This is a genomic window from Streptomyces hundungensis (genome assembly GCF_003627815.1).
Taxonomy (GTDB): domain Bacteria; phylum Actinomycetota; class Actinomycetes; order Streptomycetales; family Streptomycetaceae; genus Streptomyces; species Streptomyces hundungensis_A.
In genome coordinates this window covers 5,831,037-5,887,628 of sequence record NZ_CP032698.1, presented here as the reverse complement: position 1 = coordinate 5,887,628, position 56,592 = coordinate 5,831,037, and the positions used below count along the sequence as shown (strand labels likewise).

General features: G+C 71.5%; 49 protein-coding genes and 1 pseudogene (2 of these 50 running past the window's edge). 19 read left to right on the top strand and 31 right to left on the bottom strand.

Annotated features, from left to right (window positions below):
* Positions 1-222, top strand: partial view of an oxidoreductase gene (locus DWB77_RS26015; protein ID WP_120723609.1) — the end only. Its footprint begins 702 nt before the window's first position; the window shows 222 of its 924 coding nt (coding positions 703-924); its start codon lies off the left edge, out of view; it ends in the stop codon at positions 220-222.
* Between the two features lie 34 nt (positions 223-256).
* Here DWB77_RS26015 and DWB77_RS26010 read toward each other — a convergent pair whose 3' ends face one another.
* The gene (locus tag DWB77_RS26010) at positions 257-661 is read right to left on the bottom strand and encodes a VOC family protein (protein WP_120723607.1); all 405 of its coding nucleotides are present in this window, start codon (positions 659-661) and stop codon (positions 257-259) included.
* Positions 662-1,050: 389 nt separating this feature from the next.
* Between DWB77_RS26010 and DWB77_RS26005 the strand changes: the two genes are divergently transcribed.
* Genes DWB77_RS26005 through DWB77_RS25995 form a run of 3 tightly spaced genes read left to right on the top strand, consistent with a single transcriptional unit; the run spans position 1,051 to position 4,165 of the window.
* Positions 1,051-2,304, top strand: coding sequence for an ABC transporter substrate-binding protein (locus tag DWB77_RS26005; protein WP_174248624.1), 1,254 nt, complete (start codon positions 1,051-1,053; stop codon positions 2,302-2,304).
* A 14-nt stretch (positions 2,305-2,318) separates the two neighbouring features.
* A complete protein-coding gene (locus DWB77_RS26000; protein ID WP_342777998.1) occupies positions 2,319-3,227 on the top strand; it encodes a carbohydrate ABC transporter permease in 909 nt (302 codons plus the stop codon).
* Positions 3,227-4,165 (top strand): carbohydrate ABC transporter permease, encoded by a 939-nt coding sequence (locus tag DWB77_RS25995; RefSeq protein WP_120723605.1) that lies wholly within the window; start codon positions 3,227-3,229, stop codon positions 4,163-4,165. The genes DWB77_RS26000 and DWB77_RS25995 overlap by 1 nt, the downstream gene beginning before the upstream one ends.
* Here the strand turns inward: DWB77_RS25995 and DWB77_RS25990 are convergent.
* The 3 genes from DWB77_RS25990 to dusB all read right to left on the bottom strand — a co-directional run bounded on the left by DWB77_RS25990 (position 4,123) and on the right by dusB (position 10,203).
* The gene (locus DWB77_RS25990; RefSeq protein WP_120723603.1) at positions 4,123-5,154 is read right to left on the bottom strand and encodes an ArsR/SmtB family transcription factor; all 1,032 of its coding nucleotides are present in this window, start codon (positions 5,152-5,154) and stop codon (positions 4,123-4,125) included. The two genes, DWB77_RS25995 and DWB77_RS25990, sit on opposite strands and share 43 nt — an antisense overlap.
* A 747-nt stretch (positions 5,155-5,901) precedes the next feature.
* Positions 5,902-8,637, bottom strand: coding sequence for a pyruvate, phosphate dikinase (ppdK, locus tag DWB77_RS25985; RefSeq protein WP_120728248.1), 2,736 nt, complete (start codon positions 8,635-8,637; stop codon positions 5,902-5,904).
* Positions 8,638-9,057: 420 nt separating this feature from the next.
* A complete protein-coding gene (gene dusB, locus DWB77_RS25980) occupies positions 9,058-10,203 on the bottom strand; it encodes a tRNA dihydrouridine synthase DusB (protein ID WP_120723601.1) in 1,146 nt (381 codons plus the stop codon).
* 48 nt (positions 10,204-10,251) lie between these two features.
* Between dusB and DWB77_RS25975 the strand changes: the two genes are divergently transcribed.
* Positions 10,252-11,712, top strand: coding sequence for an MFS transporter (locus DWB77_RS25975; protein ID WP_174248623.1), 1,461 nt, complete (start codon positions 10,252-10,254; stop codon positions 11,710-11,712).
* Here the strand turns inward: DWB77_RS25975 and DWB77_RS25970 are convergent.
* A complete protein-coding gene (locus DWB77_RS25970) occupies positions 11,685-12,560 on the bottom strand; it encodes a helix-turn-helix domain-containing protein (protein ID WP_120723600.1) in 876 nt (291 codons plus the stop codon). The two genes, DWB77_RS25975 and DWB77_RS25970, sit on opposite strands and share 28 nt — an antisense overlap.
* 111 nt (positions 12,561-12,671) lie before the next feature.
* Here DWB77_RS25970 and DWB77_RS25965 point away from each other — a divergent pair, with 111 nt between their 5' ends.
* Positions 12,672-14,129: an MFS transporter gene (locus DWB77_RS25965; RefSeq protein ID WP_120723597.1), complete on the top strand. Its 1,458-nt coding sequence runs from the start codon at positions 12,672-12,674 to the stop codon at positions 14,127-14,129.
* A 93-nt stretch (positions 14,130-14,222) separates the two neighbouring features.
* Here the strand turns inward: DWB77_RS25965 and DWB77_RS25960 are convergent, their stop codons facing one another.
* On the bottom strand, positions 14,223-14,411 hold the full coding sequence (locus DWB77_RS25960) for a DUF6243 family protein (RefSeq protein WP_120723596.1): 189 nt from the start codon (positions 14,409-14,411) through the stop codon (positions 14,223-14,225).
* Positions 14,412-14,651: 240 nt separating this feature from the next.
* On the opposite strand from DWB77_RS25960, the gene DWB77_RS25955 reads away from it, so the two are divergent.
* Both DWB77_RS25955 and DWB77_RS25950 read left to right on the top strand, forming a co-directional pair.
* The gene (locus DWB77_RS25955; protein WP_120723594.1) at positions 14,652-15,668 is read left to right on the top strand and encodes an aldo/keto reductase; all 1,017 of its coding nucleotides are present in this window, start codon (positions 14,652-14,654) and stop codon (positions 15,666-15,668) included.
* Positions 15,669-15,772: 104 nt separating this feature from the next.
* Positions 15,773-16,366, top strand: coding sequence for a TetR/AcrR family transcriptional regulator (locus tag DWB77_RS25950; protein WP_120723592.1), 594 nt, complete (start codon positions 15,773-15,775; stop codon positions 16,364-16,366).
* Positions 16,367-16,620: 254 nt separating this feature from the next.
* Here DWB77_RS25950 and DWB77_RS25945 read toward each other — a convergent pair whose 3' ends face one another.
* From DWB77_RS25945 to DWB77_RS25935, 3 genes are read right to left on the bottom strand one after another with little or no spacing between them, the layout of a single operon-like run.
* On the bottom strand, positions 16,621-17,508 hold the full coding sequence (locus tag DWB77_RS25945; protein ID WP_120723591.1) for a DUF4097 family beta strand repeat-containing protein: 888 nt from the start codon (positions 17,506-17,508) through the stop codon (positions 16,621-16,623).
* Positions 17,505-18,161 carry a response regulator gene (locus DWB77_RS25940; RefSeq protein ID WP_246033635.1) on the bottom strand — a complete coding sequence of 219 codons (657 nt, stop codon included), beginning with the start codon at positions 18,159-18,161 and terminating at the stop codon, positions 17,505-17,507. Before DWB77_RS25940 ends, DWB77_RS25945 begins: the two co-directional genes overlap by 4 nt.
* On the bottom strand, positions 18,149-19,396 hold the full coding sequence (locus DWB77_RS25935; protein ID WP_120728244.1) for a sensor histidine kinase: 1,248 nt from the start codon (positions 19,394-19,396) through the stop codon (positions 18,149-18,151). The genes DWB77_RS25940 and DWB77_RS25935 overlap by 13 nt, the downstream gene beginning before the upstream one ends.
* A gap of 179 nt (positions 19,397-19,575) precedes the next feature.
* Here DWB77_RS25935 and DWB77_RS39325 point away from each other — a divergent pair, with 179 nt between their 5' ends.
* Entirely contained in the window at positions 19,576-20,010 is a 435-nt protein-coding gene (locus tag DWB77_RS39325; protein WP_162952621.1) for a hypothetical protein, read from the top strand.
* 567 nt (positions 20,011-20,577) lie between these two features.
* Here DWB77_RS39325 and DWB77_RS25925 read toward each other — a convergent pair.
* Positions 20,578-21,960, bottom strand: coding sequence for a glycine--tRNA ligase (locus DWB77_RS25925; RefSeq protein ID WP_120723588.1), 1,383 nt, complete (start codon positions 21,958-21,960; stop codon positions 20,578-20,580).
* Between the two features lie 164 nt (positions 21,961-22,124).
* Between DWB77_RS25925 and DWB77_RS25920 the strand changes: the two genes are divergently transcribed.
* From DWB77_RS25920 to DWB77_RS25905, 4 genes are read left to right on the top strand one after another with little or no spacing between them, the layout of a single operon-like run.
* On the top strand, positions 22,125-23,114 hold the full coding sequence (locus tag DWB77_RS25920) for a metal ABC transporter substrate-binding protein (RefSeq protein ID WP_120723586.1): 990 nt from the start codon (positions 22,125-22,127) through the stop codon (positions 23,112-23,114).
* Positions 23,115-23,161: 47 nt separating this feature from the next.
* Complete coding sequence (locus tag DWB77_RS25915) at positions 23,162-23,920, top strand: metal ABC transporter ATP-binding protein (protein ID WP_120723584.1); 759 nt, start codon at positions 23,162-23,164, stop codon at positions 23,918-23,920.
* A 5-nt stretch (positions 23,921-23,925) separates the two neighbouring features.
* Positions 23,926-24,861: a metal ABC transporter permease gene (locus tag DWB77_RS25910; RefSeq protein ID WP_120728240.1), complete on the top strand. Its 936-nt coding sequence runs from the start codon at positions 23,926-23,928 to the stop codon at positions 24,859-24,861.
* 59 nt (positions 24,862-24,920) lie between these two features.
* Positions 24,921-25,358: a Fur family transcriptional regulator gene (locus DWB77_RS25905; RefSeq protein WP_120723582.1), complete on the top strand. Its 438-nt coding sequence runs from the start codon at positions 24,921-24,923 to the stop codon at positions 25,356-25,358.
* A 288-nt stretch (positions 25,359-25,646) separates the two neighbouring features.
* Here DWB77_RS25905 and DWB77_RS25900 read toward each other — a convergent pair whose 3' ends face one another.
* Positions 25,647-26,489: an isoprenyl transferase gene (locus DWB77_RS25900; protein WP_120723580.1), complete on the bottom strand. Its 843-nt coding sequence runs from the start codon at positions 26,487-26,489 to the stop codon at positions 25,647-25,649.
* A gap of 46 nt (positions 26,490-26,535) precedes the next feature.
* Positions 26,536-27,285, bottom strand: a complete 750-nt coding sequence (gene recO / locus DWB77_RS25895; RefSeq protein ID WP_120723578.1) for a DNA repair protein RecO — start codon at positions 27,283-27,285, stop codon at positions 26,536-26,538.
* 498 nt (positions 27,286-27,783) lie between these two features.
* On the opposite strand from recO, the gene DWB77_RS25890 reads away from it, so the two are divergent.
* Positions 27,784-28,497: a hypothetical protein gene (locus tag DWB77_RS25890; RefSeq protein ID WP_120723577.1), complete on the top strand. Its 714-nt coding sequence runs from the start codon at positions 27,784-27,786 to the stop codon at positions 28,495-28,497.
* Between the two features lie 29 nt (positions 28,498-28,526).
* Here DWB77_RS25890 and DWB77_RS25885 read toward each other — a convergent pair whose 3' ends face one another.
* The 5 genes from DWB77_RS25885 to leuA form a co-directional block, all read right to left on the bottom strand.
* Positions 28,527-29,219: a response regulator gene (locus DWB77_RS25885; protein WP_120723575.1), complete on the bottom strand. Its 693-nt coding sequence runs from the start codon at positions 29,217-29,219 to the stop codon at positions 28,527-28,529.
* A complete protein-coding gene (locus DWB77_RS25880) occupies positions 29,216-30,421 on the bottom strand; it encodes a sensor histidine kinase (RefSeq protein WP_246033634.1) in 1,206 nt (401 codons plus the stop codon). Before DWB77_RS25880 ends, DWB77_RS25885 begins: the two co-directional genes overlap by 4 nt.
* Positions 30,422-30,437: 16 nt before the next feature.
* Positions 30,438-32,642, bottom strand: coding sequence for an MMPL family transporter (locus tag DWB77_RS25875; RefSeq protein WP_120723573.1), 2,205 nt, complete (start codon positions 32,640-32,642; stop codon positions 30,438-30,440).
* Between the two features lie 218 nt (positions 32,643-32,860).
* The gene (locus DWB77_RS25870) at positions 32,861-33,595 is read right to left on the bottom strand and encodes a TerB family tellurite resistance protein (protein ID WP_428985150.1); all 735 of its coding nucleotides are present in this window, start codon (positions 33,593-33,595) and stop codon (positions 32,861-32,863) included.
* A gap of 694 nt (positions 33,596-34,289) precedes the next feature.
* Entirely contained in the window at positions 34,290-36,047 is a 1,758-nt protein-coding gene (leuA, locus tag DWB77_RS25865) for a 2-isopropylmalate synthase (RefSeq protein ID WP_120723569.1), read from the bottom strand.
* Between the two features lie 339 nt (positions 36,048-36,386).
* Here leuA and DWB77_RS25860 point away from each other — a divergent pair, with 339 nt between their 5' ends.
* Genes DWB77_RS25860 through DWB77_RS25850 form a run of 3 tightly spaced genes read left to right on the top strand, consistent with a single transcriptional unit; the run spans position 36,387 to position 38,652 of the window.
* Complete coding sequence (locus DWB77_RS25860; RefSeq protein ID WP_120723567.1) at positions 36,387-37,451, top strand: M4 family metallopeptidase; 1,065 nt, start codon at positions 36,387-36,389, stop codon at positions 37,449-37,451.
* Positions 37,452-37,508: 57 nt separating this feature from the next.
* The gene (locus DWB77_RS25855) at positions 37,509-37,775 is read left to right on the top strand and encodes a protealysin inhibitor emfourin (protein WP_120723565.1); all 267 of its coding nucleotides are present in this window, start codon (positions 37,509-37,511) and stop codon (positions 37,773-37,775) included.
* A gap of 55 nt (positions 37,776-37,830) precedes the next feature.
* Entirely contained in the window at positions 37,831-38,652 is an 822-nt protein-coding gene (locus DWB77_RS25850; protein ID WP_246033633.1) for a GNAT family N-acetyltransferase, read from the top strand.
* A 103-nt stretch (positions 38,653-38,755) separates the two neighbouring features.
* Here DWB77_RS25850 and era read toward each other — a convergent pair whose 3' ends face one another.
* The 7 genes and pseudogenes from era to DWB77_RS25815 form a co-directional block, all read right to left on the bottom strand.
* Positions 38,756-39,709 (bottom strand): GTPase Era, encoded by a 954-nt coding sequence (gene era, locus DWB77_RS25845; protein ID WP_120723561.1) that lies wholly within the window; start codon positions 39,707-39,709, stop codon positions 38,756-38,758.
* A gap of 453 nt (positions 39,710-40,162) precedes the next feature.
* Entirely contained in the window at positions 40,163-41,128 is a 966-nt protein-coding gene (locus DWB77_RS25840) for a WxL protein peptidoglycan domain-containing protein (protein ID WP_120723559.1), read from the bottom strand.
* Positions 41,129-41,188: 60 nt separating this feature from the next.
* A complete protein-coding gene (locus tag DWB77_RS25835; protein ID WP_120723557.1) occupies positions 41,189-42,508 on the bottom strand; it encodes a beta-xylosidase in 1,320 nt (439 codons plus the stop codon).
* Positions 42,509-42,768: 260 nt separating this feature from the next.
* On the bottom strand, positions 42,769-43,275 hold the full coding sequence (locus DWB77_RS25830; protein ID WP_246033632.1) for a hypothetical protein: 507 nt from the start codon (positions 43,273-43,275) through the stop codon (positions 42,769-42,771).
* Between the two features lie 785 nt (positions 43,276-44,060).
* Positions 44,061-44,407, bottom strand: a pseudogene (locus tag DWB77_RS25825) (cytidine deaminase).
* Between the two features lie 42 nt (positions 44,408-44,449).
* A complete protein-coding gene (locus DWB77_RS25820) occupies positions 44,450-45,169 on the bottom strand; it encodes a hypothetical protein (protein WP_162952620.1) in 720 nt (239 codons plus the stop codon).
* Positions 45,170-45,383: 214 nt separating this feature from the next.
* Positions 45,384-46,205, bottom strand: coding sequence for a helix-turn-helix transcriptional regulator (locus DWB77_RS25815; RefSeq protein WP_246033922.1), 822 nt, complete (start codon positions 46,203-46,205; stop codon positions 45,384-45,386).
* 143 nt (positions 46,206-46,348) lie between these two features.
* Between DWB77_RS25815 and DWB77_RS25810 the strand changes: the two genes are divergently transcribed.
* Entirely contained in the window at positions 46,349-47,791 is a 1,443-nt protein-coding gene (locus tag DWB77_RS25810; RefSeq protein ID WP_120723547.1) for an MFS transporter, read from the top strand.
* A gap of 79 nt (positions 47,792-47,870) precedes the next feature.
* Here DWB77_RS25810 and DWB77_RS25805 read toward each other — a convergent pair whose 3' ends face one another.
* The 6 genes from DWB77_RS25805 to DWB77_RS25780 form a co-directional block, all read right to left on the bottom strand.
* On the bottom strand, positions 47,871-48,224 hold the full coding sequence (locus DWB77_RS25805; RefSeq protein ID WP_120723545.1) for an MmcQ/YjbR family DNA-binding protein: 354 nt from the start codon (positions 48,222-48,224) through the stop codon (positions 47,871-47,873).
* Positions 48,221-49,522 (bottom strand): hemolysin family protein, encoded by a 1,302-nt coding sequence (locus tag DWB77_RS25800; protein WP_120723543.1) that lies wholly within the window; start codon positions 49,520-49,522, stop codon positions 48,221-48,223. Before DWB77_RS25800 ends, DWB77_RS25805 begins: the two co-directional genes overlap by 4 nt.
* Complete coding sequence (gene ybeY, locus DWB77_RS25795; RefSeq protein WP_120723541.1) at positions 49,519-50,016, bottom strand: rRNA maturation RNase YbeY; 498 nt, start codon at positions 50,014-50,016, stop codon at positions 49,519-49,521. Before ybeY ends, DWB77_RS25800 begins: the two co-directional genes overlap by 4 nt.
* A 13-nt stretch (positions 50,017-50,029) precedes the next feature.
* Positions 50,030-51,082: a PhoH family protein gene (locus DWB77_RS25790; RefSeq protein ID WP_120723539.1), complete on the bottom strand. Its 1,053-nt coding sequence runs from the start codon at positions 51,080-51,082 to the stop codon at positions 50,030-50,032.
* 723 nt (positions 51,083-51,805) lie between these two features.
* Complete coding sequence (locus tag DWB77_RS25785; protein ID WP_162952764.1) at positions 51,806-52,855, bottom strand: carbohydrate kinase family protein; 1,050 nt, start codon at positions 52,853-52,855, stop codon at positions 51,806-51,808.
* A 222-nt stretch (positions 52,856-53,077) separates the two neighbouring features.
* Positions 53,078-54,391: a glucarate dehydratase family protein gene (locus DWB77_RS25780; protein ID WP_120723535.1), complete on the bottom strand. Its 1,314-nt coding sequence runs from the start codon at positions 54,389-54,391 to the stop codon at positions 53,078-53,080.
* Between the two features lie 291 nt (positions 54,392-54,682).
* On the opposite strand from DWB77_RS25780, the gene DWB77_RS25775 reads away from it, so the two are divergent.
* Positions 54,683-55,903: an MFS transporter gene (locus tag DWB77_RS25775; protein ID WP_246033631.1), complete on the top strand. Its 1,221-nt coding sequence runs from the start codon at positions 54,683-54,685 to the stop codon at positions 55,901-55,903.
* Between the two features lie 416 nt (positions 55,904-56,319).
* Here DWB77_RS25775 and DWB77_RS25770 read toward each other — a convergent pair whose 3' ends face one another.
* Positions 56,320-56,592 carry the final stretch of an adenosine deaminase gene (locus DWB77_RS25770; RefSeq protein WP_120723533.1) on the bottom strand. 726 nt of this gene lie beyond the right edge of the window, so only the last 273 of its 999 coding nucleotides appear in the window; the start codon falls outside the window, past its right edge; the stop codon is at positions 56,320-56,322.

The window sequence follows — 56,592 nt, the reverse complement described above, 5'->3', positions numbered from 1 at the left end:
CGCGTCTTCGCGCAGCCCGCCGAGGCCGGCGCGCTGCCCACGCTGTACGCGGCGACCGCGCCCGGGGTGGGGCCCGACTCGTTCACGGGCCCGTCCCTGATGATGTGGCGCGGCGCGCCCGCCAGGTCCTGGCGGGCGAAGTGGACGCTGGACGACGTCGCGGGCGAGCGCCTGTGGGAGGCCTCGGAGCGGCTCACCTCGGTGACGTACGAGCTGCCCTGAGGGCCCCCTCGCCTCCACTCGCCCCGGGTTCGGCTCAGGCGGTGACGGCGGCCGGGTCCATGTACATGACCTCCCAGTGGTGGCCGTCCGGGTCCAGGAAGGAGCGGCCGTACATGGGCCCCTGCTCCATCGTGTCCTGGGCGGGCGAGCCGCCGGAGGCGAGCGCGGTGTCGACCAGGCGGTCCACTTCCTCACGGCTGTCCGCGCTCAGGCAGACGATCGACTCGACGGTGGTCGCGGTGTCGGCGATCTCCCGGTTGGTGAACCCCTTGAAGAAGGGCTCCGTCAGCAGCATGGCGTAGATCGTCTCACTGATGACCAGGCACCCCGCGTTCTCGTCGGTGAACTGGGGGTTGAAGGAGTAGCCCAGCTTGCCGAAGAAGTCCTTCGAGCGGTCCAGGTTCTTGACCGGCAGATTGACGAAGATCATGGTGGGCATCGTGTGCTCCCTCGTGGGCCGTGGTGTCGCTTACGAGGGGTAGACGGCGGCCGCTCCGAAAACTCATCGCCGCGCCGTGTTTGTTCTCAGAACGGCGACAGAGTGCCCCGCCCGGGCCGGGCTCCACGCTCGGGTCGCGGCCGGGACGCCGACCCGGTACGCCCGGCCCGCGCCCCGCCGGGCAACGCCGACCCGGCCCGCCCCGCCCGCGCCCCAGCCGGGCCGCATCGGGTTCCGGCCGGTTGGGGACCGAGGACGGGCCGGATGTCGCCGCCGCGCCCCGTGAGGTTCCGTGGGGTCGACACACCCGCGCAATACCCCTGTCGTAATCCCCCTGCATGGTTGATCGTTGAGCCGTACAGCGGGATGACGAACAGGGGGCGTACGCCATGACGATCAGCCGCCGGACACTGCTCGGCAGCGGGGCCGCACTCGGGTTGCTCACCGCCTGCGGCTCCAACTCGGGCCGCGGCGGGGGTGGTTCCGCGGACGGGAAGGTCACCCTCGACCACTGGTATCACCAGTACGGTGAGGCCGGGACGGAAGCCGCGGTGCGCCGTTACGCGGCCGGGTACGACCGGGCGAAGGTCAGCGTGCAGTGGCGGCCCGGCGCCTATGACCAGCAGACCGCCGCCGCGCTGCTGACCTCGTCGGGCCCGGACGTCTTCGAGGTCAACGGGCCGACCCTGGACCAGATCCAGGGGGGTCAGGTCGCCGATCTCACGGCCCTGTTCGATGGGGTGAAGGACGACTTCAACCCCGCCGTCCTCGCGCCCAAGACGTACGACGGCAAGATCTGGGGCGTCCCTCAGGTGATCGACACCCAGTTCCTCTTCTACCGCAAGAGTCTCCTCGCCCAGGCGAACGTCCAGCCGCCGGCCACGCTCGATCAACTCGTGGACGCGGCGAAGGCGTTGACCCGGGACAAGGTCAAGGGCCTCTTCCTCGGCAATGACGGCGGAGCCGGTGTCCTCGGCGGTACGCCCCTGTACGCGGCGGGTCTCAGCCTGGTCGGCGCCGACGGCAGGGCCGGCTTCGACGATCCGGCCGCCGCCCGCACCCTCGGCAAGCTGCACCAGCTGTACGCCGACAAGTCGCTGCTGCTCGGCGCCCCCTCGGACTGGTCGGACCCCTCCGCGTTCGTCCAGGGCCTCACCGCCATGCAGTGGTCCGGGCTGTGGGCGCTGCCCGCCGTGCGCAAGGCGCTCGGCGACGACTTCGGGGTGCTGCCCTTCCCCAAGGACGGCCCGAACGGGAAGCCCTCGGTGCCGGTCGGGGCGTACGCGGCAGCGGTGTCCACCCGCTCGAAGCACCAGGCCGAGGCGAAGGCCTATGTGAAGTGGCTGTGGGTGGAACACACCGACTTCCAGGAGGATTTCGCGCTCTCCTACGGCTTCCACATCCCCGCCCGGCTCTCCCTCGCCAAGAAGGCCGCGAAGCTGCGCGAGGGCGCGGCGGCCGACGTGGTGACGTATGCGACGGACCACGGCTACGCCCAGCCGCTCCTGTGGACGCCGACGCTCCAGACCGCCTACCAGGACGCGCTGAACCGGATCATCAAGGACGGGGCGAGCCCCGACAACGAGCTGAGGGCCGTGGTCCGCAAGGCCAACGACGAACTTCAGCGGGTGAAGAAGCGCTGAGGGCGGCCGGTCGCGTGCGACGACGTATTTCGGACAACACCCTCTGGTTCTGGGTCTTCGTCGGCCCCTTCGCGGTCGGCCTCGCCCTCTTCACCTACGTCCCGCTCCTGTGGAGCGTCTACCTCAGCTTCTTCGACGCCCACAACACGGTCTCGCCGACCGACTTCGTCGGCTTCGACAATTACACGGCGATGCTGCGCGACGGCGCGTTCACCTCCAGTCTGGGCACGTTCGCGGTGTTCTCGCTGTTCATCGTTCCGGCGACGTACGCGCTGGCGCTCGCCCTCGCCCTGATGGTGAACCGGACCCGCCGCTTCCAGGCCTTCTTCCGCTCGGTGTTCTTCCTGCCCGCGGCCTGCTCGTATGTCGTCGCGGCGCTGATCTGGAAGTTGTCGATCTTCAACGGGGTGCGGTTCGGGCTGGCGAACACCGTGCTCGGCTGGTTCGGCGCCGATCAGACGGCCTGGCTCTCGACGACCCACCCGCCCTGGTACTGGCTGGTCATCGTGACCGTACGGCTGTGGCTCCAGGCCGGGTTCTACATGATTCTGTTCCTGGCCGGGCTCCAGCGGATCAGTCCGCGGCTGTACGAGGCGGCGGCCGTCGACGGGGCCCGGCCAGGCTGGCAGGTGTTCCGGCACATCACCTTCCCCCAGCTGCGGACCACCTCGGTCGCCGTGGTGCTCTTGTTGGTGATCAACGCGTTCCAGGCGTTCGACGAGTTCTACAACCTGCTCTCGGACGCCCGCGGTTACCCGCCCTACGCCCGTCCGCCGCTGGTCTATCTCTACTACACCGCCCTCGGCCAGGGGCAGAACCTGGGGATGGGCAGCGCGGGCGCGGTGATCCTCGCGCTGATCGTCGCGGTGGTGACGGTGTTCCAGGCCCGCTGGTTCGGCCTGGGCAGGAAGGAGGCCGACTGATGACCGCTCCCCGCACCACCGGAGGGCCCCGTACCACCGAAGGACCCCGCACCACCGGCGGCCCCCGCACCGCCGGCGGCGGGCCCGCCGGGAGGAGGCGGCCCGAGGATCCCCTGGTCCGGGTCGGGCGCGCGCTGCGGCTGGTGATCCTGGCCGCCCTCGCGCTGCTCTTCCTGGTCCCGTTCTACCTCCTGGTGCGCAACGGCCTGGCCGCCGAGCAGGACATCACCTCGCCCGACTGGACGTTCTTCCCGACCACCCTGCACTGGTCGAACGTGGGTGAGCTGTTCGACGACCCGGCGGTGCCGATGGGGCGCTCGCTGGTCAACTCCGCCCTCATCGCCGTCGCCACCACGCTGGGGACGCTGCTGTTCGCCTCGCTCGCCGGGTACGGCCTGGCGCGGATCCCGTACCGCTTCGCCAACCAGGTCTTCTATGCGGTGCTGGGCACGCTGATGGTTCCGTCGGCGGTCACGTTCGTACCAAGTTTCGTTCTTGTTTCGTCCCTGGGGTGGGTGTCGAGCTTGCGCGGGCTGATCGTCCCGACCCTGTTCTCCGGGTTCGCGTGCTTCGTCTTTCGCCAGTTCTTCACGGGATTTCCACGGGAGTTGGAGGATGCGGCCCGCGTCGACGGTCTTGGATATTGGCGTACGTACTGGAGGATCGTCGTGCCCAATGCGCGTCCGGTCTTCGCGGCGGTCGGCACGATTGTGTTCATCGGCGCCTGGAATTCCTTTCTGTGGCCGCTGGTCATCGGCCAGGACCGGGACGCCTGGACGGTACAGGTGGCGCTCTCCACCTTCACCACGGCCCAAGTGGTCAACCTGCACGAGCTGTTCGTGGCGGCGGCCGTCTCCATCGTCCCGCTGGTCCTGGTCTTCCTGCTGCTCCAGCGCTACATCGTGGCGGGCGTGGAGCGCTCGGGGATCGACGACTGACGGGGCCGGGGCACGCGGGGCGTTCCGCCGCACAGCAGGGCGGAGCCGAGGGGGGTGAGCGTGTGCAGGACGGAGTTGCCGTGCCGCAGCGTGACCAGGAGGCCGGCGTCGCGCAGGACGCCGGCGTGCTGGCTCGCGGAGGCGAGGGAGACGCCGGCCCTGCGGGCGAGTTCGCTGGTGGTGCAGCCGTTGCCGATGGACTGGAGCACGCTGGAGCGGGTGTGTCCGACGAGCCGGCCGAGTGAGGCGCCGCGGTCGGGGCCCGGCGGGGATTCGTAGGGGGCCTGGGTGTGGGTGACGGGGTAGACGAGGACCGGGGGCAGCGTCGGGTCCTGGAGGGTGACGGGGGTGCGGCGGCAGAAGAACGAGGGTTGGAGGAGCAACCCCCGCCCGCCCAGGTGGAGTTCGCGGTCGACCGGGTAGTCGGCCTCGAGGACGGGGGCGCGCCAGCGCAGCATCGGCGGGAGCGAGGCGAGGAGTTCGTCGGCGCCGCCGTCGAGGAAGGCGCGGCCGCGGGTGGCGCGGTCGGCGTCGACGCGGGTCTGTATGTGGGCCCAGTACGGGGAGACGGACGCTTGGTGGTAGGCGTTCAACGCGTCGGCGAGGCGGCCGAGTTGGGCGGTGCAGCCGTCGGCGAGGGAGGCGGCCCAGCCGGTGGTGGGCCGGCCGCCGGGGAGCCGGGAGAGTTCGGCGCCCAGCCGCTCGGGCGCGGTCTCGCGAATTCGTTCGAGGCCGGTTTCGAGGGAATGCGGCCCCTGGGGCGGCGTGAGAAAGTCGGGGAAATATCCTCGGCAGGGGACGATTGCGGAGAGCAATCGTGTTTCTCCGCTCAGCCGGGCGCGAGTTTCCTGTCGCCATTCACCGAATACCGAGGCACCCCTTCGGTCCCTCAAACGGTGAAAGCTGAGAATCGTTTCCCACAGCGTGTCGGGACCCGGCGCCATACGGAGCCGAGCCAGATCCTCGCCGGTGAAATGAATGCGCAGCACCGAAACCCCACCTGTCCGCTGTGGTGCAACCTGTTGCCTCGTGTTGCACCCGCAATTGATCCCCCGATCGACTCGACTGAGTATGCCTCCCGTCACTGCCCGTGACCACGGACCTTTCAGCCACAGTTGAAAGGCCTCGCGGAAGGGGTACCGGGGACGAAAGGCTGTACCTCGTCGGGCACGACACCGGGCCAACCGGAAAGATTCTGCGAAGACCGTGGGGGGCTTCACAGTGTCTGGCGGCGGTGGGCGTAGGTGGCGGCTCCGTGCTCGGCGCGGTTGACAGAGTGCGGTTCACGGGTGGGGATCCGTGAACCGCACTCTGCATTTCCGGCCACCACCCCGTTAAATGTCCGCCATTCAACAGGAATTAGGCGGCCGCACACCCGGGTGGTGTAGTGGGGGGACGTCGTCGGCAAACGCTTACCGGGCCCGGGCGGGAGTGCCAAGGCAAAAGGGGCAGCCACCCCCGCACAGGGTTGCTGCCCCTTCTTGGTGTTCCGGAGCCGCCGCCGGATCGGTGGTGAGGGTCGGGGACCCGGCGGCGGCTCCGGGGCTCTAGGGCCTGTCCGGCGGATCTGGTCGCCGTCGGGGTGCCTTGGCCTTGTGGTGCTGGTGAGCGGGGGGCTGGTGCGTCCAGCTGCAAGGCGGAGGAGGGCGGCGACGCGGAGCGTCGGCAACCGACGACAACGCCGCAGATGGGCGTGCCGGCCCCCCGCGTCCCAGACAAGATCCGCCGGACAGGCCCTAGCGCGAGTCGCTGCCCTTGGACCCCGCGGGAGACACAGCCGCCGCGCGGCCCGCTTCGAGGCGGGCGACGGGGATGCGGAACGGCGAGCAGGACACGTAGTCCAGGCCCACCTCGTGGAAGAAGTGCACCGACTCGGGGTCGCCGCCGTGCTCGCCGCAGACGCCGAGCTTGAGGTCGGGGCGGGTGGCGCGGCCGGCTTCGACGGCGGAGCGTACGAGGGAGCCGACGCCGTCCTTGTCGATGGTCTCGAAGGGCGAGACGCCGAAGATGCCCTTCTCCAGGTAGGCGGTGAAGAAGCTGGCCTCGACGTCGTCGCGGGAGAAGCCCCAGACGGTCTGGGTGAGGTCGTTGGTGCCGAAGCTGAAGAACTGGGCGGCTTCGGCGATCTGACCGGCCGTCAGGGCGGCGCGGGGCAGCTCGATCATGGTGCCGATGGTCAGCTTGAGTTCGGTGCCGGTGGCGGCTTCGACCTCGGCGATGACGGTGTCGGCCTCCTCGCGGACGATCTCCAGCTCCTGGACGGTGCCGACCAGCGGGATCATGATCTCGGCGCGGGGGTCGCCCTTGGCGTTCTTGCGCTCGGCGGCGGCCTCGGCGATGGCCCGTACCTGCATGGCGAACAGGCCCGGGATGACGAGGCCGAGGCGCACGCCGCGCAGGCCGAGCATGGGGTTCTGTTCGTGGAGCTTGTGCACGGCCTGGAGCAGGCGCAGGTCGTTCTCGTTGGCGTCCTTGCGGGACTCGGCGAGGGCGACGCGGACCGACAACTCGGTGATGTCGGGCAGGAATTCGTGGAGCGGCGGGTCCAACAGGCGGACGGTGACGGGGAGTCCGTCCATCGCTTCGAACAGCTCGACGAAGTCCTTCTTCTGGAGCGGCAGCAGGGCACTGAGTGCCCCTTCGCGCTCGTCGTCGGTGTCGGCGAGGATGAGCCGCTCGACCATCTCGCGCCGCTCGCCGAGGAACATGTGCTCGGTGCGGCACAGGCCGATGCCCTGGGCGCCGAAGCGGCGGGCCCGCAGGGCGTCCTCGGCGTTGTCGGCGTTGGCCCGTACACGCAGGCGGCGTACCCGATCCGCGTAGGCCATGACGCGGTGCACGGCGGCGACGAGCTCGTCGGCGTCGTCGGCGCCCGCATGCATGCGGCCTTCGAAGTACTCGACGACCGGCGACGGCACGACCGGCACCTCGCCGAGGTAGACCTTGCCGGTGGAGCCGTCGATGGAGACGACGTCGCCCTCTTCGATGACGGTGCCCGCCTGGGTCGTCATGCGGCGGCGCTTGGTGTCGACCTCCAGCTCCTCGGCGCCGCAGACACAGGTCTTGCCCATGCCGCGTGCGACGACGGCGGCGTGCGAGGTCTTGCCGCCGCGCGAGGTCAGGATGCCCTCGGAGGCGATCATGCCGTCGAGGTCGTCGGGGTTGGTCTCGCGGCGGATCAGGATGACCTTCTCGCCGGAGCGCGACCACTTGACGGCGGTGTACGAGTCGAAGACGGCCTTGCCCACGGCGGCGCCGGGTGAGGCGGCGATGCCGCGGCCGATGAGGTCGCTCTTGGCCGCCTCGTCGAAGCGGGGGAACATGAGCTGGGCGAGCTGGGCGCCGTTGACGCGCTGGAGCGCCTCGGCCTCGTCGATGAGGCCCTGGTCCACGAGCTGTGTGGCGATCCGGAAGGCGGCGCCGGCGGTGCGCTTGCCGACGCGGGTCTGGAGCATCCACAGCTGGCCGCGCTCGATGGTGAACTCGATGTCGCAGAGATCCTTGTAGTGGTTCTCCAGGGTCTCCATGATCCCCATGAGCTGGTCGTACGACTTCTTGTCGATTCCCTCGAGGTCGGCGAGGGGCACGGTGTTGCGGATGCCCGCGACGACGTCCTCGCCCTGCGCGTTCTGGAGGTAGTCGCCGTACACGCCCTGGTGGCCGGAGGCGGGGTCGCGGGTGAAGGCGACGCCGGTGCCGGAGTCGGGGCCGAGGTTGCCGAACACCATGGAGCAGATGTTGACGGCGGTGCCGAGGTCGCCGGGGATGCGCTCCTGGCGGCGGTAGAGCTTGGCGCGGTCGGTGTTCCAGGACTCGAAGACCGAGCAGATCGCGAGGTCCATCTGCTCGCGGGGGTCCTGCGGGAAGTCGCGGCCGGCCTCGGCCTTGACGATCTTCTTGAACTGCTTGACGAGCTTCTTCAGGTCGCTCGCGTCGAGGTCGGTGTCGACGCTGACCTTCTTGGCGGCCTTGGCGTCCTCCAGGGCCTCTTCGAAGAGCTCGCCGTCGACGCCGAGGACGGTCTTGCCGAACATCTGGATCAGGCGGCGGTAGGAGTCCCAGGCGAAGCGCTCGTCGCCGGACTGCTTGGCGAGGCCGGTCACCGAGGCGTCGGAGAGCCCGATGTTGAGGACGGTGTCCATCATGCCGGGCATCGAGAACTTGGCGCCGGAGCGGACGGAGACGAGCAGCGGGTCGTCGGCCTGGCCGAGCTTCTTGCCCATCGTCTGCTGGAGGGTGTCGAGGTGTGCGCTGACCTCGTCGCGCAGCTCGGCCGGCTCGTCGCCGCTGTCGAGGTAGACCTTGCACGCCTCGGTGGTGATCGTGAACCCGGGGGGGACGGGGAGACCGAGGTTGGTCATTTCGGCGAGGTTCGCGCCTTTTCCGCCGAGGAGGTCCTTGAGGTCCCTGTTCCCCTCGGTGAAGTCGTAGACGAACTTCTGGGTGTGCTGGAGGTCTTTGTCTTCCGACACGGGTCTCGACTCCTCGAATCCGCGGTGGCTGCCCTGACGGCGAGGAACATACCCAGATCGAAGGTGTCTGGGTACGTCCACTTGCGCGTCACGGGGTCGTAACCACTCGTCCGCCACCAGATCGAAAGTGACTGGCGCGTAACGACCGGCCCCGGCATTCCTTCACCACTTGAACGGAGTGGGCCTGGATCTGCCGGATAGTTGCTCACATGAGCACGGTGAGCGCCATTCGAGTTCACTACTTGAACACCGAAGGGGTGGCACTCAGTGCCACCCCTTTCAGAGATGCAGCCACCCTCAAAGCGCTCATCTGAGCGCAACCCCTATCAGGGGTGGCGAGAATCACGCGCTCAGTCGAGCGGAATTCCAGCCTTCGGACCGCTCCGTGGACCGGTCCGGGCCGCTCCGCACCGTCGCGGATCAGCCGCCGGAGGTGTCCAGCTCGGCGTCCACACCGATGCCGGAGCAGTCGTAGGGGTCCTTCAGCCAGCCGTCGGGCAGGACGACCCGGTTGTTTCCGCACGTTCTGCCGCGCGGGCCGTCGGCGCCCTCGGGCCACGGCTGGTCGAGGTTCAGCTCGCTCAACTGAGCACCCAGTTCGGCCAGCGAGGAGGTGACCGCCAGGGACTTGCGCATCCCGGAACCGACCGCGAACCCCTTCAGGTACCAGGCGACGTGCTTGCGGAAGTCGATCACACCGCGCGTCTCGTCGCCGATCCACTCGCCGAGCAGCGTCGCGTGCCGCAGCATCACCTCGGAGACCGCGCGCAGCGTGGGGCGGGCGAAGGAATCGGTGCCCTCGAAGGCGGCCACCAGGTCGCCGAAGAGCCAGGGCCGCCCGAGGCAGCCCCGGCCGACCACGACGCCGTCGCAGCCGGTCTCCTTGACCATGCGCAGGGCGTCCTCGGCGGACCAGATGTCGCCGTTGCCGAGCACGGGGATCTCCGGGACGTGCTCCTTGAGGCGGGCGATGGCGTCCCAGTCGGCGGTGCCGCCGTAGTGCTGGGCCGCGGTGCGGCCGTGCAGGGCGATGGCGGTGACGCCCTCCTCGACGGCGATCCGGCCGGCGTCGAGATAGGTGATGTGGTCGTCGTCGATGCCCTTGCGCATCTTCATGGTGACCGGCAGGTCGCCCGCGTTCGAGACGGCCTCGTGCAGGATCGCGCGCAGCAGGGGCCGCTTGTAGGGCAGGGCCGAGCCGCCGCCCTTGCGGGTCACCTTGGGCACGGGGCAGCCGAAGTTGAGGTCGATGTGGTCGGCGAGGTCCTCGTCCACGATCATGCGGACGGCCTTGCCCACGGTGACCGGGTCCACTCCGTAGAGCTGGATCGAGCGCGGGGTCTCGCTCTCGTCGAAGTGGATGAGCTGCATGGTCTTCTCGTTGCGCTCGACCAGCGCCCGCGTGGTGATCATTTCGCTGACGAACAGGCCCTTGCCGCCGCTGAACTCGCGGCACAGGGTGCGGAACGGAGCGTTGGTGATGCCGGCCATGGGTGCGAGCACCACGGGCGGCTGCACGGTGTGCGGGCCGATGGAGAGCGTGGTCATCTGTTCATTGTCACCCATCCGCGTCCCGCCTCCAGGGAGTCATTAGTTAGGCGTACTATCGAAGCCATGTCCGAGCCGAACCACCGTCGACGGATGCTGATCCTGGCGATCTGCTGCATGAGCCTCCTGATCGTCAGCCTCGACAACACCGTCCTCAACGTCGCCCTCCCCTCCATGCAGAAGGAGTTCCACGCCGGGGTCTCCGGAATGCAGTGGACCATCGACGCCTACACCCTGGTCCTCGCCTCCCTGCTGATGCTGTCGGGCTCGACCGCCGACCGCGTCGGCCGCCGCAGGATCTTCAAGCTGGGCCTGATCGTGTTCACGATCGGCTCCCTGCTCTGCTCGCTCGCCCCCAACCTGGAATCCCTCGTGGCCTTCCGGATGGTGCAGGCGGTCGGCGGCTCGATGCTCAACCCCGTCGCGATGTCGATCATCACCAACACCTTCACCGACCCCCGCGAACGGGCTCGCGCCATCGGCGTCTGGGGCGGCGTAGTCGGCATCTCGATGGCCGCGGGGCCCATCGTCGGCGGTGTGCTCGTGGAATCAGTCGGCTGGCGCTCCATCTTCTGGCTCAACCTGCCCATCGGCCTGCTCGCCCTCGCCCTGACCTGGCGTTACGTCCCCGAATCCCGCGCCCCCAAGCCCCGCCGCGCCGACCCGGTCGGCCAGCTGTTGATCATCGCGCTGCTCGGCTCGCTGACGTACGCGATCATCGAGGTGCCCAGCGCCGGATGGGACTCGCCGCAGATCCTCGCCTTCGCCGCGATCGCCGTCGCCTCGCTCGCCGCCCTCCTGGTGTACGAGCCCCGACGCGCCGAACCCCTCATCGACCTGCGCTTCTTCCGCAGCGCCCCGTTCAGCGGCGCCACCGTCATCGCGGTCTCGGCGTTCTCCGCGCTCAGCGGCTTCCTGTTCCTCAACACCCTCTACCTCCAGAACGCCCGCGGTCTGAGCGCCCTCAACGCGGGCCTGTACATGCTGCCGATGGCCGCGCTCACCTTCGTCTGCGCGCCCCTGTCGGGACGGCTCGTCGGCAGCCGGGGGCCGCGCCTGTCGCTGCTGATCGCCGGGGTCGCGATGGCCGCGAGCGGGCTGCTGTTCGCCGCCTTCGACGCGGAGCGCACCACCGCGCTGCTCTTCACCGGATACGTCCTGTTCGGACTGGGCTTCGGCATGGTGAACGCGCCCATCACCAACACCGCGGTCTCCGGAATGCCCCGCTCACAGGCGGGCGTGGCCGCCGCGGTCGCCTCCACCAGCCGCCAGATCGGCCAGACCCTGGGGGTCGCCGTGATCGGCGCGGTGCTGGCGGGCGGCATGGCGGGCGTGGCCTCCGGCGCGTACGCCGACCGCTTCCCCGACGCGGCACGGCCCGCCTGGTGGATCATCACGGGGTGCGGCCTGAGCGTGCTGGGCGTGGGCCTGGCGACCAGCGGGCGCTGGGCCCGCGAATCGGCCCGGCGGACCGCGCAGCGCCTTCAGGCGCCCGCCGTTCAGACCCCGGCCGACGCCAACGCCTGATCGGACTCCGCGAGCGCCCGCAACCGCTCCAGGCGCTCGCGGGTCTCGTCGTCCGAGGGCACGTACATCACCAGGCGCGGACCCGCGGAGGGGCCGAGCCACAGATTGGTGTGCTCGACGCACAACAGCCCGACGTGGGCGTTGCGCAGATACTTCGTCTTGCCGCCCTGGCCGACCACCTCGTGCCGGGCCCACACCTCGCGGAACTCCGCCGAAGCCCCCTCAAGGCGCGCGAGGAGCGCCTTCCACGCCGGCTCGGTCAGGTGCTCGGCCATCGAGGCGCGGAACTTGGCGGCCATCACCCGGTTCATCTCGGCGAGATCCACCACCGACGCCCGCCAGTCGGGGTCGGTGAAGGTCAGCCACAGGCAGTTGCGGTCCTCGGGCGCGAGCGTGTCGAGGTCGCACAGCAGCCGCCCGTAGGTGGAGTTGTACGCGAGGATGTCGTACCGGCTGTTCTGGACGCAGGCCGGGATCGGGCCGAGCTGGTCCAGCATCGCGCGCAGCGCCGGCGTCACGCTCGGGCACGCCGCGTTGGGCGCCGGGTCCAGCGCGCCGGCCAGCGCGAACAGATGGCTGCGCTCGCTGGGGTCGAGCAGCAGGGCCCGCGCGAGGGCGTCCAGGACCTGCGGGGAGACCTGGATGTCACGGGCCTGCTCCAGCCAGGTGTACCAGGTGACGCCGACGGCGGAGAGCTGCGCGACCTCCTCGCGGCGCAGCCCCGGGGTGCGCCGGCGCCGGCCGGGGGGCAGGCCGACCTGCTCGGGGGTGATGCGTTCGCGGCGGCTGCGCAGGAATTCGGCCAGCTCATGGCGGCGGACATCGCTTGCGGGGGCCACAGTGCTCATGATCTTAGGGTGCCGCACCCGCCCGCCGTTGTCAGCGGGTTGCCGGGTAGTGCTTGTACCAGGATAAGGAGACTCTGGTACCAGGCTCAGAAGGGGAGGAAGGTCGTCTGTGTGAGTGAAACAACGGTACGGACAACCTCCCGCCCCTCCCCCTCTTCCTCCCCCGCTGCCCCGGTCACCCACGCCGGGGCGGTCATCGGGCCGCTCGGTCTGTTCACGGTGCTGCTCGGCGCGGCCCTTCCCCTGATCGACTTCTTCATCGTCAATGTGGCCCTCCCGGCCATGGACAGCGACCTCGCGGCCGGCCCGGCCCTGCTGGAACTCGTGGTCGCCGGATACGGCGTCGCCTACGCCGTGCTGCTCGTGGTCGGCGGACGCCTCGGCGACATGGCCGGGCGGCGCAGGCTCTTCCTGATCGGCATGGCGGCCTTCGGCCTCACCTCGCTGGCCTGCGGCCTCGCCCCCACCGCCTGGACCCTGGTCGGCGCGCGGGTCGCCCAGGGCGCGGCGGCCGCGCTGATGCTGCCGCAGGTCCTGGCCACCATCCAGGCCACCACCCAGGGCCCGCGCCGCGCCAAGGCCATGAGCCTGTACGGGGCCACGGCGGGCCTGTCGATGGTCGCCGGGCAGATCCTCGGTGGCGTCCTGGTCGCGGCGGACGTGTTCGGGTCCGGCTGGCGCTCGGTGTTCCTGGTGAACGTGCCGGTCGCCGTCGTCGGGCTGTTCCTCGCGACGCGTTCGGTGCCCGAGACCCGCTCGGAGCGCCCGGCCACCGTCGACGTGGCGGGCACCCTGCTCCTGGCGCTCTCGCTGGTCTCGCTGCTGCTTCCGCTGACCGAGGGCCGGGCCGCGGGCTGGCCGCTGTGGACATGGCTCTCGCTCGGCGTCTTCCCGTTCGCGGCCCTCGCGTTCTGCTTCGTGGAGCGGCGCGCGGACCGGCTCGGGCGGACCCCGCTCGTGCCGCCGAGCCTGCTCGACCTGCCCTCGCTGCGGCGCGGTCTGGTGATGGTGGTGCCGTTCTCGATCGGCTTCAGCGGCTTCATGTTCGTGGTCGCCGTAGTCCTCCAGCAGGGCCTGCGGATGGGGCCGGTCGCGGCCGGCCTCGCCCTGGTGCCGATGGCGCTCGCCTTCTTCGCCGCATCGCTCGCCGGGCCCCGGCTCATCGGCCGGTTCGGCACCCGGGTGGTGACGGCGGGCGGAGTGATCCAGGCCGTGGGCATCGCGCTGCTCACACTGACCGTGTGGCAGGGCTGGTCGGGCCTGACCGTCGTCGAACTCGCCCCGGGCGTGGCGATCGCCGGCCTCGGCCAGGGTCTCCAACTCCCGGTCCTCATCCGCCTGATGCTCTCCGACATGCCGGCCGACCGGGCCGGAGTGGGCGGCGGTGTGGTGGTCACCACCCAGCAGTCCGCGCTCGCCCTCGGCATCGCCACCCTCGGCACGCTGTTCCTGGCGCTGGGCCCCTCCCTCGGCATGCGTGACGCGCTCGTGGTGACGCTGCTCGTCCAGCTCGCCCTGATCGTGGTGACGGCGCTGCTGAGCCTGCGACTGCCGCGCGTCATGCGGTGACGCGGGTGCGCCCCGACGGCGAAGGGCCCGGAACGTCTGTCACGTTCCGGGCCCTTCGCCGTCGCGCGTCCCGGCTTCGCCGGACGCTCCGGGTCAGCTCTCGCTCGACTCCGTCACCACGGGGTTGGCGCGCTCACGCATCTTGCGCAGCAGCTCCTCCTTCTTGTCCACGGCGGCCTTGCGGTCGGCCGCACTCCCCTGGACCGAGCCCTGGTCTCCATTGCGGGACACCTTTGTGCGCTGTCCACCGACACCGAGCAGGTTGTTACGACTCTTAGCCATGAGGGCGACGGTACCCGGCGCGAGGGGGTGGGGCGTACCAGTTTTGTGGCGGGGGTTTGTGGCGGGTGTTTGTGGCGGCGTATCGGTCACCGGTCATGGGGGCCGGGGATGGCGGGTGGCAGGTGAGCGAAGGGCAGGCATCAGATGACAGATATTGAAATCTGTCATCTGTCATGCCATGGTGGAGGAACCACCTTCTCCAACCACCTCCTCCCCCACCCCACCCCCCAAGGAGCCCCCATGCGCACCCTCACCCTCGGCACCTCCGGACCCGTGACCTCCGCACTCGGCCTCGGCTGCATGGGCATGTCCGCGCTGTACGGAGAAGCCGACCGGGGCGAGTCGATCGCCACCATCCATGCCGCGCTCGACGCCGGCGTGACCTTGCTGGACACCGGCGACTTCTACGCCATGGGCCACAACGAGATGCTGATCGGCGAGGCGCTGCGCTCCGCCCCCGCCGCGGCCCGGGAACAGGCGCTCACCAGCGTGAAGTTCGGCGCGCTGCGCGACCCGGACGGCGGCTGGTCCGGGTACGACGGGCGGCCCGCCGCGGTCAAGAACTTCGCCGCCTACTCGCTCCAGCGCCTCGGCGTCGACCACATCGACGTGTACCGGATCGCCCGGATCGACCCCGACGTGCCCATCGAGGAGACCGTCGGCGCCATCGCCGAACTGGTCCAGGCCGGTCACGTACGGCACATCGGCCTCTCCGAGGTGGGGGCGGCCACGCTGCGCCGGGCGGCCGCCGTGGCACCCATCTGCGATGTGCAGATCGAGTACTCGCTGATCTCGCGCGGCATCGAGGACGAGATCCTGCCGACCGCGAGCGAGCTGGGCATCGGCGTCACCGCGTACGGGGTGCTCTCGCGCGGTCTCATCAGCGGGCACTTCTCGCGCGAGAGGCAGTTGACGGCGGGCGACTTCCGCGGGATGAGCCCGCGCTTCCAGGGCGAGAACCTCCAGCACAACCTGGACCTCGTGGAGGCGCTGCGCAAGGTCGCCGAGCAGAAGGGCGTCACGGTGGCGCAGACCGCCATCGCATGGGTGCTCGCGCAGGGGCCCCGCCATCACGCGGCCATCGTGCCGCTGGTCGGCGCGCGACGCCGGGACCGGCTGGCCGAGGCGCTCGGCGCGCTGGAGGTGGAGCTCGGCGCGGCCGACCTCGCCGCGATCGAGGCGGCGGTTCCGGCCGGCGCGGCCGCGGGCGACCGCTATCCGCAGGCGCAGATGGCCCACCTCGACAGCGAGCGGTGACCTCTTCGAGCGCGGTGTTCCGCCCGGGCGGGTGGCCTGTGGACAAGCCGTTCACCGGCGTTGTCCACAGGCCCGGCGGGCCGTTCTGAGCGGCAGGTAACGTCATGGCCATGAGTACGGAACCGCTGACCGCCGAGCGCATCCTCGTCGCGACCGAGGAGGTGCTGCGCCGCCACGGCCCGGCGAAGGCCACGGTCGTCGATGTCGCGCGCCAGCTCGGGGTGAGCCATGGCAGTGTCTACCGCCATTTCCGTACGAAGGCCGCGTTGCGCGAGGCGGTCACGGAGCGGTGGCTGAACCGTTCGACGGATCTGCTGCGCGCCATCGCGTCCCGCCGGGATCTGGAGTCGGCCGTCGTGCTGCGGCTGTGGTTGAGCGAGTTGTTCCTGGCCAAGATGGCCAAGGCGGGCGCCGACCCGGAGTTGTTCCAGACGTATGAGGTGCTGCTCAGGGAGAACAGCCGGGTCGTGGAGGAGCACATCGGTGAGCTGGTGGGTCAGCTCACCGCGATCATCCACATCGGCGTGGAGCGGGGCGAGTTCGCGGTGCCGGACACGCCTGCGGTGGCGGCGCGTGCGGTGTTCGACGCGACGGGCCGTTTCCATGATCCGGTGTACGCGGCCGAGTGGTCGCGCCCGTCCATCCGGGACGATTTCGGCGCGGTGGCGGACCTGTTGCTGAACGGACTGAAGCGTTAGGGGTGCGGCGGGGGGCGGGTTGAGGGCGGGGAGGGTCGACGCCGTCGGCCGGGTTGCAGCCGGGGCGGCTGGCGAGGCTTGAGCCGGCGGTGTTGGCGTGCCCCGCCGGGGCGAGGGGCGGGGGGTGCCAGCGCCGTCCGCTGGGCCGCAGGCCCGGGGTGCCGGCGCCGTCCGCCGGGCAGCAAGCCCGGGCCGCCGGCGCCCGCCGTGTGGAGGGGCGGGGTGCTGACACCCCGCCGGGGCGGAGATCCGCCTCAGAAGCCGGGGTGGCCGATGCTTGCCGAGCCGGAGCCGGTGGTGATGTCCAGGGAGCGGTCGGAGGCGGTGTCGATGAGTTCGTCCTGGATGGTGCGGCTGCCCGATCCCGAGCGTCCGCCCACCCGGTAGCGGGTGCCTTCGGGCACGGTGACCGTGACGGAGCCCGATCCGGCCCGGGCCGTCACCTGTCGGGGCGGGGCCGAGAAGGCGATGCTCATAGCGCCCGATCCGGTGGTCAACGTGACGTTCGGCGAGGCGAGTCGGGAGGCCCGGATTTCGCCGGAGCCGGCCTTGGCCCGGACCGTGCCGGTGAGCCCGGTCAGCTTGACGGGTCCGGAGCCGCTCTCGACGTCGACCGGCCCGCTCAGTTCGCGGAGGGTGACCTCGCCCGAGCCGCTGCGTACCTTCAGGCGGGTCCCCGCGGGGATGGCCAGGTCGAGTTCGACCTGGCAGTTCTGGACGTACCGGTCCACGAAGCCGACGCACCGGGTGCGCACCGTGAGGGTGTCGCCCTCCCAGGTGCGTTCGACCTCGGGCCGTTTCCGCGACCAGGTCAGTTTGCCGTTCATGGTGACGCGGTCGCGGGCGCCGGTCGTGATGGTGATCCGGGCGGACCCGGCGTCCACGGCGACGGCGGAGACGGGGTGGGCCCGGCCGTTGTCGGGGCTCTGGTAGGCGGCGCTCTCGCTGACGGCGTCGGCCGTCGTCCAGTAGGCGCACGGCACCACGACGAGCAGGGCGCCGATGAAAGCGACGATGATCCAGGCGGTGCGGTGGCGGGTGCGGGTGCCCGGGGCCGGCGGGCGCCCGGCCTGTGCCGCACCGGCCGACGACGACGGGGTCGTGCCGCGGCGGGGTGTTCCGCGCTGCTCGGTGGTGCTCATGCCGGTCCGCCGTCCAGGAAGCGCAGGACGGCGAGGACGCGGCGGTGGTCGCCGTCGGCGACGGGCAGGTCGAGCTTGGCGAAGATGTTGTTGATGTGTTTGGCCACCGCGCTTTCGCTGACGACGAGTTCGGCGGCGATTCCGGCGTTGGAGCGGCCTTCCGCCATCAGCGCGAGGACTTCGCGTTCGCGGGGGGTGAGCCGTTCGAGCGGGTCGGGGCCGCCGCCGCGCCGGAGCAGGAGTTGCGCGACGACCTGCGGGTCGAGCGCGGTGCCGCCGGACGCGACGCGTTTGAGGGCGTCGATGAACTCCTCGACGTCGGCGACGCGTTGCTTGAGGAGGTAGCCGATGCCGCCGGTCTGGGTGGCAAGCAGATCGGCCGCGTACCGCTCCTCGACGTACTGGGAGAGCAGCAACACGGCCGTGTCGGGCCATTGTTGACGGATCATCAGGGCGGCGCGGACGCCTTCGTCGGTGAAGCCGGGCGGCATCCGTACGTCGACGAGGGCGAGGGTGGGCCGGTGGTCCTCGACGGCCTTAAGGAGGCTGTCGGCGTCCCCGGCCTCGGCGGCGACGTCGAATCCGGCCATTTCCAGGACCTTGACGAGGCCTATGCGCAACAGCACCGAATCCTCGGCGATCACAGCCCGCACGGCAACTCCACAGTGATGAGGGTGGGGCCCCCGTGGGGGCTGTTGATCCTGATGGTTCCGTCGACCGACCCTACGCGCTTGCGCAGGCCGAGCAGTCCGGTGCCGCCCGCCGGGTCGGCGCCGCCGATGCCGTTGTCGCTGACGATGATGGTCAGGAGCTGGGCGCGGCGGCGGACCTGGACGGAACAGCGGGTGGCCTGGGCGTGTTTGGCGACGTTGGCGAGGGTTTCGGAGACGACGAAGTAGGCGACGGCCTCGACCGTGGGGGTGGGGCGTTCGGGCATGTCCACGGTGAGTTCGACGGGGAAGGTGGCGCGGGCCGCGATGCCGGAGATCGCGGCGTCGAGGCCGCGGTCCTCCAGGACGGCCGGGTGCAGGCCCCGTACGAGGTTGCTGAGTTCCTCGATGGCTTCCTTGGCTTCGCGGTGGGCTTCGTCGATGACGGCGCGGGCCTCGGGGGGCAGGTCGGTGAGGGTGGCGCGGGCGATGCCGAGGTTCATGGCGAGGGAGACGAGGCGCTGTTGGGCTCCGTCGTGCAGGTCCCGTTCGATGCGGCGGCGTTCCAGGTCGGCGGCGTCGAGGATGTCGGCGCGGCTTTCGGCGAGGTCCTCGACGCGGCGTTCGAGTTCTCTGGCCCGGTTGGGGCCGAGCAGGATGGTCGCCGCGTGGGTGTCGAGCCGGGCGATGAGGGCGGCGAGCCAGGGCGTGGCGATCAGGAGCAGGACGCCGAGGACGGTGAAGGCGACGTAGTCCTGGGTCCAGCCGGTGGGCCGGAGTCTGAGGGGCAGGGCCCACGCCCAGGACAGGACGAGGGCGAAGGCGGCTCCGGTGGCCCAGCCGAGGGCGACGAGGGCGCCGCCGAGTGCGGTGAGCGGGGAGACGAGCAGGTGGTATCCGTACTGGCGCCACGTCGACTCGGCGCGCAGCCTGGGGAGGAGTCCGTGGGGGTGGTACCAGGGGTGGGGCCACTGGATTTTCGGGATGTCCACGCCGGTCAGGGCCCAGAAGCGGCCGCGTTGCAGGGGGGTGAGCAGGGGGCACAGCAGCAGGACGAAGCCGAGTGTTTTGAAGAGGTGTCCGGGTGCGGAGGTCGTGTAGGCGATGGCGAGCACGGCGGGGATCGCCACGGGTATGGACGCCGCTACGAGGGCGGTGTTGCGCCAGGCCCACGCCGACCACGGTGTGTGGGCCGCGGTCCAGTCGTATGCGCGCCGCAGCGGGCCGGGAGGTGCCATGCGCACAGGGTAGTTGGGCTGGTCAGGGCGTTGCCATCATGCTGTTGCCCGGGTGGGGGTATAGCCAGCACCACCTTGGTTTCGGACAGCCGCGCTACTGACCCGGGCGGCTCGGCGGGCGAGTCTTGGGGCTGTGCTCGGGCGGAGGGACCGCCGGGCCGGAAGGAGCGCCCGCCGCCATGACTCTTGTCGCCCCGCAGATCCGTACCCGCCGTAACTCCCGTGTGGTGCCGGGTAGTTGGGGTGGAGTGCGTCGTCGGCCGCGTCTCGCGACGGTCCTGACGGGTGCGGGGGTGGCGCTGGTGCCGTGGATGGTGGTGTTGGCCAAGACGCTGCCGTCGACGACGGAGGTGTCCAACTGGTCGACGGCGTGGGTGGGGTTGGACGCGTTGCTCGCGGTGGGGCTGACCGGTACGGGTGTGTTGGTGGGGCGGGGGGATCCGCGGGCCGCGCAGGTCGCGGCGGCGACCGCGGCGATTTTGGTGGTGGACGCGTGGTTCGACGTGGCGACGTCGGCGCCGGGTGGGGAGCTTGCCATGGCGGTGGGGCTGGCGGTGGGGGTGGAGTTGCCGATGGCGGTGACGTGCGCGGTGGTGGCCCTACGCCGACCCTGACCCCCCGGCCCGCCGCACCCGGGCCCCCTGGGGCTCCGCCCCAGACCCCACATCGCACCTGAACGGCGCTCGTCCTCAATCGCCGGACGGGCTGAGGTGCCGGCCAGCACCGACCCCGCCAGGGGCGCGAGGAACTGCGCGAGAAGCGAGCACGGTCCGCAGGCGAAGCCCCTGGGGCTCCGCCCCAGACCCCGCATCGCGCCTAAAGGGCGCTCGTCCTCAAACGCCGGACAGGCTGAGGTGGCCTGCACTGGCCAGCACCAAGCACTTAAGGGGCGCGGGGAACTGCGCGCCCAGCCACGCACGGTCCGCAGACAAGGCCCCTGGGGCTCCGCCCCAGACCCCGCATCGCGCCTAAAGGGCGCTCGTCCTCAAACGCCGGACAGGCTGAAGGTGCTGGCCAGCGCCGAGTAGTTAGGGGCGCGGGGAACTGCGCGATCAGCCACGCACGGCCCGCACCCACCCCCCCAACCCAGTTGAGGCACACCCCGCAGGGGGAAGGCCCCCCACGGCACGCCCCCCGAAGGGGACGCCCCGCAAGGGGGCGCCCCCCGGGGGCGGGCGGGGTCAGCAGCCGAGCAGGCGGCTGCCGAGGTACTGCTGGATCTGGTCCAGGGACACCCGCTCCTGGGCCATCGTGTCCCGCTCCCGCACAGTCACCGCGTTGTCGTCGAGCGTGTCGAAGTCGACGGTCACGCAGAACGGCGTGCCGATCTCGTCCTGGCGACGGTAGCGGCGACCGATGGCACCCGCGTCGTCGAACTCGATGTTCCAGTTCTGCCGCAGGTCGGCCGCGAGGCCCTTGGCCTTCGGCGAGAGCTGGGGGTTGCGGGAGAGCGGCAGCACGGCGACCTTCACGGGCGCCAGGCGCGGGTCGAGGCGCATCACGGCGCGCTTCTCCATGACGCCCTTGGCGTTGGGCGCCTCGTCCTCGCTGTACGCGTCGAGCAGGAACGCCAGCATCGCGCGGCCGACACCGGCGGCGGGCTCGATGACGTACGGCGTCCAGCGCTCGCCGGCTTCCTGGTCGAAGTAGGCCAGGTCGTGGCCGGAGGCCTTGGAGTGGGCGGTGAGGTCGTAGTCGGTGCGGTTGGCGACGCCTTCGAGCTCGCCCCACTCGCTGCCGCCGAAGCTGAAGCGGTACTCGATGTCGGCGGTGCGCTTGGAGTAGTGGGAGAGCTTCTCCGCCGGGTGCTCGTACCAGCGCATGTTCTCTTCACGCATGCCGAGGCCGGTGTACCAGTTCCAGCGCTGCTCCATCCAGTATTCCTGCCACTGCTCGTCCTCGCCGGGCTTGACGAAGAACTCCATCTCCATCTGCTCGAACTCGCGGGTGCGGAAGATGAAGTTGCCCGGCGTGATCTCGTTGCGGAAGGACTTGCCCATCTGCGCGATGCCGAACGGCGGCTTCTTGCGGGAAGTCTGGAGCACCTGGCCGAAGTTGGTGAAGATGCCCTGGGCGGTCTCGGGGCGCAGGTAGGCGACCGAGGCGGTGTCCTGGGTGGGGCCGAGGTGGGTGGAGAGCAGGCCCGAGAAGCTCTTGGGCTCGGTGAAGGTGCCCTTGTTGCCGCAGTTGGGGCAGTTCAGGTCGGCGAGGCCGTTCGCGGGGGCCTTGCCGTGCTTCTCCTCGTAGGCCTCTTCGAGGTGGTCGGCGCGGAAGCGCTTGTGGCAGGAAGTGCACTCGGTGAGCGGGTCGGTGAAGGTCGCGACGTGACCGGAGGCCTCCCAGACCTCGGAGGCCAGGATCACCGACGAGTCGATGCCGACGACGTCCTCGCGCGAGGTGACCATGTAGCGCCACCACTGGCGCTTCAGGTTCTCCTTCAGCTCGACACCCAGCGGCCCGTAGTCCCAGGCGGCCTTCTGGCCTCCGTAGATCTCGCTGCACGGGTAGACGAAGCCACGGCGCTTGCTCAGGTTGACGATGGTGTCGATCTTGTCGGCGGCCACGGTGCTCTCTTCATTAACGACGACGTGAACGGGGAACGGCGAAGCCTTCAGATTAGCGGCGGCCGCACCCCCTCTATCAAATCGGTTGCCCCGCGGGGCCCGTGCACGGGGCCACCCGTACTGATTATTGACAACCGTTTCCATCTTTGTTGAAAATGGATGTCATGAACGTACGACGCCTCATACCCGCGGCCGCCCTCTCCTGCGCCGCCCTGCTCGGCCTCACCGCCCTCACCGCGTGCGGTGCCGGCGAGGCCAGGAAGGACGGGAAGCTGGACGTGGTGGCGTCGTTCTATCCGCTCCAGTTCCTGACCGAGCAGATCGGCGGGGCCCATGTCGCGGTCACCGGTCTGACCAAGCCGGGCGTCGAGCCGCACGACCTGGAGATCAGCGCCCGCCAGACCGCCAAGCTCAACGACGCCGACGCGGTCGTGTACCTGAAGGGCCTCCAGCCCGCCGTGGACGCGGCCGTCCAGCAGGCCGAGGTCAAGACGAAGATCGACGCCTCGACGCTCACCGCGATGGAGAAGCACGGCAACGAGGTGGGCGGCCACGCCGCCGCGCACGACCACGCCACCGGCGAGGACGACCCCGCCGACCATGCCGGCCACGCTCACGGGCACTCCGAGTCCGGCGACGACCCGCACATCTGGCTGGACCCGGTGAAGTACGCCGAGGTCGCCAAGGGCGTCGGCGCCGCTCTGGCGAAGGCCGACCCGGCGCACGCGGCGGAGTACCGGAAGAACACCGAGACCCTGGTCGGCAAGCTCGACGGGCTCGACAAGGAGTACGCCGCCGCCCTCCGCACGACCCGGACCAAGGTCTTCATCACCACCCACGCCGCCTTCGGCTACCTCGCCGAGCGCTACGGGCTGACCGAGGAGGCCATCAACGGCCTCGACCCCGACTCCGAGCCGAGCCCGGCCCGGATCAAGGACCTCCAGAAGATGGCGAAGGCCGACGGCGTCACGACCGTCTTCTACGAGACGCTGGTCAGCGACAAGACCGCCAAGACCCTGGCGTCGGACGCCTCGCTCACCACTGATGTACTCGACCCCCTCGAAGGCATCACCGACCAGTCCAAGGGCACCGACTACTTCTCGGTGATGCGGTCCAACCTGACCGCCCTGACGACGGCGCTCGGCACCAAGTGACCCCGCGTCCCTCTACCCCCCGTCCCTCTCCTGTGGAGGCAGCCGCCATGCAGCCCGTCATATCGCTCACCAAGGTGAGCGCCGAACTCGGAGCGCGTCCCGTGCTGCGCGGCATCGACCTGGCCGTGTACCCCGGCGAGGTCGTGGCGCTGCTCGGCGCGAACGGTTCGGGCAAGTCCACCGCCATCCGGACGATCATCGGGCAGGTGCCGCTCAGCGGCGGCTCGGTGGAGCTCTTCGGCACCGCCCGCCGGCGCTTTCGCGACTGGGGCCGGGTCGGTTACGTACCGCAGCGCACCACCGCCGCCGGCGGGGTGCCCGCCACGATCCGCGAGGTCGTCTCCTCCGGACGCCTCTCGCGCACCCGTTTCAAGATCCTGCGCAAGGCCGACCGCGAGGCCGTCGACCGGGCCATCGACGCGGTGGGCCTCGCCGACCGGGCCAAGGACTCGGTGGACGCCCTCTCCGGCGGCCAGCACCAACGCGTCCTGATCGCACGGGCGTTGGCGGCCGAACCAGAACTTCTGATCATGGACGAGCCCATGGCGGGCGTCGACATCGAGAGCCAGGAGATCCTCGCGGCCACCCTGCGCGAGCAGGTCGCGGCCGGCGCCTCGGTCCTGCTCGTCCTGCACGAACTCGGCCCCCTTGAGCCGTTGATCGACCGGGCGGTGGTGCTGCGCGACGGATGCGTCGTGCACGACGGGCCGCCGCCGAGGGCGGTCGGGCAGCACGCCCTGCCCGGCCACGACCACGTACATCCGCACACGGCCGCCGAGCCGGTACGCACGGGACTGCTGAGCTGACCATGATGGAAATCCTGAACTCCCCCTTCATGCAACGGGCGTTGATCGCCGCGGTCCTCGTCGGGATCACCGCACCCGCCGTCGGGATCTACCTGGTCCAGCGGCGTCAGGCCCTGATGGGCGACGGCATCGGCCATGTCGCGATGACGGGCGTCGGCCTCGGCTTCCTGCTCTCCACCTCGCCGGTGTGGATGGCGACGCTGATCTCCGTCCTCGGCGCGGTCACCATGGAACTCATCCGCTGGTACGGCAAGACGCGCGGCGACATCGCGCTCGCCATGCTCTTCTACGGAGGCATGGCGGGCGGCGTGCTCTTCATCAACCTCGCGCCGGGCGGCTCCACCGCCAACCTCAACTCCTACCTCTTCGGCTCCCTTTCGACGGTCTCCCGGTCCGACGTGTGGGCCATCGGCACCCTCGCGGCGTTCGTCCTCGTGGTGACGGTCGGCCTGCGCCGCCAGCTCTTCGCGCTCAGCCAGGACGAGGAGTTCGCCCGGGTGACGGGTCTGCCGGTGCGCGTTCTGAACCTCCTGACGGCCATCACGGCGGCGGTCACGGTCACGGTCGCGATGCGGGTCGTGGGACTGCTCCTGGTGTCCGCCCTGATGGTGGTGCCGGTCGCGGCCGCCCAGCAGCTCTCCCGCAGCTTCGCCCTCACCTTCGCGATCGCGGTGGCGATCGGGGTGACGGTGACGCTGAGCGGCACGGTCGTCACGTACTACGAGGACGTGCCGCCCGGAGCCGTCATCGTCCTGTTCACGATCGCGATCTTCATCGTTCTGACGGCGCTGGCGACCCCATTGGCCAAGCGGCGGGCGCGGACCCGGGCGGCCGCGGCGGCCGAGGGCGAGTGCGGGCTGGACGTGCCCGCCCCGGCAAAGCGGCAAACCCTCGACGTGCCCGCCCCCGCAAAGCCTCAGGCCGGCGAGGTCACGGCCTGAGCGGGAGCTGGCACAATGGCCCCAGGAGAGTTTGTACGGGTCGAGGCTTGGAGGCACCTGTGACGACAGCGCCGCTCGGCGGGTCCAATACCGCCCCCGTACGAGGCCGGTCGACCCGGCAGCGTGCCGCGGTGGCGGCGGCGCTGGACGAGGTCGACGAGTTCCGCAGCGCGCAGGAACTGCACGACATGCTCAAGCACCGGGGGGACTCGGTGGGGCTCACCACCGTCTACCGCACGTTGCAGTCCCTCGCGGACGCGGGCGAGGTGGATGTGCTGCGCACCAGTGACGGGGAGTCGGTGTATCGGCGCTGCTCCTCGGGCGACCACCACCATCATCTGGTGTGCCGGGTGTGTGGGAAGGCGGTGGAGGTCGAGGGGCCGGCGGTCGAGAAGTGGGCGGAGTCGATCGCGTCGCAGCACGGGTATGTGAACGTGGCGCACACGGTGGAGATTTTCGGCACGTGTGAGCCCTGCGCCAACCCCGCACCCGCCTAGCACCCCCTCCCGGCGGCCTACCGCCCCCAACCCCGCGGCCCGCCCCCGCGTTCTGCGCAGTTCCCCGCGCCCCTAGACCCCCTTTCGGCTGCGGGCCGTGCTCGCTTCTCGCGCAGTTCCCCGCGCCCCCAAAAAAACCCGTTTTCGGCTGCGGACCGTGCGTGGCTGGGCGCGCAGTTCCCCGCGCCCCTTAGCTACTTGGTGCTGGCCAGCACCTCAGCCTGTCCGGCGATTGAGGACGAGCGCCGTTCAGGCGCGACACGGGGTCTGGGGCGGAGCCCCGGGGGGTTAGGGGCGGTCGGTGGACTTGTCCAGGGCGGCCAGGGCCTCGTTCGGGATGGCCCCGCCGAAGCGCCGGTCGCGGGAGGCGAACTCCAGGCAGGCCCGCCACAGGTCACGCCGGTCGAAGTCCGGCCACAGCACGTCCTGGAAGACCATCTCGGCGTAACTGGACTGCCAGATCAGGTAGTTGGAGGTGCGCTGCTCACCACTGGGCCGCAGGAACAGGTCGACGTCCGGCATGTCGGGGTAGTACAGATACTTGGCGAAGGTCTTCTCGTTGACCTTCGACGGATCGAGCTTGCCGGCGGCGACGTCACGCGCGATGGCCTGCGCCGCGTCGGCGACCTCGGCCCGCCCGCCGTAGTTGACGCAGAAGTACAGCGTCATCGCGTCGTTGCCGACGGTCTGCTCCTGGGCGATCTGGAGCTCCTGCACGACGGACTTCCACATCTTGGGCATACGGCCCACCCAGCGGATGCGGATGCCGAGTTCGTTCATCTCGTCGCGTCGGCGCCGGATCACGTCACGGTTGAAGTTCATCAGGAAGCGGACCTCTTCGGGCGAGCGCTTCCAGTTCTCGGTCGAGAAGGCGTAGAGGGAGAGGTTCTTGACGCCCATCTCCAGACAGCCCTTGAGGACGTCGAGGACGACGCCCTCGCCGACCTTGTGCCCCTCGGTGCGGGGCAGCCCGCGCTCCTTGGCCCAGCGGCCGTTGCCGTCCATGACGCAGGCCACGTGGTTCGGCACCAGCTCGGCCGGGATCTTCGGCGGCACCGCGCCCGAGGGGTGCGGCTCGGGGGTCTTGTAGTCGCGCCTCGACCGCCCGCCCAGGATTCCGCGTACTGCCATGTGGAGCTCTCTCCCTAGATGCTCAGATGCTGCTGCTCTGTACCGCTCAGTTCTTCTCTACGTACCGCAAGGAGCGCAGGCCGCGCTCCAAGTGCCAGTGCAGATAGGCCGATACGAGCCCGCTTCCCTCCCGCACATGCCTCGGCTCGCTCGCGTCCGCGGTCTCCCAGTCCCCCGTGAGCAGCGCGCTGAGCAGTCCGATGGCCTCCGCAGAGGGTACGACGCTGCCGGGTACGCGGCAGTCACCGCATACGATGCCGCCGCCCGCGACGGAGAAGAACCGGTTGGGGCCGTGGATGCCGCATTTCGCGCAATCCTCGAAACTCGGGGCGTATCCGTTCACGGCGAGTGAGCGCAGCAGGAAGGCGTCGAGGATGAGGTGGGGGGCGTGCTCGCCGCGGGCGAGGGTGCGTAGGCCGCCCACCAGGAGCAGGTACTGCTGGACGGCGGGTTCGCCCTCGTTGTCGGTGAACCGTTCCGCCGTTTCCAGCATGGCGGTGCCGGCGGTGTAGCGGGCGTAGTCGGCGACGATTCCGCCACCGTACGGAGCGATGGTCTCGCTCTGGGTGCACAGGGGTAGCCCGCGGCCGATCAGTTCGCTGCCGCGGGCGAAGAACTGCACGTCGACGTGGCTGAACGGTTCGAGGCGGGCGCCGAACTTGGACTTGGTTCGTCGTACGCCGCGGGCCACCGCTCGTACGCGGCCGTGGTTGCGGGTGAGCAGCGTGATGATGCGGTCCGCCTCACCCAGCTTTTGGGTGCGCAGCACGACGCCATCATCCCGGAACAGACTCATGCCCCCATTCTCCCGCACCCCCCTGGGGCTCCGCCCCAGCCCCCGTATCGCGCCTCAAGGGCGCTCGTCCTCAATCGCCGGACAGGCTGAGGTGCCGGCCAGCGCCGACCCGCTAGGGGCGCGGGGAACTGCGCGACCAGCCCGCCACGGTCCGCAGCCAAGGCCCCTGGGGCTCCGCCCCAGACCCCGTTCGCGCCTTAAGGGCGCTCGTCCTCAATCGCCGGACAGGCTGAGGTGGCCTGTGCTGGCCCGCACCGAGCACTTAAGGGGCGCGAGGAACTGCGCGAGAAGCGAGCACGGTCCGCACACGACGTCGGGTTTCAGGGGCGCGGGGAACTGCGCGAAGGGGTGACCCCGGCCCGCGCAGGGGGGGGGCGAGCCCCGGGTGGGCAAGGTGTGGGTGGGTTTGGGGTGGGGGCACAGAGGGATGAGGCACCATGGCGCCAAGCGCGGGTTCCCGCCGTGCGTCGACGCCCCACTCCCCCTGGACGGACCGGAATGCCGCTGCCCACGACCGCCCGCCCCGCCCGCACGGCGACGGCCTGCGTGCTCGCCGTGCTGGCGCTCGCGGGGTGCTCGGCGGGCGAGGGCGTACGGGACGACGGGCCGGCGGCCACGCCCTCCGCCTCGGTGACCGCTTCACCGCTGTGGCCCGACCACACCCCCTCCGCCGCGCCCGCAAAACCCGGCCAGGGTTTCCACGCGCGGGAGCCGGTGGCGGGGGTGACGGTGCCGGACGGGGATCTGGCGCGGGTCGACGGGGCGCGGCTGCTGGCCACCGACCCGGCCACCGACCAGGCGGTCAGGACCGGCCTCGGCCAGTGCCCGGACGGCTCCTCATGCCGGCTGCGGCCGCCCGCGTACGCCGATCTCACCGGCGACGGCAGACGTGAACTCGTGCTGGCCTACGACGACTTGGGGCGCAGCATCCTGTGGGTGTACACCGCCGTGGGTGAGCGGGCGCACGCCGTGCTCGAATACGCGGGGCGGCCCGGGACCAGCGCCGAGACGCTCGGCGGTGATCTGGTGGTCACCGAGCCCGCGGGCGGCCGGGACCGCCGGTCGGAGACCACCCTGCACTGGAACGGCACCGAGCTCGCCCCGCTGCCCGCCGTCTCGGACCCGGCCAGGGGCGGCGCCCCCAAGGCGCGGCCCTCGGAGGACTCCCTGATCGAGCCGGCCGACGGCACCAAGGAGCCGGGCGGAGGCTGAGCCGGGCGGAGACCAAAGCCGGGCGGGCCTCACGCACCCGGCACCACGAGCCCCGACTCGTACGCCAGGATCACCAGCTGCGCCCGGTCGCGTACCCCGCACTTGCCCATGATCCGGCTGACGTGGGTCTTGGCGGTGAGCGGGCTCAGGGCGAGCGCGTCGGCGATCTCGGTGTTGTTGAGGCCGCGGGCGACCAGGGTCAGGACCTCGCGTTCGCGGTCGGAGAGCGCGGACAGGGCGGCGGGGCCGCCGCCGGCCACGGGTCGCGGGGCGCGCAGCACGCGGGCGATGAGGCCGGCCGTCGGGCCGGGTGAGAGCAGCGCGTCGCCGGCGGCCACCGTGCGGATGGCGTCGAGGAGTTCGGCGGGCCGGGTGTCCTTCACGAGGAACCCCGAAGCGCCGGCCCGGAGCGCCTCCAGGACGTTCTCGTCGGTGTCGTAGGTGGTCAGGACGAGTACCCGTACCCCCACGAGGTCTTCGGCGGCGGCGATCCGCCGGGTCGCCCCGATGCCGTCGGTGCCGGGCATCCGCAGGTCCATGACGACGACGTCGGCCCGCGCCGAGTGGGCCAGCGCCACGGCTTCGTCGCCGGTGCCGGCCTGGCCGACGACGGCCATGTCGGGTGCGGATTCGATGAGCATCGCGAAGGCGGAGCGCACCAGGGTCTGGTCGTCGGCGAGCAGGACCCGGATGGGGTCGGGGTCGCCGGGCTGGGCGGTCATGCGGTCGTCTCCAGAAGGTGGCTGTCGGGGGGAGGTGGTGAAAGGGGCAGGTGGGCGGTGACCTGGAAGCCACCGTCGGGGTGGGGGCCGGCGTTGAGGGTGCCGCCGACGCTGCGGGCCCGCTCGCGCATGCCGAGGATCCCGAAGCCGGAGCCCGCGGCGGCCGGGCCCCGGCCGTCGTCGGTGACGGTGACGGTGAGCGCCCGGCCCCTCGTCTCGACGCGGACGCGGGCGGTGGCGTCGGGTCCCGCGTGGCGGACGGCGTTGGTGAGTGACTCCTGGACGATGCGGTAGGCGGCGGCGCCGACGGCGGGCGGCACCCGGGCGCCGTCGGTGTCCATGGTGAGTTCCGCGTTGGCGCCGCGGGTCAGCTCGGGCAGCCCCGTGAGGTCGGGCAGCGGGCCGTGCTCGTCGGCGCGCAGCACGGTCAGGGTGGTGCGCAGTTCCGCGCGGGCCTCGCGGCAGGTGTCGGCGATGGAGTCCAGGGCGGCGGCGAGGGCCGCCCGGTCGAGCCGTTCGGGGGCGGTGGTCAGGACGTGGGCGGCGACCGCGGTGCGTACTCCGATCAGGGTGATGCTGTGGGCCAGCAGGTCGTGCAGGTCGCGGGCGATGCGCAGGCGTTCCTCGGTGAGTTGGCGTTCGGTCTCGCGGGCGGCGGCGGCCCGCTGTTCGGCCACGTACGCGCGGGAGTTGCGCAGGGCGACGCCGAAGACGAGGGCGGCGACCAGCCAGCCGGAGGTGCGGAGCACGTCGAGGGCGTGGTGGACGCCGTTGAAGGACATCCCGGTGATGGCGAGGCCCACGACGCAGCCGCCGACGGTCGCGGCGCGGCGGACCGTGCCGGTGACGGCGACGGTGTACAGGGCGGTCATCGCGAGCGGCATGGGCCCCATGTGGGCGTTGTCGAGCAGTTGGTAGGGGACGATGCAGGCGACGACCACGGCCAGGGTCGTCATGGGGTGGCGGCGCCGGGCCGTGAGGGCGAGGGCGGCCGCGGTGAGCAGGGCCCAGCCGGTGGTGTCCGGGCGCAGCGCGGTGTCGGCGTAGGCGATGGCCGCGCCGAGGGTTGCGGCCCCGGCGGCGAGCGCGGCGTCGGCCCGCAGGGGGTGGGCGCTGTCGTGCGGGTCGCGGTGCAGCATCGCGGTGACCCACGGGCCGAGCCCGGGGCCCCGGGCTCGGCCCGGTGTGGTCACGTCGGTCACCGGGCCATCCTCGCCCTCACGGTGCGGCGCTGACCAGGGCGGGGGGTGCCTCGGCCGTTCGCGGGGCGCGGGAGAGGCGTCCGGGCCACCACACGGCGCGGCCGAGCAGCAGGTTGGCGCCGGTCACCAGGTAGGTGCGGACGAGGAAGGTGTCCAGGAGGACGCCGACGGCGATGACGGTGCCGAGTTCGACGAACATCACCAGCGGCAGCGAGGCGAGCACCGCGAACGTCGCCGCGAGCACCGTGCCGGCCGAGGCGATGACCCCGCCGGTGGTGCGCAGCGCGGTCAGTGCGGCCTCCTGCGGGCCGGCTCCGCGCAGGGCCTCCTCGCGGGTGCGGTGCATCAGGAAGATGCCGTAGTCCACGCCGAGGGCGACCAGGAAGACGAAGGTCAGCAGGGGCAGGCCCGGGTCGAGGCCGTGGAAGCCGAGGACCGGTCCGAAGACGAGGCCGCCGATGCCGAGGGCGGCTCCCCAGACGGCAGCGACGGCGGCGACGAGCAGCAGGGGGGCGATCAGGCTGCGCAGCAGCAGGGCGAGGACGAGCAGGACGGAGATCAGGACGAGGGGGATGACGGTCAGCCGGTCGTGTGCGTTGGTGTCGGCCAGGTCGAGGGCCTGGGCGCTGGCGCCGCCGACGTGTGCGCCGGTCAGCCGCTGTCGCAGCCGTCCGATGGTGGCGCTCTCGGCGGCCGATTCGGGGGCGGCCGTGGCGGTGACGGCGATCTCGGTCCAGCCGCCGCCGCTGCGTCCGCGTTCGGCACCGGCGACGCCGTCGACCAAGCGGGCGTCCGCGAGCGTACGGTCGGCTCGGCCGGTCGGCGTCATGACCTGGAGGGGCCGGCTGCCGCGGTCGGGGAAGGCGGTGGAGAGGGTGCCCATGGCGAGGGTCGACTCGGGTTTACTGGTGAAGCTGTCCTCTTGTTTGAGCGCGCCGGGCAGGTTGAACGCGCCGAGCGCGAGGGCGCCGAGCAGGACAACTCCCGTGAGCAGTACGGTGGTTGGGCGTTTGGCGGTGGAGCTGCCCATCGCGGCGAACAGGTTGCGGCGGCGCGCCGCGGGTTCGCTGCCGTACTCCGGGATCAGCGGCCAGAACACGCGCCGGCCGAGCAGCACGAGGAGCGCGGGCAGCAGCGTCAGCATCGCGGCGAGCGCGCAGACCACGCCGACCGCGCCGACCGGGCCGAGTCCCCTGATGTTGTTGAGGTCGGCGGCGAGCAGACAGAGCAGGCCGGCCACGACCGTGCCGGACGAGGCGAACAGCGCCGGCCCGCAGCCGCGCAGGGCGGCGCGCATCGCGTCGTACGGAAGCGGGGTGCGGCGCAGTTCGTCGCGGTAGCGGGCGACCAGGAGCAGCGCGTAGTCGGTGCCGGCGCCGAACACGAGGACGGTCATGATTCCGGCGCTCTGGCTGGTCACGGTGGTGTCGAAGACGGTGGCGAGGCCGTACACGGCGGCCCGCGCGCACACCGCGCCCGCGCCGACCGCGAGCAGCGGGACGAGCCACAGCACGGGGCTGCGGTAGGTGAGGATGAGGAGCAGGGCGACCACCAGGCCGGTGGCCAGCATCAGCGTGGTGTCGAGGGAGCCGAAGACCCCGCGCGCGTCGACGTCGAGGGCGCCGTCGCCGCCGACCCGCACGCTCATCCCGTCGGTGTCGGTGGCCCGTTGGCGCACGTCGTCGACGAAGGCCTTGCGGGCGTCGTCGTTCTTGGCGGGTGCGGCCGTGGTGAGCGTGTACGCGAGGGTGGCGCCGTCCTTGGACGTCACGGCGGGCCCGTGCTGGACGGCCGCGAACTCCTTGGGGTCCTTGGCGTCGCCCAGCTCGGCGGGCGACTTCGCGGCCTGGACGCCCGGCGCGACGGTGATCGCGGAGAGCTGGCGGGCCGCGGTGGCCCGGTCGGCGGCGGTCAGACCGCCGTCGCGGTGGTAGACGAGCACCAGAGCGGTGATCTCGCCGCCGGGCAGCTTCTCCTGGAGCGCGGCGACCTGAGTGGAATCCGCACCGGCCGGCAGGTAGTCGGCCGTCTGGTCGCGCTGTACGTCCCCGAGCCGCCCCGCGAACGCCCCGGCGACGGCGAGCACGATCACCCACAGCGCGAGCACACCCCAGGCAACCACCCACCGCCGCGGCCCTGTTGACGACTTCGCCGTCGCCTCTGCCGCCGCTGTGTCCTTCGCCCCCGCTATGTCCGACGTCCCCGCCGTGTTCGACCCCATCCCGGGCCCCCTCCGGCCGGACATCTCGGAAGGGCCCCAGCGGCCTGCCCGGCTGCTCCCAGCGTCCCGTCCACCCGGGCCGTGTTCGTCCCGCCAGCGACCGAGATCGCGGTACTTCCCCGGGCGTCCGAACGCCCGCCGTTACTCCCGGGGGAGTACGCGGGCGGGCGACGGCGTACGGCGTGTTCGGCCGGAACGTCGTTGATCGCGGGGGAAGTTCAGGACGGCGTACGGGCCGCGGCGAGCAGGCGGGCGGTGTCGTCCGCGCAGAGTGAGAGGGCGCCGCCGACCGTGCTGAGCACCTCGCGTTCGGCCGGGCTGTACGGGCCGTCCGCGAGCGCGATGCGGGCGCCCTGGAGCAGGATCGACTCGCGGCCCGCGGGGGCGAGGTGCGGGGCGAGCGGTTCGAGGGCCTCGTGGAGTTCGATCGCGAGGGCCGCGCCGCAGGGGTCCGTCTCGTCGACCGGGTCGGTGAGGAAGCGGCCGGTGTCGGCGGCCAGGCCCTCGATGAGCGCGACGAGCTGCTCCTCGGTGCAGTCGTCGAACCCGGCGGCCCGCACGGTGGCGAGGGCGGTGCCGGTGACCGTACGGGACGAGGTGCCGCCCGCGGCGAGGACGGCGAGGGCGACGGTGTGCACGGCGTCGCGCAGCATCGCGGAGAAGCGGGTCGTGGTGGGGTGGTCCAGGGCTTCCGTGCCGAAGTGGCCCTGGCAGGCGGCGCATTCGACGACGGGGCCCGCGGCGCCGCGGGTGAGGAGCGGGATGCCCAGGATCGTCAGGCGCTTGCGGCCGGTGCGGCGCTGGTAGTTCCGGTCGCCTCCGCAGTCGGGGCAGAAGAACTCGCCGTCTCCCACGGTGTGCCACTGGGTGCGGGTGGACCACAGGCGGGGGCGGGTGCCGGGCTTCGGCCCGGTGCTCAGGTTCGTACCGTTCTGTCCCCGTGCTGGCCGCACCGCGCACCTCCGTAACGCTCCGGCAACGTTGCCGCGTTGCCGTGATGTTAGCCACATCTATGATGTGGCGTCAGCACCCCGGGAGAGGGACCCTCCCCGGATGGCGAATTCCCGCCGCCCCTGGGGCTCCGCCTTAGACCCCGGCCCCTTTGCCCACCCGCCCGCCCGTGACGGGGGTTGGTTGGTTCCGGCCCCTGGGGCTCCGCCCCAGACCCCGGGCACCTTCCCCACCCACCCGCCCGTAGGCGCAGGGTTGGATGGCCCGGCCCTTCCTGGGGCTCCGCCCCAGACCCCGTTCGCGCCTTAAGGGCGCTCGTCCTCAATCGCCGGACAGGCTGAAGGTGCTGGCCAGCGCCGAGCATTTAAGGGGCGCGGGGAACTGCGCGACCAGCCACGCACGGTCCGCAGTCGAAAACGGGTTTCCAGGGGCGCGAGGAACTGCGCGAGAAGCGGGCACGGTCCGCAGGATCGAGAGGGTTTAGGGGCGCGGGGAACTGCGCGACCAGCCACGCACGGTCCGCGGGCGAAAACGGGTTTCCAGGGGCGCGAGGAACTGCGCGAGAAGCGGGCACGGTCCGCAGGGTCGAGAGGGTTTAGGGGCGCGGGGAACTGCGCGACCAGCCACCTGCGGCCCGCAGACGAAAACGGGGTTTCGGGGGCCGAACCCCCGTAGGGGGCCCGGCGTTGGGGGAGGTCAGCGGGCGGCGCGGTTGACCGCGGAGATGACCGCCTTCAACGACGCCCGCGTCGTGTTCGCATCGATCCCGATCCCCCACAGCACGACCCCGTCGATCGCACACTCGATGTACGACGCGGCCAGCGCAGACGCCCCCTCGCTCATCGTGTGCTCCTGGTAGTCCAGCAGCCGCGCGTCCACCCCCGTCGCGGCCAGCGCGTCGAAGAAGGCCGAGATGGGTCCGTTGCCGGTGCCGGTCAGGACCGTGTCGACGCCGTCCACGACCGCTTCCACCGTCAGGGTGTCGCGGCCGTCCTTGTCCGTCGTCGTCTGGCCCGAGCGCAGCTGGATGCGGCCCCACGGGTTCTCGGGGTTGGGCAGGTACTCGTCCTGGAAGGTCGACCAGATCGCGGCGGGCGTGACCTCGCCGCCCTCCGAGTCCGTCTTCTGCTGGATGATCTTCGAGAACTCGATCTGCATCCGGCGCGGCAGGTCCAGCTTGTGGTCGTGCTTCAGGACGTAGGCGATCCCGCCCTTGCCGGACTGCGAGTTGACCCGGATGACCGCCTCGTAGGAGCGGCCGACGTCCTTGGGGTCGATGGGCAGGTACGGGACCGCCCACTCGATGTCGTCGACGGTCTTGCCCTGCGCGGCCGCGTCCGCCTCCATCGCGTCGAAGCCCTTCTTGATGGCGTCCTGGTGGGAGCCGGAGAAGGCGGTGTAGACCAGGTCGCCCGCGTAGGGGTGGCGCGGGTGGACCTCCATCTGGTTGCAGTACTCGCTGGTGCGGCGGATCTCGTCGATCTGGGAGAAGTCGATCTGCGGGTCGACGCCCTGCGAGAACAGGTTCATGCCCAGGGTCACCAGGTCGACGTTGCCGGTGCGCTCGCCCTGTCCGAACAGGCAGCCCTCGACGCGGTCCGCGCCGGCCATGATCGCCAGCTCGGCGGCGGCGACCGCCGTACCGCGGTCGTTGTGGGGGTGCGCCGACAGGCAGACGTACGCGCGGCGGGTCAGGTTGCGGCTCATCCACTCGAAGCGGTCCGCGTGCGTCGAGGGGGTCGAACGCTCCACCGTGGCGGGCAGGTTGAGGATGATCTCGCGGCCCTCCTCGGGCCCCCAGACGTCGCACACCGCCTCGCAGACCTCCAGCGCGAAGTCCAGCTCGGTGTCGGTGAAGATCTCCGGCGAGTACTGGTAGCCGAAGATCGTCTCGTCGCCCAGGATCTTGTCCGCGTACTCCATGACCAGCCGCGTGCCGTCCACGGCGATCTGCTTGACCTCGTCCTTGGTGCCGCGGAAGACGACCCGGCGGAAGGTGGGGGCGGTCGCGTTGTACAGGTGGACGGTGGCGCGGTGGGCGCCGCGCAGGGACTCCACGGTGCGCTCGATCAGCTCTTCGCGGGCCTGGGTGAGGACGGAGATCGTCACGTCCTCGGGGATCGCGCCCTCTTCGATGATGGAGCGTACGAAGGCGAAGTCGGTCTCGCCGGAGGAGGGGAAGCCGACCTCGATCTCCTTGTAGCCCATGCGCACCAGCAGGTCGAACATCTCGCGCTTGCGGGCGGGGCTCATGGGGTCGATCAGCGCCTGGTTGCCGTCGCGCAGGTCCGTGGAGAGCCAGCGCGGCGCCTTGGTGATGCGGGCGTCGGGCCAGGTGCGGTCGGGGATCTCGACGGCTTCGTAGCGGCCGTACTTGTGGATCGGCATGCCGGACGGCTGCTGCGTGCGGGTGGCGTTGGTGACGGGCGTGGGGCGACCGACGGGCTGGGACATGGCGTGCGGCTCCTCGATGCGGAGGGAGGGACGGCCGACTGTCGAGCGCAACACCAGATCCCGCGGGGAGGGGGTCGGCCTACGACTACAGGCCCTCGCCGCGGCAGCTAAGAAGAAGAAGCCCGAAACGCATGATGCCGCAGCCTAGCCGAGGGACGGCGCGAGCGCCGGACCCGTATCAGTATGCGGGACGCAGGCCTCGATTCGGGCAAAAGTGATGTATCCCTCGCCTGGGCTCGGCGCCCGCACAATGGCCGGAACCGGACGTAGAAAAAGCACGCTTCACAATCATGGTGGCGACTGGTGACAGGCCGGTTACCCGGTGCCACATTGCCGGGCATGGACGCCACCACCCACCCGGTCTTCTGCACCATCGTCCCGCCCCACGTCTTCGACCGCCTCATCGAGGCCGAGGACCCCGCGCTCGTCAGGATCGCCCGCCGCACTCTCGTCGTGGACGCCGCCCAGCGCACCGAACGCCGTCTCACCACCGTCCTGGGCGCCGAGCCGCCCGCCGAGCCCGCCGACGCCACCGCCGACGAGCCCCGGCGCACCGTGTACGACGCCCAGCACACCACCACGCTGCCCGGCCGCAGGGTGCGCGGCGAGGGCGAGGCGCCGGTCGGCGACGCGACCGTCAACCGCGCGTACGCGGGCCTCGGCGCCACCTTCGAGCTGTACCTCAAGGCGTATCTGCGCCACTCCATCGACGGCCGAGGGATGCCGCTGGACGCGACGGTCCACTTCGACCACAGCTACAACAACGCGTTCTGGAACGGCACCCAGATGGTGTTCGGCGACGGCGACGGCCAGATGTTCCTGGACTTCACGCTGCCGGTGGACGTCATCGGCCACGAGCTCACCCACGGCGTCACCCAGCACTCCGCGAACCTGACCTACTTCGGTCAGCCGGGCGCCCTGAACGAGTCGATGTCGGACGTGTTCGGCTCCCTGGTCAAGCAGTACTCCCTGGACCAGGACGCCCACCAGGCGGACTGGCTGATCGGCGAGGGCCTGCTCGCGCCGGGCGTGCACGGGCAGGCGCTGCGGTCGATGAAGGCCCCGGGCACCGCCTACGACGACGTCGTGCTCGGCCGGGACCCGCAGCCCGCCACGATGGACCACTACGTCACCACGGGCCGCGACAACGGCGGTGTGCACATCAACTCGGGCATCCCCAACCACGCGTTCTACCTGGTCGCCGACGCGCTGGGCGGCAAGGCCTGGGAGCGGGCCGGACAGATCTGGTACGACGTGCTCACCGGCGGGCACCTCGGCTCCCAGGCGATGTTCAAGGACTTCGCCGAGCTGACGGTGGCCGCGGCCCGGGCGCGCTACGGCGACGGCGCCGAGACTCGGGCGGTTTTGAAGGCGTGGGCGCAGGTGGGGGTTCCGGCCTCCTGAGCCGGTCTCTGCGGCGTACCCGCTGACGTACCGCGCGAGGGCTGCTAGACAGAAGCCATGCGTATCCAGGTTTCCCGTTCAGGAGGGTTCGCCGGCATCGAGCGCCGGGCCGAGATCGACACCTCGGGCCGGCCCGATGCCGCCGAGTGGCGCGCGCTCGCGAAGGCGGCGCTGGCCGAGGGCCACACCGCGCCGAGAGCCGGCGTACCGGACGGCTTCCACTATGTGATCACCGTGGCCGGTCACACCGTCCACTGCGCCGACCCCGACCTCACCCAGGCCCAACGCGAGCTGATCTCAAGGGTGTTGAAGGAAGGCGCGTAGCCGGCGCCGAAAAGGCGGATGCGGGGGGGATCTCGGCCCTGCTTGGATGCGCACCATGAGCATCCCTCCCCGTGCCACCCTCCTGGACGATCTTGAGAGCTACTACGATGCCGCGCCCAGGAGTTCGGCGCGCGCCGAGGACTTCGGGCCGCTGACCCTGTTCGTCCGGGAGGGCGCCGGGTGGCCCTTCTACGCGCGGCCCACACGCGGCCACGACGGGCCCGTCACGGCGGCCGACGTGGACGCGGTGCGGGCCCGCCAGCGCGAGGTCGGGGCGCCCGAGGCGTTCGAGTGGGTGGCCGAGGTGAGCCCGGGACTGCGGGCGGCGGTCGAGGAGTCGGGCCTGGTGGTCCACGAGCACCCGCTGATGGTGCTCGACCCCGGGGCACCGGCCGCAGAGCCCCATCCTCTGGTACGGGTCCTGGGCGCGGCCGACCCGCTGCTGCACGCGGCGCTGGTCGTGCCGCACCTCGCGTTCGCCGCGCCCGGTACGGGAGTTGGGCCGGCGGGCGCGGCCGAGCTGGCCGCGGAGATCACCGCTCGCGCCGGTGACGGCCGGGCGCAGCAGGTCGCCGAGCGCATCCGCGCGGGGCGTTCCGCGCTGGCGGCCGCCGTCGAGGACGGGCTGGTGCTGTGCTCCGGGATGCACAATCCGGTGGGCGCGGTCACCGAGATCGTGGGCGTGGGCACGCTGCCCGCCGCGCGCCGCAGGGGCCTCGGGCGCGCGGTCACCGCGGCGCTGGTCGCGCACGCGAGGGCGGCCGGGGTGGCGACGGTGTTCCTGTCGGCGGGCGACGCCGACGTGGCCCGGATGTACGCGACCCTCGGCTTCCGCCCGGCGGGCACCGCGCTCATCGCCGAACCGGCGGACGGCTGAGGGCAGTTGGCCCCTGCCGCGCCGGGCGGCCCGTCCCGGTCCTTCTGTACGTCCGCCCCCGCCGGGAGGGACCGGCGGGGGCGGATCGGGGCGTCCTGTTCGCTCAGAAACCGAGCTTGCGCAGCTGCTTCGGGTCGCGCTGCCAGTCCTTGGCGACCTTGACGTGCAGATCGAGGAAGACCGGCGTGCCGAGCAGCGCCTCGATGTGCTTGCGGGACTTCATGCCGACTTCCTTCAGGCGCTTGCCCTTGGGGCCGATGATGATGCCCTTCTGGCTGGGACGCTCGATGTAGACGTTGGCGTGGATGTCCAGGAGCGGCTTGTCGGCGGGCCGGTCCTCGCGCGGGATCATCTCCTCCACGACGACGGCGATGGAGTGCGGCAGCTCGTCGCGTACGCCCTCCAGGGCCGCCTCGCGGATCAGCTCGGCCACCATGACCTGCTCGGGCTCGTCGGTGAGGTCGCCCTCCGGGTACAGCGGCGGGCTCTCCGGCAGCAGCGGGATGATCAGATCCGCGACGAGCTGGACCTGCTGGTCGCCGACGGCCGAGACCGGCACGATCTGGGCCCACTCGAAGCCGAGCTCCTTGGAGAGCTGGTCCACGGCGATGAGCTGTTCGGCCAGCGTCTTGGAGTCGACCAGGTCCGTCTTGGTGATGATCGCGATCTTGGGGGTCTTCTTGATCCCGGCGAGTTCCTTCACGATGAACTTGTCACCGGGTCCGAGCTTCTGGTCGGCGGGCAGGCAGAAGCCGATCACGTCGACCTCGGCCCATGTGGTGCGCACCACATCGTTGAGGCGCTCGCCGAGCAGGGTGCGCGGCTTGTGCAGGCCCGGGGTGTCGACCAGGATGAGCTGGGCGTCCGGGCGGTGCACGATGCCGCGCACGGTGTGCCGGGTGGTCTGCGGGCGGTTGGAGGTGATGGCCACCTTCTGCCCGACCAGAGCGTTCGTGAGGGTGGACTTGCCCGCGTTGGGGCGGCCGACGAAGCAGGCGAAGCCGGCCCGGTGGGTGGGGGCGGCGGCGGTGTCAGCGGCAGGGGTACGAGCGCTCATGCGGCCATTCTCCCCGATCCCGACCCCCACGCCGCCCAGCCCCCCGCCAAGGCCGCCTTCCCACCCCTCCCGGGGCCCCGCCCCAGCCCCCGTTCGCGCCTTAAGGGCGCTCGTCCTCAATCGCCGGACGGGCTGAGGTTGCCTGCGCTGGCCCGCACCAAGTAGCCAGGGGCGCGGGGAACTGCGCGACCAGCCACGCACGGCCCGCGGACAAGGCCCCTGGGGCTCCGCCCCAGACCCCGTATCGCGCCTAAAGGGCGCTCGTCCTCAAACGCCGGACGGGCTGAAGGTGCCCCAGCGCCGAGCACTTAAGGGGCGCGGGGAACTGCGCGACCAGCCACTCGCGGCCCGCGGACGAAAGCGGGTTTTTTGGGGGCGCGGGGAATCGCGCGAGACGCGGGCACGGTCCGCAGAATCGAGAGGGGTTAGGGGCGCAGGGAACTGCGCGAGCGCTTAGGGGTGGGTGGGTTTGTGGTGGCGTAGGGTCCGGTACGCCGGGTAGGACAGGGCCGCCGCCAGGAGGATCGCCGCGGCCAGCCAGGGCAGAGCCAAGAAGGACGCCCCGGCCGAGCCCTCCACATCCCGCGCGCTCGCACGCAACCGCACGTCCCCCCAGTCGAGCTGAGGCGCCCCCCGCCACACCTCCGTGAGCGTGACCCGCTCCCCCGGCAGCAATTCGGACGGCACCTTCGCCACGCCGCGGCTGAGCAGCGTACGGCCGAAGAGACCCGTCGCGCTCAGGTCGACCTTCGGGTTGAGCGTGACGTTGCCCCGGTTGTGCAGCGTGTAGGTGATCTCCGCACGGCTCTCCCCCAGGCCGGGCACGAGCGGCCGGTGCTGGGAGAGCGAGACGTCCTCGACCGCGAGCGCGGGCACCGTGGGCCCGCCGACCCGCAGATAGACCCGTGCCCCCACCGCCTGCTGGATGCCGACGGCGACCTTCCCGTCCGCGCCGGAGCCGCGCGCGACCCGGTCGTCGAGCGCCACGAGCGCGCCGACGTGGTCGCCGGGCTCGGCGTCCGGCGGCACGGTGATCGTGAAGGGCACGGTGACCGAGGAGTGGGCGGGCACGGTGAGCGTGGCCCGGTCCGGTTTCGCCCAGGCCCCCACCCCCGTCTGCCGCTCCTTCTCGGTGCGCACGGCGAACCCCCCGTCGCGCTCGGTGTTGTACGCGTCGGCCCCGTACAGCCGGAAGCTCAGCGGCGTCGCCGTCTTGTTGGCGACCGTCACCCGGTCGTCGAGGGTGGTGCCGGGGTCGGCGGAGAGGTAGAAGTACGGGCGCTGGGCGGCGCCCGTGGAGGCGGGGAAGACGGACCAGTTGCCGTTGTCGGCGGCGCGCGCCGCGGGCGCGCCGAGCCATCCGAGCGCGGTGAGCCACGCGAGGACGGCGGCCAGGAGGAGTGCGGACGGCTTGCGCACGGTGCGGGACCCCCGGGGGTGGGTGGGCGGGGCGGGTGCGCGCCCGGCCCACGGTGGACGTCAGGTGAGGGTGAGGGTCAGTACGCCGCTGTAGGCGCCGGGCGCGGTGAACGCCGGCACGTCGAGCGAGAGCTTCGCGTCCACGGTGAACTCGCCGCCGGTGAGCGCCGCGTTCGGGGTGGAGGCGAGGGTCGCGCCCGCGGCGCCCACGCTGCCGGCCGAGCCCGCCGCGCACACGGACGGGGAACCGGCCTTGGCGGAGCACGCCGGGGTCCAGCTCAGCCGGCCCGCGTCGATGGAACCGGCGGGCCCGGTGAAGTCGGTGACCTTGCCGGTCAGGGACCAGCCCGCGGGGCCGCCGCGGAAGTCCTGGACCGTCACCGTCTTCAGATCGCCGGTGGAGGCGCCGCCCTTGCCGAAGTCGACGGCTTGGAGGTCGACGCTGTCACCGGCCTGGGACATCGCCAACGTACCCGCGTTCACCGAGGTGTTGAGCTTCTGGCTCGGCCCGGTGGGCGGCGGTCCGCTGTTGACGGTGTACGCCACCGGGCCCGCGCCGTGCGCCGGGTCCCAGGCCGCTCCCTCGTAGGCCACGATGCCGGTGGTCGCCGGATCCGTGATCTTCGGGCGGGCGGTGAAGCCGCCGGTGGCGTCCGACTTGAAGGTGATCCTGTCGGCGGTGGTGGCGGTGCCGTTCCAGCCCGCCACGGTGACGTCCGCGTTCGGGGTGAACTTGGACCCGGTCACCGTCGTACGGTCACCGGCGTTGCCCGACGCCGGGTCGGCCGCGATGGCACGCTCGTTGACATGGCCGCCGCCGTCCGTGACGCCCACCGTCTCGGAGACGGGCGCGGGCGGATTGGTGACGGTGCAGGGGGTGTCCAGCTCCATGATGTAGCTGGTGTGGATGTTGTAGTCGCCGGGCGAGAGGGTGACCGCGCCGGCCTTGGTGGCGGTGAAGCTGCCGCTCATGGAGAACGCCGGGAACGCGCCCTTGCCGGGCACGGGGTCGTTCTTCTTCGGCCCGGCCACGTCGACCGAGCCGGTCTGGGCGCCCGCGAGGGTGACCTTTCCGGTGGGGGTCATGATGTCGGCGGGCAGGGCGAGATCGACCGGGTTGCTGGCGGCGGGCCTGTTCACCGTGTAGGTGACGGTGACCTTGTCGCCGACCTTGGGCGCCGCGTTGTCGACGGTGATCGTCGCGTTCGTGGTGCCGTCGATGGGCGGGATGCCGGCGATGGCCGGCGGGATGCAGTGTGTGGCGAAGTCGACGGGCGTCGCGGCCAGGGCGCTCGCGGGCGCGGCGAGCGCGCCGGTCCCGGCGGCGAGTGCGACCGCCCCCAATACGGCGGCCAGACGCCGTCTTCGACGTTCCGACATGGGCGTGCCCCCCTTCATGAAGTGGCACAGCGCGGCTCGGCTGCGCCGACAGGGGGCCATTGACGGCTCGGCGCGAAAAGAAGTCAATGGAATCCCGGCGCAGCAACTGATGACCCATCAGATACTGTCAAGATCCCGGCATTTCGCGGCCGCGGGGCGGGGTGGCGCGCGCCGCGGGGCGGGTTCCGGGTTCGTGCGGGCACACGAAAGCCGGCGCCGCCCGGGACGGCACCGGCTCGTTCCACGTGGACGGACGGACGTCAGAAGACGAACGGGCCCGGGGACTGCGAGGTCGTGGCGTCGCAGCTCACCGCGACACCGAAGATCGTCATCTTCAGTGCGGTGCCGGCGAAGTACGAGTTGAGGCTGTCGCCGGCGGCGACCGTGCCGTTCAGCGGGCCGATCTTGACGGCGCTGCCCGCGGGCAGGGCGGGGTTGGCCTTGCCGCTGAACACCCGTGTTCCGCCGCCGCCCTTGGCGAGGGTCAGGGTCGCGCTGATCTGGTTGGCGCCGACGGCGACGGGGGTGGTGACGGCCGAGGTCAGCGTGATGGTCGCGGCCGTGCCGCTCTGGGTCGCGGTGAGCGTGGCGCCGCCACCGCCCCAGACCCCGCAGTCGTACGTGGCGGTCGCCGTGGTGGGCGTGACGGCGGCGGCACCCGGCGCGAAGGCGAGGCCCGCCACGGCCACCGCCCCCACCGCGAGTGCGGCCCGCGCGACCGGCCTGCTGGTGCTCTTGCGCAGCTTGCGCATGATTCCCCTTCCCATGACAGGGAGTTGATCGTCTGCCGCGACATCGACACACGACCGCGCGGCGGCCCCCGCGTGGCCCACGTGCACGGGTGCGCGGGCGTGCGGGCATGGCTCTGCGGGGGCCTGGGGTGCGGGGTGCTGCGCGGGGGTGGGTCCGACGCCGGTTCGGGGTTGCGGCTCTGCACCCCGTGCCGGTCCGTCACCTTGACCTGACGGTCCGTCGGGTCGACTGCCGTCCATTGATGCGCGGGCGCCTGTGGATTACAAGTACCCCCACATTGATTCTTAACGCCCCACCCCCAACCCCCCTTTCCGCGCAGTTCCCCGCACCGTTGCCCCCCTCGGCCCGCGGTCCGTGCTCACTTTTTGCGCAGTTCCCCGCACCCCTAGAAGCCTCGATCGGGTGCGGGCCGTGGTCGCTTCTCGCGCAGTTCCCCGCGCCCCCGGAAACCCGTCTTCGTCTGCGGACCGTGCGTGGCTGGTCGCGCAGTTCCCCGCGCCCCTAACTACTCGGTGCTGGCCAGCACCTCAGCCTGTCCGGCGATTGAGGACGAGCGCCCTTAAGGCGCGATACGGGGGTGCAGGGGGCGGAGCCCCCGCCGGGGTTCGAGGGGCGGAGCCCCTCAGGGGGTCTGGGGCGGAGCCCCAGGGCTCAGCCAGTTCAACCCGCCGCACGGGCGGGTGGGTGGGCAGACGCCTGGGGTCTGGGGCGGAGCCCCAGGGGCCGAACCTTCCCACCCGCCGCACGGGCGGGCGGGTGGGCGAACCCCCGGGGGGAGCTGGGGCGCAGCCCGCGGGGCTCAGGCCGTCCGGGACGTCAGGGTGCCCGCGGGGGAGGCCAGGAGGATGGCAGCCCCGGGCCCCCCAGATCCCGTACCGCCGCAACATCCGCCTCCGCGAGGACGGCCGCCTCGCTGACCACCGCCGCCGCCTCCAACGACTCCGCCCCGCTGGCCACCGCCATCGCCACCGCCGTCCGCAGCGCGGAAAGCTTCAGGGAGGGGAGCTCGACCGTCGCGGCCACGTACGTGCGGCCGGTCTCGTCGCGTACGGCCGCACCCTCGGCCACGCCGTTGCGGGCCCGGGCGCTGCGCGCCAGCGTGATGATCTTGCGGTCCTCGGGGGCGAGTTCGGTGCTCTCAGTCATGCCCTGAGCATAAGGAGTGCCGGGCCGAGACCGCTGCGGGGCTCAGCCCTTGACCGCCTGGTCCAGCTTCTTGGCGACCGTGGCCGTGATGGTCTTGAACTCCGCGCCGGCCGCGCCCCCCGGCGTCTTGCTCTTCGTGGAGAACGTGCTCAGCGCCGCGCCCTTGCGGACCACGTAGTTGTCGAAGGCCATCTTCACCTGGGTCAGGTCGAGGACGAGCTGGTAGCCGTGGGCCTCGTCGCCCGCCTTGTCCAGGGTGAGCGGCTTGAGGGTGGCGGGGTACTTCTGGCCGTCCACCTCAACGCCGAAGGAGGCACACTGCGCGAGGCTCGCGTCGAAGCCCTTGAGGTAGCCGGCGGCCTTGTCGCCGTCGAAGCCGAAGACCTGCTGGCCGCCGTCCTCGAAGTTGACGGTCTGCCGGGCCGCGGCGCCCAGCGGGGCCGGCTCGCTCTGGACGATGTCGAGGAACTTCTGGCACTCGGTCTTGTCGGCCTTGCCCATGGTGGAGCCGCCCTCGGGGTCCACCTTCCAGCCCGCCGGAACGTCCTTCGTCGTCAGCAGTGCCGCCTTCAGCTGCGCCTCGGAGACGGTGCCACCCGCGGCGCCCGGGGCGGAGGCCGAGGGTGCCGAGGACTTGGCGGTGTCCTTGTCGGCGGCCTTGTCGCTCTTGCTGTCCGAGCCTCCGCACGCGGCGGCGAACAGCAGGGACGAGGCGGCCAGGGTGACGGCGGCGGCGCGTCGGGCGGAGCGGGAAGCGGACATGGGCATGCGGGATCCCCCCAGGGATGGATGACTGTGGATCGCGCGCCTGACGGCGGGCTACCTGTGGACTTTATGTGAAAGGCGGCCCGCGCCGCCTCCCGATACCCGCCCGTGCGGCCAAGGCCACACCTGCCGCAGCCGCCGCACCTGTCTCATCCCGCCGGCACCCCGCGCCTCACTGGCCCCACATCGAAGCCCGCACCCGCCCCGCCCGTCACCCCGCGATCGGGTACATGGAGCCGCGCCGGCCCTCCGGCGACGTCAGCCACTCCAGCTTCTCGGCGGTGTCGGTGTTCGGCAGCGGGGTGTGCAGCACGATCACCAGGTCCGGGCGGGCCGGCACCCGGAGTTGGGTCGACTCGACGTGCAGGGCGCCGACCACCGGGTGCTCCATCTCCTTACGGACCTGCCCGCCGGGCATGACGTCACGCCGCTCCCACAGTTCCACGAACTCCGGGCTGAGCGCCCTCGCCTCCTCGACGACCGCCTGGAACCCCTCGTCGTCGGGCCGCTCCGAACAGGCCGCGCGGTACTGGGCGACGACCGTGCAGGCGATCTCCTCCCAACGCTTGGCGCGCGAGCGGTAGATGGGGTCGGTGAAGAACGCGACCAGGCAGTTCTGCACGATCTCCGGGCGCATCCCGAGGACCAGCGCCGCCGCGTCGTTGTACATGACCGTGTTCCAGTACGCGTCCATGATGTGCGCGGGGAACGGCATCCAGGCGTCGATGAGGCGTTGCAGCCCCTGGCACATGTCGGCGTTGGCCGGATCGACCTCGGGGGCCGGCGGGTTGAGCCCGGCCAGGACGTACAGGTGGCGGCGCTCGGCGCTGGTCAGCCGGAGCACTCGGCCCACCGAGTCCAGGACCTGCGGGGAGACCGTGATGTCACGGCCCTGTTCGAGCCACTGGTACCAGGACACCCCCACCCCGGCGAGGACCGCGACCTCTTCGCGGCGCAGCCCCGGAGTGCGGCGCCGGGCACCGCCGTCGGGCAGCCCCGCCTGCGCGGGGGTGATCCTGGCGCGCCTGCTCATCAGGAACTCGCGGAGCTCACTGCGCCGGTGCTTGTCGATGGGTGTGGCCACGAACAACTCCCCCTGTCGGCTGCCTGGTGGTGCCACCACCAGCATAAGTTCCCTCTCTCCACGGACATTCCCGAGCCGCGAGGGTGGTGGCCATGGCGATCGACACACCGACCACACTCCCCGGGCCCGACAACGCGGCCCCCTCCCCCACCGCCCCGCGGCCCCCCGCCGGCGTCCGGCTCAGCGGCCGGGCCAAGCTGGTCCTCTTCGTGCTCTGCGCCGCCCAGTTCATGGTGGCGCTCGACTTCTCCGTACTGAACGTGGCGCTGCCCGCCCTCGGCGAGGACCTGGGTCTGAGCCGGTCCGCGCTCCAGTGGGCGGTCACCGCGTTCGCGCTGCCCTCGGGCGGTTTCCTGCTCCTGTTCGGCCGCATCGCCGACCTGTTCGGCCGCAAGAAGCTGTTCCTGACCGGCCTCGCCCTGTTCGGTACGGCTTCGTTGCTCGCCACCCTCGCCTGGGACCCGGCGTCCTTCCTGACCGGGCGCGCCCTGCAAGGCCTGGGCGCGGCCGTCATCGTGCCGACCGGCATGTCCCTGCTGACCACGACGTTCCCCGAGGGCCCGCTGCGTGACAAGGCGCTCGGCATCTCCGGCACGCTGCTCTCGCTGGGCTTCACCATCGGCATGGTCCTCGGCGGCGTCATGACCGACGCCCTGGGCTGGCGCTCCACGATGGGCCTGCTCGTCGTCTTCGCGGTGGCCGTCCTGGCCCTGGCCCCCCGCCTGCTGCCCGAGTCCCGCACCCCCGAGCGGCCGCGCCTCGACGTGCCCGGCGCCGTCACCGTCACCGGCGGTCTGCTCGCGGTGATCTACGCCCTGTCGACGGCGGCCCAGCGCGGCTTCGGCGGTGCGGACGTCTGGGGCACCCTGCTCGTGGGCGTCGCCCTGCTCGTCGCGTTCGTCGTCATCGAGTCGAAGGCGTCGGCGCCGCTGATCTCGCTGCCGATGCTGAAGCGCCGCACGGTGGCCTGGGGCAACCTGGGCGGTCTGGTCACCTTCTCGATGATGTCGACGGTCGTGTTCGTGCTGACCCTCTACCTCCAGGAGACCCTCGGCCTCTCCTCGTTCGAGACCGGCCTGATCTTCGGCGTCCAGGGTCTTGCCTCGGCCGTCGCCGGTTCGTACGCCGCCAAGCTGATCGGCCGCTTCGGCGCCCGCCGTGTGCTCGCCGGATCGCTGCTCGGCCAGGGCGTCTTCGTCGCCACGCTGCTGGGACTCGGCACCCACTCGGGCGCTCTGCTCGCGACCGTCGCCGTCTCGCTGGCCAGCATGTGCCACCTCGGCGCGATCATCTCGTACGGCGTGACGGTGACCAGCGGGGTGCCCGACGAGGAGCAGGGGCTCGCGACCGGGCTCGTCACCACCACCCAGCAGGTCGGCCTGACCATCGGCATCCCGCTGCTCGGTGTCCTGGCCACCACGCGGGGCTCGCTGTTCGACGGGGTGCGTACGGTCCTGTTGATCGACGCGGTCGTCGTGGTCGCGGCGGCGGCGCTGGTGGCGGTGGGCCTCGGGCTCGGCCGCGAGAAGGCCTAGTGCCCGCGGCGGCCGCGCCTTGGGGGGCCCGGGCCGAAAGAAGGCCCGCGCCCCCGGCGGCCGGGGCCCGGGGGCCGGGTCAGGCCCGGTCGAGCCGGAGCCGCTCGGTCTTCGGCAGGCCGGCGACCACCAGGTCGTACGAGTCCTCGATGAGCTCCCGGACCATCCGGTCCGGGAGTTCGGCCACGCTCACCGTGTTCCAGTGCCGCTTGTTCATGTGCCAGCCCGGCTGAATCGCGGGGTGCTCCTCGCGCAGCCGGATGGCGTCGTCCGGGTCGCACTTGAGGTTGATGGTGAGCGGCTTCGCGTCGAGGGCGGTGAGCGCGAACATCTTGCCGAGCACCTTGAAGACGGAGGTCTCCGCGTTGAACGGGAACTCCTCGGTCGCGGCGTTGAACTCCAGGCAGAACGCCCGCAGTTGCTTCGGGGTCACCGAACCGCCTCCCTCTCCTCGTCGTCGTCCTTGGTCGGCTCCACCAGTACCGTGACGATCTTGTTGCGGCGCCCGGCGGGAGACTCGGCGGTGAGCCGCAGCCGGCGCGCGTCGGGCAGTTCCACCACGGCCGTCGCGCCGGCGATCGGCACCCGGCCGAGCGACTTGGCGAGCAGCCCGCCGACGGTCTCCACGTCCTCGTCGTCGTACTCGTCGAGGCCGAACAGCTCGCCCAGATCGCCGATGTCGAGGCGGGCGGTGACCCGGAAGCAGCCGTCCGCGAGCTCGGTGACCGGCGGCAGTTCCCGGTCGTACTCGTCGGTGATCTCGCCGACGATCTCCTCCAGGATGTCCTCGATGGTGACGATGCCGGCGGTGCCGCCGTACTCGTCGATGACGACCGCGACGTGGCTGCGCTGCTGCTGCATCTCGCGCAGCAGGTCACCGGCGTTCTTGGTGTCGGGCACGAAGGCGGCGGGACGCATGGCGGAGGAGACGAGGTCGGCCTCGGAGTCCCGGTTGATGTGCGTCTTGCGCACCAGGTCCTTCAGATAGACGATCCCTACGATGTCGTCCTCGTTCTCCCCGGTCACCGGGATACGCGAGAAGCCCGAGCGCAGGGCGAGGGTGAGCGCCTGGCGGATCGTCTTGTAGCGCTCGATGCACACCAGGTCGGTGCGCGGCACCATCACTTCGCGCACCAGGGTGTCGCCCAGCTCGAACACCGAGTGCACCATCCGGCGCTCGTCGTCCTCGATCAGGGACTCCGCCTCGGCGAGGTCGACCATGGCGCGCAGCTCCGCCTCGGACGCGAACGGCCCCTTGCGGAAGCCCTTTCCGGGGGTGAGCGCGTTGCCGAGCAGGATGAGGAGCTGCGGGATCGGCCCCATGATCCTGGCCAGCGGCAGCAGCACGTACGCGGCGGCCGTCGCGGTGTTCATGGGGTGCTGGCGGCCGATGGTGCGCGGCGAGACGCCGACGGCGACGTATGACACGAGGACCATCACGGCGATGGCGACGAGCAGCGCCGCCCAGGTCTCACCGAACTCCTCCAGGCACACATAGGTGACGAGGACCCCGGCGGCCATCTCGCAGGCGACCCTGACGAGCAGGGCCACATTGAGGTAGCGCGTCGGGTCGGAGGCGATCTGGGCGAGCTTGGCGCTGCCGCGCCGGCCGGTGCGTACCGCCTCGGCCGCGCGGAAGGAGGAGATGCGGGCGAGCCCGGCCTCGGCGCAGGCGGCGAGCCAGGCGACGACCACCAGGGCGACGGCTCCCGCGATCAGTTGCCCGGTCATGAGACGGTCGGCGCCGGGGAGGGACCGGTCAGGCCCTTCTCCGCACGCCAGCCGTCGACGATGGCCGCCTGGAGGCCGAACATCTCGGCCTTCTCGTCCGGCTCCTCGTGGTCGTAGCCGAGCAGGTGCAACACCCCGTGAACGGTGAGGAGTTGGAGCTCCTCGTCCATGGAGTGCCGCGTCTCGGCGTCGTCGCCCTGCTTCTTGGCGACCTCGGGGCACAGCACGATGTCACCGAGGAGCCCCTGCGGGGGCTCCTCGTCGTCCTTCGACGGCGGCCGCAGCTCGTCCATGGGGAAGGACATGACGTCGGTGGGTCCCGGCAGGTCCATCCACTGGATGTGGAGCTGCTCCATGGCCTCGGCGTCCACGACGATCACCGACAGCTCGGAGAGCGGGTGGATCCGCATCCGTGTGAGGGCGTAGCGGGCGATGTCGAGGATCGCCTGCTCGTCGACCTCGGTTCCGGACTCGTTGTTGACGTCGATCGACATGGTGCGCTCTGCTCTACTTCCCGTTTCGGCCGCGCCGACCGTCTTCCTGGCCCTGGCGGCTGTCGTACTGCTCGTACGCGTCGACGATACGGCCGACGAGCTTGTGCCGTACGACATCCTGCGAGGTGAGCCGGGAGAAGTGCACGTCGTCGACGCCGTCCAGGATGTCCTGGACCTGCCGCAGACCGCTCTTCGTGCCGCCCGGAAGGTCGACCTGGGTGACGTCACCGGTGATGACGATCTTCGAGTCGAAGCCGAGCCGGGTCAGGAACATCTTCATCTGCTCGGTGCTGGTGTTCTGCGCCTCGTCGAGGATGATGAACGCGTCGTTGAGCGTACGGCCCCGCATGTACGCGAGCGGGGCGACCTCGATGGTGCCGGCGGCCATCAGCCTCGGGATCGAGTCCGGGTCGAGCATGTCGTGCAGCGCGTCGTAGAGCGGGCGCAGATACGGGTCGATCTTCTCGTAGAGCGTGCCGGGCAGGAAGCCGAGGCGCTCGCCGGCCTCCACGGCCGGCCGGGTCAGGATGATCCGGGTGACCTGCTTGGACTGGAGGGCCTGGACCGCCTTGGCCATGGCGAGATAGGTCTTTCCGGTACCGGCGGGGCCGATGCCGAAGACGATCGTGTGCTTGTCGATCGCGTCGACGTACCGCTTCTGGTTGAGGGTCTTGGGGCGGATCGTGCGGCCGCGGCTGGAGAGGATGTTCTGGGTGAGCACCTCGGCCGGGGTCTCGCCGCGGCCGTTCCCGTTGGCCTGGCCGCCGTTCGTGTTGCCGCTCGCCCGGAGCATGGCGATCGAGCGTTCCACTGCGTCCTCCGTCATCGGCTGTCCGGTGCGGAGCACCAGCATCATCTCGTCGAACAGTCGCTGGATGAGTGCGACGTCCGTCGCGTCCCCCACGGCGCTGATCACATTGCCCCGTACATGGATGTCGGCCGACGGGAAGGCCTTCTCGATCACGCGCAGCAGGGAGTCGCTCGAACCCAGAATGGTCACCATGGGGTGCTTGGCCGGGATGGTGATCTGGGCGTGCGCCTGCGGGTGTGTGGGTGTCTGCGTCATGGGCCGGCCTTGTGGCCTGCACATACCTCCCGTTGCAGGGTTCTCGCTGCTCGAGAGCCTCTGGACTACCAAGCGTACGACTTACACCCCGCCGGCCCGACCCCTTTTCCCCCCCGGCCTACCCGGCCCCACCGGTCCCGGCCCCTTCCGGCCCGTCGACGGGGCCGCACTCAAGCCCGGCCCGGCCGAGCCCGACCCCCAGGGGCTCCGCCCCTCTGGCTGTCCCCCGCCTGCTGTGAGCGGCCGTCCCCCGCACCCCAGGGGCTCCGCTTCTCAGGCTGCCCCCCGCCTGCTGTGAGCGGCCGTCCCCCGCACCCCAGGGGCTCCACTCCTCAGGCTGCCCCCCACCTGCCGTGGGCAGTCGTCCCCCCACACCCCGCACCCCAGGGGCTCCGCCCCCGCTTGCTGTGGGCAGTCGTCCCGCAGGGCGGGACGGGTGGGCACAGCCCCCGGTGCCGGGCACCGCTTCGGTGCCGCCGTCATGCACCCGCCGGCCGCGTTCCCAGGGGCTCCGCCCCCGGACCCCCGCTCCTCAAACGCCGGAGGGGCTGATTTCGCGCCGGGCAGCACCGCAGGGGCTGGATTTGCGCCGGGCCCCGCCGGAGGGGGGATTTGGGCCGGGCCCGCCCGAGGGGCTGGATTTGCGCCGGGCCCCGTCAGAGGGGCTGGATTTGGGCGGGGCCCGCCGGAGGGGCTGGGTTTGGTCAGGGTTGGAGGGGGAGGTCAGGTTGGGGGGCGGAAGCCTAGGGTGGGGACGGCTCGGCGTAGGGGCCAGGCGCGGGCCGCGCCGGGGAGGAGGTCGGAGAGGAAGGCGTAGCGGCGCAGCGCCGCGGGGTCCTGGTTCTCCAGCGTCCGCACCCGCTCCCACCACCCCGCGATCTCCGCCCACCCCGGCGCCGACAGCGAGCCCCCGAACTCCTGGACCGACAGCGCCGCCGTGAGCCCCGCGAAGGCGAGCCGGTCGGGCAGGGGCCACCCCGCGAGGGTGCCCGTGACGAAGCCCGCCACGAAGACGTCCCCCGCCCCGGTGGGATCGAGGGCCTCGACCTCGATGGCCGGCACGTCCGCCGTCTCACCCGTCGCGCCGTCCACCGCGTACGCCCCCTCGGGCCCCAGCGTCACCACCGCGAGCGGCACCTTCTCGGCGAGCGCACGGGCCGCCGCCCGGGGACAGTCGGTACGGGTGTAGCGCATCGCCTCGGCCGCGTTGGGCAGAAACGCCTCGCAGTGTTCGAGCTCGGGCAGCTCGGCCAGGTCCCAGCGCCCGGTGTCGTCCCAGCCGACGTCCGCGAAGATCCGCGCGCCGGAGCGCGCCGCGTCCGCGATCCACCCCTCGCGCCGCCCCGGCACCAGCGAGGCGACGGCGGCCCGGGCACGCGGCGGGCAGTTGGGCGCGGACAGTTCGTGGGGTGCCTCGTGGCCGTGCGTGACCATCGTGCGCTCGCCCTCGTACGCCATCGAGACGGTGACCGGGGAGTGCCAGCCGGGCACGGTGCGCGACGGCGTCAGGTCGATGCCCTCGCCCTGTTCGAGCGCGTCCCAGCAGTACTCGCCGTAGTGGTCGTCGCCGAAGGCCGCGGCGAGGGAGGTGTGCAGGCCGAGGCGGGCCAGCGCGGTGGCCATGTTGGCGATGCCGCCCGGGCTCGAACCCATGCCCCGCGCCCAGGACTCGGTTCCGCGCACCGGCGCCGAGTCGAGCCCGGTGAAGATGATGTCGAGGAAGACCGTGCCGGTGAGGAAGACGTCGCAGGGCGGGTCGCGGGGGTCGCGCAGCCCGTCGAGCGGGTCGAGCCGGGCGGCCCGGCGCGGCTCGGCGCTCGGGGCGGGCCGCCACGCCGAGTCGTGGTGCGGGCGGCGGGGAGGGTGCGGCTCGTTGTGCGAGGGGTGGGGCGGCTGTTGGGGCGGCTGCCCTCCGCTGGGTGGTGTCGTCACGGCGGACTCTCCGTTCGCGTACAGATCTGGCAAGTCTGCCCGATGTACGCGCGTCGGGGCCCGCTACCAGCGTGGCAGCGCCGGAGTCGTCCAGTCGGCGTGTTCCGGGGCGCGGCGCATCGCGGCGGCGTCGTCGCGGTCGCGCAGGGTGCCGTCGTCGTCGAGCCAGCGCCGGTGCAGCCGGGCCAGTTCGACGTGGTCGAGCTGGACGCCGAGTCCGGGGGCGTCGGACACGGTCAGGCGGCCGTCGCGGAACTCGTGCCGGGCGGTGATCACGTCCTCGGTGGTCCACGGGTAGTGGCTGTCGCAGGCGTAGTCGAGGTTGGGGACGGTCGCCGCGACATGGGTCATCGCGGCGAGGCTGATCCCCAGGTGCGTATTGGAGTGCATGGACAGGCCGACCCCGAACGCCCGGCAGATCGCGGCGAGTTCACGGGTGTTGCGCAGCCCGCCCCAGTAGTGGTGGTCGGACAGGACGACCTGGACCGCGTCGGTCAGGAACGCCTCTCGGATCTCCGGGAACGTCGTCACACACATGTTGGTGGCGAGCGGCACCCGCGTCCCCCGGGACACCTCGGCCATCGCGGCCGTGCCGGGCGCCGGGTCCTCCAGGTACTCCAGTACGTCCGCGAGTTCACCGGCCACCCGCAGCGAGGTCTCGGGGGTCCAGCCCCCGTTGGGGTCGAGCCGGAGCGGGTGTCCGGGGAAAGCGGCGGCCAGGGCGCGGATCGCGGCCACCTCCTGCTCGGGCGGGAAGACACCGCCCTTGAGCTTGAAGGAGCGAAAGCCGTACGCGTCCACGAAGCGGCGGGCCTGCTCGACGATCCCGGCCGGGTCCAGGGCCGCTCCCCGCGCGTCCTTGTGGCCGGCCCCGCCCGGGTGTTCGGCCCAGCGGTAGAAGAGGTAGGCGCTGTACTCGACCTCGTCGCGGACCTTGCCGCCGAGCAGGGTGTGGATGGGCACGCCCTGGATCTTGCCGAGCGCGTCCAGACAGGCGACCTCGAAGGCGGAGACGACGGACAGGCGGAGCTTGTCGGCGGTCTGGACGCCGCGGAGCCCGCCGACGTCCACCGCGTGGTCGACCCGGGTCTCGTCGACACCGATCTCGTTCACCCTTGTGAACAGCCCGTTGAGGTCGGCTATGTCGTGGCCGATCAGCGCATCGGCGTAGGGACGGGCCAGTTCGAGGTAGGACGTGTCGCCGTACGTCTCGCCGACGCCGGCCACCCCCTCGGCCGTGACCACCTCGACGACCAGCCGGGGCGTATAGGGCTGGTGCACGCCTTGGACGTTGAGGAGGGGCGGATCGCCGACCAGGACGGGCGTGAGCCGCACCTCGGCGATCCGCTGCCCCCGCACCGCGGTCACTCGATTCATGACGCCCACCCTCCGCCGTCCATCCATAAAAATGGAGACTAGGTATGTGAACAGACGTCGTCAAGGGTGGCGGCTCTCGGCACGGGGTTCTCAACTCCCCTGCCCGCACGCGAAATTCGCGCTTTTACCCGACGAGAACCGAGCCAAACGAAACGTGACCCAGATCACTGCTTCCCAGCTTTTCGCGCACTCGGGACGCTTGATACAAATTGGGCCGCGTTCCCGTACAACACCGGGCGCATCCCCCCTCTTTGACCTCCCTGCCCCCGGGCCCTGTTCCTTGGAACGCGCATGTCCGCACGCCCTCGTGCCGCCTGGCCCCTGGTCGCCGTCTTCACCGCCGGTTACCTCGCCGCCTATCTCCTTCCCACCGTCGTCGGACGGCTCTCCTCCGGCCTCGGGCTCTCCCCCGCACAGGCCGGCCTTGTCGGCTCGACGCTCCTGTTGAGCTCTGCGACGGCGGGCTTCACCCTCGCCTCCCGAGTCGAGCGGCACGGCCCGCGCCGGCTCGCCCGCTGGGGCCTCCTCCTCGCCGTCACCGGGTACGGCGGCGCCGCCCTCACCACCCTGGTGCCCGTCGTGGTGGCGGGCGCGATCGTCGGCGGCCTCGGCTCAGGTACCGCCACGGCGGTCGCCGCGTCCGGCATCGCCGCGCAGCGCGACCCCCACCGCGCCTCCACCCTGGGGCTGCTCTCCGTCTCGGCGACGGCGGGCGCCCTCTATCTGACGATCCCTCACCTCGGCGGCGGCCATGCGACCCCGCTCGCCTCGATCGCCCTCGTCGCGGCGCTGGTGTGGCCCGCGACGCGGTGGCTTCCGGGCGGGAGCGGAGTGGGTGCGGGCCGGGTGGTGGAGGCGGTCGGGCCCCTCCAACCCCTCGGGGGCGTCGAGGGCGTGGGGTCCTCGGGCGGGCGGCTGCCCCACCGTCGCTCCGGTACGGTCCTGGCCGCGACCATGCTTTGCTGGTCCCTCGCGCAGAACGCGCTGTGGGGGGTGAGCGGGCGGATCGGGCTCACCCAGGCCGGGCTCACCGAGGTCACCGTGGGCATGGTGTTCGCGGCGGGGCTCGGAGCGGGACTGCTCGGCGTGCTCGGGGCGGGTGCGCTCGGGGCGCGGCTCGGGCGGGCGGTGCCGATCGGGGCGGGTACGGCGATCATCGCGGGCTGCGTCGTGGTCAGCGCCTCGGCGCGGGGGCTCGCGTCGTTCGCGGCCGGGGAGGTCCTGTGGAACGTCTTCTACCCGGTGGTCCTGTCGTATCTGATCGGCCTGTCCGCGTCGCTCGACCCGCGCGGACGCTGGGCGGTGCTCGCGGGCTCCGCGTCCTCGCTGGGGGTGGCGTGCGGGCCCCTCACGGGCAGTCTGCTGTCCCAGTACGCGGGGTATCGGGGGATGGGGATGGTGCTGTGTGCGCTGCTTCTGCTCATCGCTGGGCCGATGAGTGTGGTGGCGCTGGGCGGGCGCGTGCCCGCGCGCCGGGCCACCACGCCGCCGACAGTAGCCCTGGCCTCCTGACCCACCCCGGCCCGCCCGGGGCTGCCCCCGGCCCCCTGGGGCTCCGCCCCGGCCCGTTCTCCCACCCACCCGCCCGTAACGGGGGTTGGATGGCCCGGGCCTTCTGGGGCTCCGCCCCAGACCCCGTTCGCGCCTAAAGGGCGCTCGTCCTCAATCGCCGGACAGGCTGAGGTGGCCTGTGCGGCCCAGCACCGAGTAGCTAGGGGCGCGGGGAACTGCGCGAGAAGCGACCACGGTCCGCAGACCGAAGGGCTTTTAGGGGCGCGGGGAACTGCGCGACCAGCCACACACGGCGTGCAGACGAAAGCGGGTTTCAGGGGCGCGGGGAACTGCGCGAGTGGTTGGTTGTCGCCGTGCCCCGGCCGGCGGAGGGGGCCGGGGGCTCGGGAGGCGCGGAGGGGAGCCGCGCCGTTGGGCTACTCCGTGTTGAAGTCGTACGCCGACACCTCCGCCAAATACCCCGCCCGCCTCCCCTCCTCGTCCTCCAAGAACGCCGCCAGGAAGGAATTCCGCGCCAACTCCCGCAGCCGCTCCCGGTCCAGCTCCAGCGCCTCGCGCACGGCGTGGAACGTGTCGTCCACGTAGCCCCCGAAATACGCCGGGTCGTCGGAGTTGACCGTGCACAGCAGACCCGCGTCCATCATCGCCCGCAGCGGATGCTCCTCCAGCGTGTCGATCGCGCGCAGCCG

What these genes read in the sequence shown, in the direction of transcription:
- DWB77_RS25830 (WP_246033632.1), bottom strand. Translation starts at nt 43,275, where the DNA reads ATGGGAAGGGGAATCATGCGCAAGCTGCGCAAGAGCACCAGCAGGCCG.
- DWB77_RS25885 (WP_120723575.1), bottom strand. Translation starts at nt 29,219, where the DNA reads ATGACCGCCCAGCCCGGCGACCCCGACCCCATCCGGGTCCTGCTCGCC.
- DWB77_RS25945 (WP_120723591.1), bottom strand. Translation starts at nt 17,508, where the DNA reads ATGAGCACCACCGAGCAGCGCGGAACACCCCGCCGCGGCACGACCCCG.
- DWB77_RS25960 (WP_120723596.1), bottom strand. Translation starts at nt 14,411, where the DNA reads ATGGCTAAGAGTCGTAACAACCTGCTCGGTGTCGGTGGACAGCGCACA.
- DWB77_RS39325 (WP_162952621.1), top strand. Translation starts at nt 19,576, where the DNA reads ATGACTCTTGTCGCCCCGCAGATCCGTACCCGCCGTAACTCCCGTGTG.
- DWB77_RS25890 (WP_120723577.1), top strand. Translation starts at nt 27,784, where the DNA reads ATGCCGCTGCCCACGACCGCCCGCCCCGCCCGCACGGCGACGGCCTGC.
- DWB77_RS25780 (WP_120723535.1), bottom strand. Translation starts at nt 54,391, where the DNA reads ATGAATCGAGTGACCGCGGTGCGGGGGCAGCGGATCGCCGAGGTGCGG.
- DWB77_RS25810 (WP_120723547.1), top strand. Translation starts at nt 46,349, where the DNA reads ATGGCGATCGACACACCGACCACACTCCCCGGGCCCGACAACGCGGCC.
- DWB77_RS25850 (WP_246033633.1), top strand. Translation starts at nt 37,831, where the DNA reads ATGAGCATCCCTCCCCGTGCCACCCTCCTGGACGATCTTGAGAGCTAC.
- DWB77_RS25820 (WP_162952620.1), bottom strand. Translation starts at nt 45,169, where the DNA reads ATGTCCGCTTCCCGCTCCGCCCGACGCGCCGCCGCCGTCACCCTGGCC.
- DWB77_RS25935 (WP_120728244.1), bottom strand. Translation starts at nt 19,396, where the DNA reads ATGGCACCTCCCGGCCCGCTGCGGCGCGCATACGACTGGACCGCGGCC.
- DWB77_RS25995 (WP_120723605.1), top strand. Translation starts at nt 3,227, where the DNA reads ATGACCGCTCCCCGCACCACCGGAGGGCCCCGTACCACCGAAGGACCC.
- DWB77_RS25800 (WP_120723543.1), bottom strand. Translation starts at nt 49,522, where the DNA reads ATGACCGGGCAACTGATCGCGGGAGCCGTCGCCCTGGTGGTCGTCGCC.
- DWB77_RS25855 (WP_120723565.1), top strand. Translation starts at nt 37,509, where the DNA reads ATGCGTATCCAGGTTTCCCGTTCAGGAGGGTTCGCCGGCATCGAGCGC.
- DWB77_RS25900 (WP_120723580.1), bottom strand. Translation starts at nt 26,489, where the DNA reads ATGGCAGTACGCGGAATCCTGGGCGGGCGGTCGAGGCGCGACTACAAG.
- DWB77_RS25950 (WP_120723592.1), top strand. Translation starts at nt 15,773, where the DNA reads ATGGCCATGAGTACGGAACCGCTGACCGCCGAGCGCATCCTCGTCGCG.
- DWB77_RS26005 (WP_174248624.1), top strand. Translation starts at nt 1,051, where the DNA reads ATGACGATCAGCCGCCGGACACTGCTCGGCAGCGGGGCCGCACTCGGG.
- DWB77_RS25970 (WP_120723600.1), bottom strand. Translation starts at nt 12,560, where the DNA reads ATGAGCACTGTGGCCCCCGCAAGCGATGTCCGCCGCCATGAGCTGGCC.
- DWB77_RS25920 (WP_120723586.1), top strand. Translation starts at nt 22,125, where the DNA reads ATGAACGTACGACGCCTCATACCCGCGGCCGCCCTCTCCTGCGCCGCC.
- era (WP_120723561.1), bottom strand. Translation starts at nt 39,709, where the DNA reads ATGAGCGCTCGTACCCCTGCCGCTGACACCGCCGCCGCCCCCACCCAC.
- DWB77_RS25875 (WP_120723573.1), bottom strand. Translation starts at nt 32,642, where the DNA reads ATGGGGTCGAACACGGCGGGGACGTCGGACATAGCGGGGGCGAAGGAC.
- DWB77_RS25790 (WP_120723539.1), bottom strand. Translation starts at nt 51,082, where the DNA reads ATGACGCAGACACCCACACACCCGCAGGCGCACGCCCAGATCACCATC.
- leuA (WP_120723569.1), bottom strand. Translation starts at nt 36,047, where the DNA reads ATGTCCCAGCCCGTCGGTCGCCCCACGCCCGTCACCAACGCCACCCGC.
- DWB77_RS25955 (WP_120723594.1), top strand. Translation starts at nt 14,652, where the DNA reads ATGCGCACCCTCACCCTCGGCACCTCCGGACCCGTGACCTCCGCACTC.
- dusB (WP_120723601.1), bottom strand. Translation starts at nt 10,203, where the DNA reads ATGGGTGACAATGAACAGATGACCACGCTCTCCATCGGCCCGCACACC.
- DWB77_RS25975 (WP_174248623.1), top strand. Translation starts at nt 10,252, where the DNA reads ATGTCCGAGCCGAACCACCGTCGACGGATGCTGATCCTGGCGATCTGC.
- DWB77_RS26010 (WP_120723607.1), bottom strand. Translation starts at nt 661, where the DNA reads ATGCCCACCATGATCTTCGTCAATCTGCCGGTCAAGAACCTGGACCGC.
- DWB77_RS25775 (WP_246033631.1), top strand. Translation starts at nt 54,683, where the DNA reads ATGTCCGCACGCCCTCGTGCCGCCTGGCCCCTGGTCGCCGTCTTCACC.
- DWB77_RS25835 (WP_120723557.1), bottom strand. Translation starts at nt 42,508, where the DNA reads ATGTCGGAACGTCGAAGACGGCGTCTGGCCGCCGTATTGGGGGCGGTC.
- ybeY (WP_120723541.1), bottom strand. Translation starts at nt 50,016, where the DNA reads ATGTCGATCGACGTCAACAACGAGTCCGGAACCGAGGTCGACGAGCAG.
- DWB77_RS25860 (WP_120723567.1), top strand. Translation starts at nt 36,387, where the DNA reads ATGGACGCCACCACCCACCCGGTCTTCTGCACCATCGTCCCGCCCCAC.
- DWB77_RS25910 (WP_120728240.1), top strand. Translation starts at nt 23,926, where the DNA reads ATGGAAATCCTGAACTCCCCCTTCATGCAACGGGCGTTGATCGCCGCG.
- recO (WP_120723578.1), bottom strand. Translation starts at nt 27,285, where the DNA reads ATGAGTCTGTTCCGGGATGATGGCGTCGTGCTGCGCACCCAAAAGCTG.
- DWB77_RS25915 (WP_120723584.1), top strand. Translation starts at nt 23,162, where the DNA reads ATGCAGCCCGTCATATCGCTCACCAAGGTGAGCGCCGAACTCGGAGCG.
- DWB77_RS25815 (WP_246033922.1), bottom strand. Translation starts at nt 46,205, where the DNA reads ATGAGCAGGCGCGCCAGGATCACCCCCGCGCAGGCGGGGCTGCCCGAC.